Here is a 56,250-nt window from a genome sequence, read left to right as displayed (position 1 = left end):
AGTGTATCTGAACGACGGAAAGTGGTTAAAAAGTAGGCAATTTAAGATGTACCAATAGGTTTTTAATAGCATGGCGGCCTGGGTGCGGTACTTGCTGAGGTGCTATGAGAAATCCGGGCTAAGGGCGTTTTTGTTAATGCGTCAGGCAACTTATCTTGCCACTCCGGCAAAGCATCAATGCCGATATGATCGCTATCAATCAGAATCAGCACATTTCCCGATGCAGAAATGGGTAATGCCGCGTGTGGTGAATGAATACTGATCTGACAGCCAGTGTGTTTTTCCAAGTATTCAGCGAATAGCTGAGCTTGGGGGCTTTTTTCGGTAACGACGTACACCGAACCGGTAGACTTTTCCTGCGACATTAGGTAGCCCTCATGGAAAGAAAGAGTGAGCAGGTAACCCTTGAAGTGTTGCCTATAAGATATGTTTCGTAAAGTTTTGTTATTAAAAAGATGGTAAAAATAAATTTACCAACATTTAATAATTATCAATGTCTTCAGTTATTTTGTTACTTTTCAGTAATTTATAGATATATTAGAGATAGTTGTAGCGTGTGTGTTTTCAGATACGTTGAGTAACATTGTGCTGGCTTTTGATACGTTCAATGAGGGCGTAAACTGATGCTCTACCGTTTGGAGTACGTGTCATGGCAGCTGTTAATACCCTTGTTCTTGCCAGTGGGAATGCAGGAAAGTTAAAAGAATTCAATCAATTACTCTCTCCTTTGGGCTTCGATGTACGGCCTCAGGCCGATTTTGGTGTCATTGAGGTCGAAGAGACGGGACTGACATTTGTCGAAAATGCGTTGTTAAAGGCACGTGAAGCGAGTTTAGTCAGCGGATTACCCGCCTTGGCAGACGATTCAGGGCTGGAAGTGGACGCGCTGAACGGTGCACCGGGTATCTACTCGGCCCGATATGGTGGTGAGCCCAAAAGTGATGAGAAAAATAATGAAACGCTATTAGCAGCACTCAGCGACTGCGCAGAAGGACAGCGTAGTGGTCGATATTGGTGCGTACTTGTTTATTTACGTCACCCGAAAGACCCAGTGCCGGTGATTGTGCAACGCAGTTGGGAAGGCGAAATTCTCGCCCATCCACGGGGGAAAGAGGGGTTTGGTTATGATCCGCTTTTCTGGCTACCCGACCAGGGCATGAGCGTTGCCGAGTTGCCGAGTGACAGTAAAAATCGCCTTAGTCACCGTGGACGCGCGCTGCAAGGCTTGGTGGAGTTACTGCAGGTGGCGCATGGTTGATACGTTGCCGCCGCTATCTCTTTATATCCACACACCCTGGTGTGTACGTAAATGCCCGTATTGTGATTTCAACTCCCATGAGCCGGGTACACACGGTTTTACGCCTCGCGATTTACCTGAAGCCGCTTACCTTGACGCATTGTTACAAGACCTGGATAGCGATCTAGCCTTAGCGGCTGGGCGAGAAATTCAGACAATCTTTATCGGTGGCGGGACACCCAGCCTGCTGTCGCCTTGGTTTTATGACCATTTACTGAGCGCGATTGAAGCCCGTTTGCCGTTTGCTGATGACATCGAGATTACCTTGGAGGCAAATCCCGGCACCACGGAACAGGCGCGATTTATCGGTTACCGACAGGCAGGCATTAATCGTTTATCGCTAGGTATTCAAAGTTTTCAGCCCGATCAACTGCATGCCCTGGGACGCATTCATAGCGGTGACGAAGCGGTCACTGCGGTCACGCAGGCGCGCCAAGCGGGTTTTACAAATATTAACGTTGATCTTATGCATGGCTTGCCTGGTCAGACGCCTCAACTGGCGATGGATGATATTGCCCAAGCGCTGTCGTTAGCGCCGGAGCATCTCTCCTGGTACCAGCTTACCCTCGAGCCGAATACGGCCTTTCACTCCCATCCACCGACGTTGCCTGAGGAAGAAGCACTCTGGGATATCCAAGACAGCGGTCATCGGCTTTTGGAGCAGGCCGGGTTTAAGCGCTACGAAATTTCGGCCTATGCCACCGATGGTTATCGGAGTCTGCATAACCTTAATTATTGGCAGTTTGGCGACTACCTTGGGATTGGCGCCGGGGCCCATGGCAAGCTAAGCCATATTGACCCAGATGGTGAATGGCGTATTGAGCGGCGTTGGAAAACCCGTCAGCCGGATGCTTACTTAAAGCGCATGGATGACCTGCGTGGCTTTATAGCGGGTAAGCAGGTTATATCAGCGGACGAGCTACCGTTGGAGTTTGCTATGAATGCTCTACGACTCACTGACGGGGTGTCGCTAGAGACATGGAACGCCAATACCGGGCTCTCTTCTGATATGTTACTTACGCGTTTACAAAGCGCCGAGAAAAAAGGACTTTTGATGCAAATGCCTGAAAAACTGCGTGCATCGCCTCAAGGTCTATTATTCTTGAACGAGTTGCTGGCTTTAATTAGTGAAGATTGACCAGTAATGGATAAAAAGATGTCCCGAACATAAACAAGGAGTGAGTGATGCGTATTTCTCGACTACTGACACCGCTGGCAGCCGCTATTTTATTAGCAGGTTGCGCCACATCGGATCCTTACGGTGGCCAAACGCAGCGCTCTAGCACCGCGATGGGCTCTGGTATTGGTGCTGCTGTGGGTGCCGCTGCCGGTGCGCTGTCTGGCGACGGTAGTACTAGCCGCCGTGACCGTGCACTGATTGGTGCGGCCGTCGGTGCGGCAGCCGGTGCTGGCATTGGTGTCTACATGGATCGCCAAGAGCAGCAACTGCGTGAAAACTTGCAAGGATCGCGCATTGAGATTGATCGCCGTGGCGACGATATCGTGCTCAATATGCCTAGCGGCGTTACCTTTGGTTTTGATTCAGCTGAGCTGACCAGCGAAGCGCGCGGCTCTCTTAATGAAGTCGCTAATGTTCTTACTCAGTACCAAGACACCCGCGTTAGTATCGCAGGCCACACCGATAGCACCGGCGATGCTAGCTACAACCAGCGTCTCTCCGAGCGTCGCGCTCAAGCCGTATCGAGCTACCTCACCCAGAATGGCGTTTCGTCCACGCGTCTTAATACCTCGGGCTATGGTGCTACTCAGCCAGTGGCCAGTAATGACAATGAGCAGGGTCGTGCCCAGAACCGTCGCGTTGAAATTACCCTAACCCCTACCGGTAATGGTCAAGGTTAATACGTTCTTGAATTAACCTGGCTGTTGCCGACTAAAGCCCGCTATGCTCACATAGCGGGCTTTTTTATTCACTTTCTGATGAGTCTCCATGCTGTCCTATCAACATGCCTACCATGCCGGTAATTTTGCGGATGTGCATAAACATCTGACACTTTACGCGGTGATTGATTATTTATTACGTAAAAAAACGGCTATTACATATATCGATACTCATGCGGGACGAGGTCTCTATCCCCTTAATGCGCAAGAGACGCAACGCTTGCAAGAGTATCGCGAAGGCATAGGGCCGCTGTGGCAAGCCCGCAATGAGCTAAACGATCCGTTGCTGATAGAGTGGCAAGCAGCGGTAGCCACTGCTCAAGGTTCCTCAGTAACCCTGACGCACTACCCAGGCTCTCCCTGGTGGCTGAGTCATTCGTTGCGTGAGCAGGATCAACTGCGGCTGTTTGAGCTGCACCCCGGCGAGCACGAGCAACTTTCTACCCAGGAGTTGCCAGCTAACGCCCAGCGTGTGTTTGGCGATGGACTGGCGGGGCTGGAGGCCATGTTGCCCGCGATAACGCCACGGCTATGTGTGCTCATCGACCCCAGCTATGAGCGCAAAGTGGAATACCTGGAAGTAGCCGATACCGTCGCTTATACGCTGGAGAAAGCGCGCCATGCCGTAGTATTGATCTGGTATCCGCTGCTACCCGCTGGTCACCATCACACGCTATTAGATGCCTTGCAAGAGAGCGGTCAGCGCAAAATATGGCGCAGCGAGCTGCTGCTGCGTGAACCCGGTGAGCAGGTTCACGGTATGTTTGGCAGCGGTATGTTGGTGATTAACCCACCCTGGGGTTTGGATGAGCGACTAGCCGCAGCAATGGCTGAAATTACCCCGTTACTAGGTTCTTCTAGTCGCTATCAGGCGGATTGGTGGGTGGGAGAGTAGTGTTGGTAATGAGAGTAAAGAGTAGCTCTCTTACTTACCAATGCAGAAACTGCCGAAAATCTCGCCCAATAAATCATCGGCGCTGAATTCACCGGTGATTTCGCCCAACGCTTGTTGAGCGTCGCGCAGATCTTCCGCTAGCAGCTCGCCTGCGCCGTAGCCATCAAGCTGAGTGCGGCCTGTATCAAGGGCTGCCATAGCACGATCTAAGGCATCTAAATGCCGTCGGCGGGCAGAGAAGCGACCCTCGGTGGTGGCGGCAAAGCCCATGACATCTTTTAAATGTGCTTTTAAGTTATCCACACCCTCGCCCGTTTTAGCGGATAAACGTACGGTGAGCGGCGTTGTGGATAAATCTAATCCAGGCGGTTCAGCACTGGTATCAATCTTATTGCGTACTAACGTCAAGCGCTTCTGATCGGGCAGGCGAGCGACAAACTCGGGCCAGATGGCCATGGGGTCGGTCGAGGCGGTCGTGCTGGCATCCACTAACAGCAGTACGCGATCAGCTTTCTCTATCTCGGCCCAGGCGCGTGCTACACCGATCTTCTCAACAGCATCGGGTGTATCGCGCAGTCCGGCGGTGTCGATGATATGCAGCGGCATACCGTCAATATGGATATGCTCACGGAGTACGTCCCGGGTCGTGCCTGCGATATCCGTCACAATGGCGGTATCTTGTTCGGTCAGCGCATTCAGCAGGCTCGACTTACCCGCATTGGGCCGCCCGGCAATGACTACGCTCATGCCTTCGCGTAACAGTGCGCCTTGGCCTGCTGCCTGGCGCACGTCGATTAACGTTTGCTGAACATTGTTCAAGTGCTCAGCCACATGGCCGTCGGCAAGAAAGTCGATCTCCTCTTCAGGGAAATCAATCGCCGCTTCAACGTAAACACGTAGCTCGATCAGCCGCTGCACCAACGCTGACACGCGCTTCGAAAACTCCCCCTGGAGCGAGCGCACGGCATTTTCGGCCGCTGAACGGGAAGTGGCATCGATCAGATCGGCGATAGCTTCTGCCTGGGCCAGATCAAGTTTGTCGTTGAGAAAAGCCCGTTCAGAAAACTCGCCAGGGCGCGCTAGACGTGCGCCGAGAGCCACACAGCGCTCCAACAGCATATCCATAATAATGGGGCCGCCGTGGCCCTGTAATTCCAGGACGTCCTCACCGGTAAACGAATGGGGCCCATTGAAGAACAGGGCGAGGCCTTCATCAATAATGCTGTCAGCGCCCTGGAAGGGGCCGTAGTGGGCGTAACGCGGTGAGGGGCAGTGACCGAGCATGGCCTCGGCGATAGCGCGGCAGGCAGGCCCTGAGACGCGAATGATACCAACACCACCGCGTCCAGGAGGGGTAGCCAATGCGGTAATCGTATCCTGAGTATAAAGTCGTTCAACCATGGCGAGCCTCTTTAATGGATGCGTACAGTGTGAGTTTGTCGTCTTTAAAACGCCAGACCCCCGCACTGGGCGGGGGTCTGAAGGCTTCAAATACCACGGCAGGCTATTTGGTCTTCATGCCTTTGCCGATGGTCGGGTCATTCTCGATTTTGCGCGTAATGTAGTACTGCTGCGCCACCGAAATGATGTTGTTGACCACCCAGTAGATGACCAGACCCGCCGGGAACCACAGGAAGAAGAAGGTAAAGATGATGGGGAGCATCTTCATGATCTTCGCCTGCATCGGATCCGGGGGCGTCGGGTTCAACATTTGCTGAACAAACATCGAAATACCCATCAAGATCGGCAGAATGAAGTACGGATCTTTCACCGATAGATCCTGAATCCAGAAGATAAAAGGTGCGTGTCGCAGTTCGACCGATTCCAGCAACATCCAGTAAAGCGCGATGAAGACCGGCATCTGAATCACAATAGGTAGACAGCCCCCCAGCGGATTGATCTTCTCCTTCTGGTAGAACTTCATCATCTCTTGCGACATCTTCTGACGATCGTCGCCATACATCTCTTTCAGGCGCTGCATTTCAGGGCCAAGCTTACGCATACGGCCCATGGATTTGTACGCTTTGGCGGAAAGCGGGAACAGTACGGTCTTAACCAGTACCGTTAGCAATACAATCGACCAGCCCCAGTTACCGACGATGTCGTGGATCTTATCCAGCAACCAGAAGAGGGGGTTGGCGATAAACCATAGCCAGCCGTAATCCACAGTTAAGCGAAGGTTAGGTGCCACCTGCTCTAGGTAGTCCTGAATCTTCGGCCCCATATAAAGGGTAGCACCTAACGTGGCTTCGCCTTCTGCAGCAATACTGCTAGTCGGGCCAGCAAAGGCTACGACGTTACGATTACTTGAGTCGGTGGTAACGTAGTAAAGGTTTAGCTGATCCTGTGGAGGTGCCCATGCCGATACAAAGTAGTGCTGAATGATCGCAATCCATCCGCCCAGGGCTTCGCGATTTTCAAAGTTACTGGCTTGAATATCCTCGAAGTCGATCTTTTCGTAGCGTGCATCCGGCGTTGAGTAGGCAGCCCCCAGATAGGAGTTCATACCCATTGAAACGCCGCTTGAAGGATCCGGGCTATTATCGCGTGCTAACTGGCCAATAAAGCGCGCACTGACCGGTGCATCGGTGTTATTGGCTAGGTAGTAATTGACGTTGACCGCATAACTGCCGCGCTCAAACGTGAGGCGCTTAATCACCTCGACGCCGTTAACGTCGGCGGTCAGATCGACGCTCAGTTCTTCATCGTTATCGCCTAACCGATAGTCGGTATTTTCGGGCGTGAACGCGATGCGGCTTGCCTGGCCATCAAGCTGAAGGCCTGAACGGGCCACGTAGCTACGGCTGCTGTTATCCGACAACAACACGTAGTTCCGCTCTGAGTCGAGGGAAAGTTTGTGTTGCGGTAAAGCGGCATAAACAATATCGCCACCGTGTGGATCAATGCGTACATCAAGAACATCGGTCGTTACGGCAATGAAATCACGGCTAGACGTTTCGCTTTCAGTATCGCCAGGAATACCTTCACCAACCGCATTTGGCTGCGATGTGGTACTCGGAACGGCTAAGCCGCCCTCGCCATCGTCAACATTGCTGGATGGTACTGAATTGCTAGATGGTGCTGAATTACTGCGTTGAGTCGTTTCAGGCACTGAATCGTAATTCGGCTGCCCGTAATCCTGATTCCACTGGACGACTAGCAAGTACGCCAGTACGGCTAGTGGAATCAGTAATAAAAGTCGTTTTACGTCCATGAGGGTTCTGCCCGCTGGGTGGTGAACATGCTAATGGCGCAGTGTCATTTACTCGACCCTTGACACACGAAAGCCTGCCAGGCGGCAGGCCGAGGTCGAGCGGCGAGGTGTGCACCAAAGGTCACGTGTCACGCTCTGGCGTTGGTGCTGCGATCACCGCCTGTGCGTCACGCTGAAGTCGCTTCCACATGCCGTGTAACTGGCGATGCAAGGTGTCGTTGTCGATATCCTGAACGCCGCGTCGGGCAAGCACCACGATATCCACAGAGGGTAAGTGATCTTGACGAAGACGGACAGATTCTCGAACGAGACGCTTGAAACGGTTGCGATCTACGGCGCGTTTGACATTTTTTTTGCTGACTACCAGTCCAAGGCGGGGGTATCCCCGAGTACTCAAGCGAACTAACGCCATCATACCTTTGCCATGCACTTTCAGGTCGGCTTGCTCAAACACGTGACTGAAATCCCCAGCATTTAGTAACCGTAATTGCCGGGGAAAGCCTTGCTGCGGCACACGCAATCCGAGATCAGGCGCTCAGACGCTTGCGGCCCTTGGCACGGCGACGTGCGAGGACGGCGCGACCGTTTTTGGTTGCCATACGAGCACGGAAGCCATGCGCGCGCTTGCGCTTGAGAACGCTAGGTTGAAAAGTGCGTTTCATAACTCGTTATTCCCACGTGGTTTAGGACGGAAAGTGAATTCCAAAAAGCCCGGTCCAGTGAGGAACTAGCCGGGGAGATTCAATTCAAGACCGGAAATTGTAGAGACTTCCTTTGCTGGGTGCAATTTTTCCTTGCATAAAAAGCGTTGTGGCGTCATTGCGGCCATGCTGGCAGCGATGGATATAGCAAACAACACTCTCGCTATTATTACTAATAGGTAGTTCTAAACCTGTTGTTATTAATAGTGGGGATACTATTTGTGGATAAGTTGTTTTAATTATTATTTATCAATAGCCTATAATCATAAAAAATCTGTGTGTAAGTTCCGTATAAACAGTCTACAAGATGTTAACTAGATGTGTTTAACCCAAACGTAAGTCGCTTTCTTGTTAATTATCCCCGTTCCTCCACACGGTTTTCCCGTAGGCTCACTGCAAGTTGTCCACAGGGCAATATTCAAGCTTAAACCCGTGTGGATAACCGAAGCTTTGGGCGCTACAATGGTCGGCCGTTTTCAACCGATGGTGAGATGAGTGTCACTGACGCTTTGGCAACAGTGCCTGGACAACCTGCAGGATGAGCTGAATTCACAGCAGTTCAATACCTGGATACGCCCGCTGCAGGCAGAAGAAGGAGAGTCCAACGAGCTGCGCTTATTGGCGCCGAATCGCTTTGTGCGCGATTGGGTGAGCGATAAGTATGCCAAGCGTATTAGTGAACTAATGCGTGAGCTCGCGCCAGCCAAGCCGCCGAAAGTGAGTTTGACGGTAGGTAGCCGCCGCCCGGCAACGCAAGCTCCTCAGCATCGCGACTTAGGCAACCCCGTATCGGCTTCTCCATCGCGTCCTTCGGCACCGGCTGTTCATACGCCTCCGCGCGGCGATATTGCCGATGAGCGTGAAATAGACAGGCTGCGTGATGAAGCTCCCAGTCGGCGTAACAATGAGCGTCAGGTACAGGTAGAGGGCAGCCTGAAACATGGCAGTGGGCTAAATCCTAATTTTACTTTCGATACGTTTGTTGAAGGTAAATCGAACCAACTGGCTCGCGCTGCCTCACGCCAGGTGTCTGAAAACCCCGGCGGCGCCTATAACCCGCTGTTTTTATATGGCGGCGTGGGCCTTGGTAAAACTCACTTGATGCACGCCGTGGGTAATGCACTGGCAACGCGGCGCGAAAATGCCCGCGTGGTTTATCTGCACTCAGAGCGTTTTGTCGCCGATATGGTCAAGGCGTTACAGCTCAATGCGATTAACGACTTTAAGCGCTTTTATCGCAGTGTTGATGCATTACTTATTGATGATATTCAGTTTTTCGCCGGCAAAGAGCGTTCCCAGGAAGAGTTTTTTCATACCTTCAACGCACTGTTGGAAGGTGGCCAGCAAATGATCCTTACCTCTGATCGCTATCCGAAAGAGATCAGTGGGGTAGAGGAGCGCCTTAAATCACGCTTTGGTTGGGGGCTCACGGTCGCGATTGAACCGCCGGAACTTGAAACCCGCGTAGCCATCTTGATGAAAAAGGCCGACCAAGCTAAGGTCGATTTGCCTCACGATGCAGCTTTCTTTATTGCTCAGAAAATTCGTTCCAACGTGCGCGAATTAGAAGGTGCATTGAAAAAGGTCATCGCTGATTCGCACTTCATGGGCAAAACAATTACCCAAGACTTTATTCGCGAATCGCTGAAGGATTTGTTGGCCCTTCAAGACAAGCAGGTGGGCGTCGATAATATTCAGCGCACGGTCGCGGAGTATTACAAGATCAAGGTAGCGGACTTGCTCTCCAAGCGCCGTTCACGCTCGGTTGCCCGCCCTCGTCAGGTGGCGATGGCGCTTGCCAAGGAGCTAACCAATCATAGTTTGCCCGAGATTGGCGATGCCTTTGGTGGGCGTGACCACACCACGGTGTTACACGCTTGCCGAAAAGTGAAATCATTACAGGAAGAGAGCGCGGATATTCGTGAGGATTACAAGAATCTGCTGCGCCTGTTGACCAGTTAACCACCCTATGGGACGGGCCTGTTACGCGCAGGTCTTTCAGGATATAGAACCGGAGTATTGATGAAATTTTCGATTTCCCGAGAGGCGCTGTTACGTCCGCTGACTCTGGTCGCAGGTGTTGTCGAGCGCCGCCAAACGCTACCTGTACTTTCGAATGTACTGATTCAGGTAGAGGGCGACCAGGTGTCGCTTACCGGTACTGACTTAGAGGTTGAGCTTGTTGGGCGCACGGTGGCCAGCCAGGTTGATCAGGCGGGTGCAGCAACGGTGCCTGCTCGCAAGCTGATGGATATTTGTAAATCACTGCCTGATCAATCCGATATTCAGCTAGCCGTTGAAGAGGGTCGTGCGGTCTTACGCAGTGGCCGTTCACGCTTTACCCTGTCGACGCTTCCGGTAGCCGAGTTCCCCAATATAGAAGATGCGGACGGCAGTCAGGAAATCAGCGTACCTCGCGGTACCTTAAAGCACCTGATTGAAGCCACCTCATTTGCGATGGCGCAGCAAGATGTACGTTATTACCTCAACGGTATGCTGCTGGAAATCCAAAGCAACCTGCTGCGTACGGTCGCGACTGACGGTCACCGCTTGGCGATGTGCTCACGCCCGATTGAAGTGTCTGTTAGTCAGTCACAAAAGCTGATTGTACCCCGCAAGGGTATCCTTGAGCTGTCGCGCTTGCTGGATGACAGTGATGAGCCTGTCAGCTTGACGCTGGGCTCCAGCCATGTACGTGCTCACACGGGCGATTTCACCTTCACCTCTAAGCTCATTGACGGCAAATTCCCTGACTATGAACGCGTAGTGCCGCGCAACGGCGATAAAGTGCTGATTGCAGAACGCGCCGCGCTGCGCCAAGTGCTTTCGCGTACCGCTATTCTCTCTAATGAAAAATACCGTGGCGTCCGGCTATACCTTGAGGAAAACAACCTTAAAGTAATGGCCAACAACCCGGAGCAGGAAGAAGCCGAGGAAAATATCGCTGTTGAGTATAACGGCGGCGCGATGGAGGTCGGTTTTAACGTTGGCTATCTAGTCGATGTGCTGACGGTGCTGAACGAAGAGCGCGTGCAGATTACCCTGGCCGACCCCAATAGCAGTGCACTGCTTGAAGAGCCAGGCGGTGGTGATGCACTCTATGTCGTTATGCCGATGCGCCTGTAAAAGGTCTTTGGATCATAGCATTGCATATGCAAGCTACATTAGCGGCGCTTCTGGTAGCAGAAGCGCCGCTTCCTCATTGGGTGCAATACTCTCTATTTGCGGACTATTTTAAGTGGTGATAATAGGATGAGCCTGACACTGCTTAATTTCCATGGTTTGCGTAACCTCCAGCCAGTCGAAATGACGCCCTCATCACGTATTAACGTTATTAGTGGCGCCAATGGCAGTGGTAAAACCAGCCTTCTCGAAGGCGTGCATATTCTAGGTATGGGGCGTTCGTTCCGTACGCGGCAGTTGAAACACGCCATTCAAGCCGATAAGCCGCATATGACACTGTACGGACGGTTAAGCGGTGAGCCTGAGGTTACCCTTGGCGTGCGCCGTTTGCGTGCCCAGAGAGAGCTAGAGCTTCGTCTGAAGGGAGATAAAAACGCCCGCTTGGCAGAGCTAGTCGAAGCGATGCCGTTGCAGTTAATCAACCCTGACGCTTTTCGACTGCTTGAAGGTTCTCCTGCTGGTCGCCGTGAGTTTCTCGATTGGGGAGTGTTTCACGTGAAACATGACTTTTTGGGAATCTGGAAGCGTACCCGGCGTGCGTTGAAACATCGGAATGCACTGCTCAGGCGTGGTAGAATACATCCTCAGGAAATGGTGGTGTGGGAGCAGGAGCTCGCCACTTGGGGCGAACAGATGGATGCGTTGCGTCGTGCATGGTTTAGTGACTTTTTGCCTGTCTTTGAAGAGACGCTTAAGGTGCTACTGTCACTACCTGGGTTGTCGATTCATTACGCAAGGGGCTGGGATAAAGAGCGCTCTCTTTCGGCAGTGCTACACGATAGCCGGCCCACTGATCAACAAATGGGCTTCACGCAGCAAGGCCCGCAGCGCGCAGATTTGCGTATCAGAGTAAACAAACAGCCTGCTATCGAAGTGCTTTCCAGAGGCCAGCAAAAGTTAGTGGTGAGCGCCTTGAAACTCGCCCAAGGGCGGTTTCTGGAAAGAACAGCACAGCGGCACTGTATTTATCTCATCGACGATTTGCCAGCAGAACTTGATGAGCAAAATCGGCATCAGTTTTGTGGGTTACTTGAAGACATGCAGTGCCAAGCATTTATTACCAGCGTCGAACCTTCTGCGTTAAGTAGTACCTGGCGGCCTGATACTTTGGTGAAGATGTTTCACGTGAAACATACCGAACAAGGGCTGAGCCAGTTAGTGCTGACTAGCTAGCGCGAAGGGTAGACGATACGGAACGAGACAGACTTCACGACGGAGTGGTCAATGAGCGAGCAGGCTTACGATTCATCAAGCATTAAGGTGCTCAAGGGGCTGGACGCAGTGCGTAAGCGTCCAGGTATGTATATTGGTGACACCGACGACGGTACCGGTCTGCACCACATGGTCTTCGAGTTGGTGGATAACTCCATTGATGAGGCCTTGGCTGGGCATTGCAGCGAAATTCGCGTTGTCATTCACCCGGATGAGTCAGTCACCGTTAGTGATAACGGCCGCGGCGTACCCACTGAACTTCACGAAGGGGAGGGGGTGTCCGCTGCTGAAGTTATCATGACGGTGCTGCACGCAGGCGGCAAATTCGACGATAACTCCTATAAAGTTTCCGGTGGGTTACACGGCGTTGGCGTTTCTGTTGTAAACGCACTGTCTGCCGAGCTGCGCTTGACCATTTGGCGCCAGGGCGAAGTGTTTGAACAGATGTACCATCACGGTGTGCCTCAAGCACCGTTGGGCGTTGTGGGCAAAACCGAAAAAAGCGGCACCCGCGTTCATTTCCGCCCCTCTCCAGAAACCTTTGGCAATATCGAGTTCCATTTCGATATTCTTGCCAAGCGGTTGCGTGAACTCTCTTTCTTGAATTCCGGTGTTGCTATCCGATTGTTTGATGAGCGCAGCGGTAAAGAAGAGCTATTCCATTACGAAGGCGGCTTAAAAGCCTTTGTTGACCACCTGAATACCAATAAAAGTGTCATTAACCCGGTATTCCACTTTAACGCTATTCGTGAAGATGGCGTTGAAGTCGAGGTGGCCATGCAGTGGAGCGAAGCCTTCACTGAAAACATCTTCTGCTACACCAATAATATTCCTCAGCGAGACGGTGGCGCTCACTTGGCGGGCTTCCGAGCGGGGCTTACTCGCACGCTCAATAACTATATTGAAGCTGAAAACCTACTCAAAAAGGCCAAGGTCAATACCACCGGTGACGATGCCCGTGAAGGCTTGACTGCGATTATTTCGGTCAAAGTGCCGGATCCTAAATTTTCGTCGCAAACGAAAGATAAGCTAGTCTCCAGCGAAGTTAAGACTGCCGTTGAGCAAGAGATGAGTCGCCTGTTTTCTGAGTATCTGGTTGAAAAGCCTAACGAAGCCAAAGCGATCGTTAATAAGATGCTGGATGCGGCGCGTGCTCGTGAAGCCGCCCGCAAGGCGCGTGATATGACCCGCCGTAAAGGCGCGCTGGATATTGCCGGCTTGCCCGGTAAGTTGGCGGATTGCCAGGAAAAAGATCCAAGCCAGTCTGAACTCTACCTGGTGGAGGGTGACTCAGCAGGGGGTAGTGCCAAGCAGGGCCGTGACCGGCGTACCCAGGCTATTTTGCCGCTAAAGGGTAAAATCCTGAACGTCGAAAAAGCACGTTTTGATAAAATGCTTTCTTCAGCTGAAGTCGGCACGTTGATCACTGCACTTGGTTGCGGCATCGGCCGCGAAGAGTTCAACCCTGATAAGCTGCGCTACCACTCCGTCATTATCATGACCGATGCGGACGTGGATGGCTCACATATTCGTACGCTCCTGCTGACGTTCTTCTTCCGCCAAATGCCGGAACTGATCGAGCGCGGCCATATCTTCATCGCCCAGCCGCCGTTGTATAAAATCAAGCGCGGTAAGCAAGAGCTCTACCTGAAAGATGAGCAGGCGATGGTGGACTACTTGACTACCACAGCCCTGGATGGCGCTGGCCTGCACGTTAATGCCAATGCACCAGGCATCTCGGGTTCTCAGTTAGAAGCGCTGGTAAACCAGTACCGTAACGTCATGAAACGGATTGATCGCTTGTCACGGGTTTACCCCAATGAAGTGCTCAAGCAGATCATTCATACGTCCGCGCTTAAAGGTGAAGAAAGCCTGAAAGATCGCGTAACCATGCAGAACTGGATTGATGAAATTCAGAAGACCATGGATGACATGGTTGCCTATGAAGGTGGTCCGCGTTATCACTTCCACCTTCAAGAAGATTCTGAACGTGGACTTTTCCTACCTACCGTCTCGCTGGTGGCTCACGGTGTGACCACAGAGTACACGTGGGGACTCGACTTCTTTGAAAGCGCTGATTATCGGGGCATCGCTGAGTTGGGCGAAACGCTGGATGGCTTCCTTGAAGAGGGCGCGTTTATTGCCCGGGGTGAGCGTCAGAAACCTGTATCTCACTTCTCCGAAGTGCTGGCATGGCTGATGCAAGAGGGCCAGCGTGGTCTATCGGTGCAGCGTTATAAAGGTCTGGGTGAAATGAATCCGGATCAGCTGTGGGATACGACGATGGATCCTGATAGCCGCCGTATGCTGCGTGTGACGATCGAAGATGCCGTGGGTGCTGACATGATGTTCAACACGCTGATGGGTGATGACGTTGAACCACGTCGCGACTTCATCGAAACTAATGCGCTGGTGGCTAACCTGGACGTATAAGAGACGTTTGCTACTACCGTCATGTGTTTCACGTGAAACATATGACGATCATTAACGTAAAGCGCCGCTAATCTCTCCTAGCGGCGCTTTTTTATTGCAGATCGGTATCTACTGCTTCGTGGTGATCAGCCAGTCCACAAAGTGGGCTAAATCATCGAAAGCATGTGCTTTTTCAAGCCCAATACCCTTGGCTTCTGTTTTTGCTCCTTTTCCAGTTCTAACCAGTACGGTACGACAGCCAACTGCTTCGCCTGCTTGTAAATCTCGCAGACTGTCTCCTACCATCCAGCTCCCTGCCAAGCTTGCCAGCCCCAACTGCTGCTGAATCTGATGCAGCATTCCAGGCAATGGTTTACGGCATTGGCACTTGTCGTCAGGTCCATGGGGGCAGTAGACGATGTGAGTGATGCGTCCGCCTTCCTTTTCCACCAACGCTAACAAGCGATCATGCATACTCTGGAGCGTTGCTTCATCATAATAGCCGCGGGCGATGCCTGACTGATTGGTCGCTACCACTACCGTAAATCCCGCATGACTGAGGCGAGCAATGGCGGCAATTGAAGAGGGGTAGGGAACCCATTCATCAAGGGATTTTATATAGGCATCAGAATCATGATTGATGACGCCGTCACGATCCAGAATGACAAGTTTTTCGGCACTCAGCATAGAAATCCTATTGATACGGTTGTCGGCGATACTTTCTGTCCGCTATTTATATCGACTATCTTACCTCGGACTCGCAACAGCGTTTCACGTGAAACACGTATTTCCAGTCAACAAAAAAGCCCAGCCGTCTAAACGGCTGGGCTTGTGAGCGACCAATCAAGCAATGGCTACTGGGGCAGAAGTGAAATATCGGCCACTTCTAGGAATAGCGCTTGAAGGCTAGCGAGTAGGGCCAAGCGGTTGCGTTGAATAGCTGGTTCATCCGCCATCACCATGACCTGGTCAAAGAAAGCATCCACCGGTTCCCGCAGGGTGGCAAGAGTATCCAATGCTTGCTGATAGTTGCCTGCAGCAAACAGCGGGGCAACCTGTGTCTGGCTTCCGCTCACCGCATCGAACAACGCTCGTTCGGCATCTTCCTGCAATAAGTTTTGATCGACCTGGGTACTACCATTGTGCTCTTGCTTAGCCAAGATGTTAGAAACACGCTTGTTAGCGGCTGCCAACGCGGCTGCTTCATCACGCTGGGCAAAGGCCTTCACGGCGCGCAGACGGCGAGCGAAGTCGAGAGGATTGGTCACCGGGCGAGCGCGAACCGCAAGGTACATTTCAGCACTGATCCCTTCTTCCTGGCCCCAGGCGCGGAAGCGATCCAGCATATAGGTCAGCACATCCTCAACCAGGCCATCGGCCTTGGGTAGGCTCTGATGCTGTTCAGCGGCAACGGTGAGTAGCTCGCGCAGGTCAAGGTCCAGCTCGCCTTTGATCAGAATGTTAAGCACGCCAATCGAGGCACGACGTAACGCAAAGGGGTCCTTCGCGCCAGTGGGGCGTTGGCCAATGCCGAAGATACCTACCAGGGTGTCCAGCCGGTCAGCCAGGGCTAACGCCTTACCGGTCGCGCTCAGGGGAATGACATCAGTGGCGAATCGCGGCAGGTACTGCTCTTCAAGCGCCTGGGAAACCTCCGTGGGCTCACCATCCTGCTCGGCGTAGTAACGGCCCATGATGCCCTGCAACTCGGGAAATTCGAGAACCATCTCGGTCACAAGGTCACATTTGGCAAGCGCGACGGCGCGCTGGGCCTGAGCCACATCGCCGTTAATCTGCTCGGCAATAAAGGATGCGATGGCGGTGCTGCGGCGCGCTTTGTCCGCCAAGGTGCCCAGCTGCTGCTGGAAAACAACGCTTTCTAGCTGGGGAATGCGCGAGGCCAGTGTGTGCTTACGGTCGGTTTCGTAGAAAAACGCTGCGTCGGCTAGGCGCGGGCGAATGACTTTCTCGTTACCGGCAATGACCTGATCGGGGTCGGCGCTATCGATATTGGCGATGGTGATAAACAGCGGTTTCAGCTTGCCAGCGTCATCCAGCAGGTGAAAATATTTCTGGTTGGCCTTCATCGAAGAGATCAGGCACTCAGCGGGCACTTCCAGGAAGCGCTCATCAAAACTACCGGTAAGCGCTACCGGCCATTCAACCAGTCCGCTCACTTCGACCAGAAGATCTTCATCAATGACGGCGGTGGCTTCTTGCACTTCGGCTTCTGCCAACACCTGCTCGCGGATACGTTCACGGCGCTGCACGCGATCAACCAGCACGTAAGCATTTTCCAGCGTAGCCACGTATTCATCGGCATGGGTCAACTGAATGGCATCAGGGGCGTGGAAGCGATGACCGTAAGTGGTACAGCTTGCCTGTAGGCCTAGCGCCTCAGCAGCCACGACATCGCTACCGTAAAGTGCTACCAGCCAATGAACCGGACGCGAGAACTCAACCCGTGAAGCGCCCCAGCGCATGTTTTTAGGCACCGGGAGGGCGCTGATGGCTTTGCGGATAATCTCGGGCAGCAGCGCTTGAATAGACTCACCCGGCTGCTGCTCGCGGTAGCCAAGCCAAGTGCCTTTATCGGTTTCCAAATGAATCAGCTCATCGACGCTAACCCCGCAGGAGCGGGCGAAGCCTTCTGCAGCTTTCGTGGCAACGCCATCCTTAAAGGCCGCCGCCAGCGCGGGGCCACGGCGCTCAACGTCGCGGTCAGGCTGTTTATCGGCCAGCTCACGTACTTGAACCGCTAAACGACGCGGGGTCGCAAAAGCAGTCACGGCGGAGAAGGGAACGTCGGCATCTTGCAGGCCTTTCTCAATGCCTGCGGCAAACGAATCGGAAAGCGCATCCAGGGCCGTGGGCGGTAGCTCTTCTGCACCCAGTTCTAGTAAAAGCGTATTAACAGCCATTAGTCGTCTCCCTGATCGGCGAGTAGCTCTTGTAACAGTTCTCGGCGAAGTGTTTCTGGCGCCATAGGGAAACCTTCGGCCTTGCGCGACTCAAAGTAGGCGGTGGCCACATCGCGGGCCATGGTGCGAACGCGTAAAATAAAACGCTGACGCTCGGTAACCGAGATAGCGTGACGGGCGTCCAGCAGATTGAATGTATGCGATGCCTTCAGAACTTGCTCGTAGGCAGGTAGCGGCAGGCTGGCGGCGAGCAATTTGCCACACTCTTTTTCCTGATGGTCAAAGTTAGCAAATAGCTGATCCACATCGGCATGTTCAAAGTTGTAAGTGGACTGCTCGCGTTCGTTTTGCAGATACACATCGCCATAGGTGACCTTGCTACCGTCTGGGGCAATGGCCCAAATCAGGTCATAGACGCTGTCGACGTCCTGCAGGTACATGGCGATACGCTCAAGCCCATAGGTCAGTTCGCCGGTAACCGGGTAGCACTCAATGCCACCTGCCTGCTGAAAATAGGTAAACTGGGTGACTTCCATGCCGTTTAACCAGATTTCCCAGCCCAGGCCCCAGGCACCTAGCGTTGGGGATTCCCAGTTATCTTCGACAAAGCGGATATCATGAATCAGTGGGTCGAGACCGAGCCGCTTGAGTGAGCCCAGATAAAGATCCTGCAGGTTGCTGGGCGATGGCTTCATCACCACCTGAAACTGGTAGTAGTGCTGAAGGCGGTTAGGGTTCTCGCCATAGCGGCCATCAGTAGGGCGCCTTGAAGGCTGCACATAGGCCGCGTTCCAGGTTTCGGGGCCAATCGCCCGCAGGAAGGTGGCGGGGTGGAAGGTGCCCGCGCCGACTTCCATATCGAGCGGCTGAAGGATGACACAGCCTTGTTCTGCCCAGTACTGCTGCAGAGCAAGGATCAAGCCTTGAAAGGTCGACACATCAGGTGTCGATTGGTTTGTCGAAACACTCATCGCGGAAAGCACCGTTGGCCATGAATTCATAAGGCGTCAAGTATACAATCCTAGGCAGATGGGTTATAGGCACGTATGCCAACAAGCCGCGTTAGGTAAGGAGAACAGTATGATTGTGGTAACAGGCGGTGCCGGTTTTATCGGGGCCAACATAGTGAAAGCACTGAACGCCCGTGGCCGAAACGATGTAATGGTGGTCGATGATCTGCGCGATGGCACAAAATTCGTCAACCTAGCCGACTGCACGCTGGCGGATTATCTGGATAAAGATGACTTCCTTGCCAGAGTAAAAGCTGCCCTGAAAGGGGAAAGCGTCGACTTGCCTACCATTGATGCCATTTTCCACGAAGGCGCCTGCTCGGATACCACCGAGTGGGATGGCCACTACATGATGGAAAATAATTTCGAGTACTCCAAAGTGCTGCTTAACTACTGCGAGCAGCAAGGGATTCCCTTCCTGTACGCGTCATCGGCGGCGACCTATGGCGGCAGCGAGGTGTTCAAAGAGGTACCGGAGTGCGAAAAGCCACTCAACGTTTACGGCTATTCCAAACTGCTGTTCGATCAGCACGTGCGTGCGCGGTGGAGCGAGTTGACCACACAAGTGGTGGGCTTTCGTTACTTCAATGTCTACGGCCCCCGGGAACAGCACAAAGGCAAAATGGCCAGCGTGGCGTACCATAATCATCTGCAAATCCGTAACGGCGAAACCCTGAAATTGTTCGGCGCCTATGGCGGGTATGAGGCGGGTATGCAGAGCCGCGACTTCGTTTATGTGGGCGATGTGGTCGATGTGAATCTCTGGTTTCTGGATCATCCAGACCAGTCGGGCATCTTCAATCTTGGTACTGGTCGTGCAGAGCCTTTCAAAGCGATTGGTGAAGCCGTTATCGATTTTTACGGTAAAGGTGAGATTGACTACATTGCCTTCCCCGAAGAACTTAAAGGACGCTATCAGAGTTATACCCGGGCTGACATTAACCAGCTACGCGCCAGTGGCTGCGATGTGGAGTTTAAAACCGTTGCTCAAGGGGTTAAGGCCTACTTGGGGTGGCTAAATGGCTAACTCGGCTCAGCGCTTGCTGGTAATTGGCCCTTCGTGGGTCGGTGATATGGTCATGGCACAAAGCCTGTTTATGACTTTAAAAGCCCGCCAGCCAGGCGCTACGATAGGGGTGGTCGCGCCCGCGTGGTCGCAGCCTATTTTAGAACGCATGCCCGAGGTGGATGAGGTGTTGCCGCTGGCAGTTGGTCATGGCGAATTTGGCTTGGCTAGCCGCCGCGAACTCGCCAGCCGCCTAAGGGGGCGATTCGATCGCGCGATTGTATTGCCGCGTTCGTGGAAGGCCGCGCTGGTGCCTTTTATGGCACGCATTCCCGAGCGTATTGGCTTTGTGGGCGAGCATCGCTACGGTCTTCTCAAGGAGCGCCGTAAGCTCGACAAGCAGGTGCTGGATCAAACGGTAAAGCGCTTTGTTTCGCTAGGGCTGCCCCTTGAAGAAGCGACCAGCGGCGACTTTGTATTGCCCAAGCCGCGGCTGCAGATTGATCGCGATAATCTGGTTAATTTACGCCTGACGCATTCGCTTTCATCACGCACGGCGATTGGTATGATGCCGGGCGCTGAATACGGCCCCGCCAAGCAGTGGCCGATCAGTTACTTTCACACGTTAGCAAAACGCTTGGTAGAAGAAGGTTTTGAAGTACGGGTGTTGGGCGGCGCCAAGGATCACCCAGCAGGCGAGGAAATAACGCAGGGGCTTGCCCATGCCCATAACCTGTGCGGCAAAACACAGTTGGCCGATGCCGTTGACTTGCTGGCGGACTGTCGGCAAGTGGTCACCAATGACTCGGGATTAATGCATGTGGCCGCAGCAGTAGGCGTTCGCATCCATGCGCTATATGGCTCTTCATCGCCCGCCTACACGCCGCCGTTGACCGATAATGCAGTGATTCACTACCTGGCGCTCTCTTGCTCTCCCTGCTTTCAGCGCACGTGCCCATTGGGGCATACCAACTGCCTTAACCAACTGAGCGTTGACCAGGTCTACGAACAGGTTCACGCGGCTCATCAACGGGAGAGCGTGATAGCTAATGGATAAGCTCCACTTCATCGGCTCGGTCAGCGGGTGTCTCTACGGTTTGCTCTTGAGAAGAGGACGCGTCGAGCTCACGGCGCTGGGGTGAGATACCTTCCCAGAGGCGGTGCTGCAGCGCTGTCTCTTCCTGTAGGCGCTCATTGAGCACTTCAATACCATGTGCTTCCACCAGCGTACGCTGATCACTAAATAATGACGTGCCCAGCCCCGCACGCTGGCCTTCCAAGCGAAAGCCCAGCGCATCCAACACGGTGGGGAAGACATCCAGCATGGTGGCATCACGGCGAATACGCTGTGGCTGAATATCATCACCCAGCATGATAAGCGTGTTGTCGCGGTCTAAAGCGGTCAACTGATCCCACACCGACACCCGCATGGTCAGGTGGTCGCTGAGAACCACGACCAATGTGTTGTCGAGAAGCCCCTCTGACTCCAAACGCTCAATTAAATCTCGGGCCAGCCACGTTGAGCACTCTACGGAGTAAAGAATATCCTGCCCGTCAAATTCGCCCTGTTGTTCTACGCAAGATTGAGAGGGGTAACCATTGGGTGCATGACCTGCTAAATTAAGAGTTACCACGCCCCAGGGGCCGTTATTCTCTTTGTCCAGTCGCCGTATTTCGTCGGCGGTAATGTCATAAAGCGTGTCGTCATAAAGCCCCCAACTGTTTACATATTCGGGATCTGTCAGCTGTGGCTCTAACTCTTCACGCCCTTTTACGGTGTTGAACTGGTGGCCGCGATAGAAAATCCCCTTGCCTGCAAACTGAGTGCTGGCACCACCCAAGTAGCTGAGCTGGTAGCCCTGCGCCGCGAGTATATCGCCAAGGCAATCAACGCCGGGAACGACCTTAGAGAGAGGGTCAAACTGACTGTCGTGAAGGAGGCCCGCAGGCATTAAAGGCACGCCACATTGGCTGGCAATCATTCCCGCCATTGTCCAACCGGTGTTATCCATTTGGCGGACACCTTCAAAGACCGCGCCTCGCTCACCCAGTGTGTTGAGATTGGCATAGGCATCCTCGAATATATCGTTGGCGTAGGTGCGCTCAATGCTTTCTAGATACAAAAGGAGTAAGTTCGGGGCGTCACTAAGCGCTTCAGCGGGGGGCGGCTTATAGCGACGATCAAGCCAAGCACCATCGTCGGTAACAATAGCTGCGCTGCGTTGGCCCAGGCCAAAAAGCAGCGGGTTGCTTGCCAATAACAAAATAGCGAAAAAGCGCTCGGCTAACCGCCAGCGCTGGTCATGACGGGACAACCACGTGACGGATGCCAGCACGCCAATCATGATCAGCGTATAAAGCACCGCGGTAAGCATTTTACCAGCGCCGCCGTGCTCGGCCATGCCTGCCTGGAGATGAAAAAACACCGCGCCCAGATCGACAATGCCGAAGCTATCTGCCAAGTAGACGTAAACGCCCCACAGGCTTAGCGGCAACAGCGACCAGGGCCACATTTTGCGGTAACGGGCATTGGCAGGTTGGCCCCAGCGCAGCTTTAAGCCCACACCAATCCATACGGCCGCCACAAAAAATAGCGTCCACCAAGGCAGGCGGGTTAGTACCGTGACGGTATAGCCCAGACAAAGGCCGATAGTGATGATTGCTATTTTTCGAATAGCACGAGGATTCATATGCAACCTACTTTTTCAGGCAAATTCATTTCATTGATTAGCTTTGAGACCATCACTGTTTGAGGTATCACTCAGAGGCATGGCTGCGGCAAAATTATAATCACCAGCATAAACTTTTTGTGCACAGTAGGTGAATTTATCTTTTATTAATCTCCATTTACGTTTGGCGTAAAGGTTTGCTAATACACGGCTGTTGAGAAGTAAGTATGCTTTAAAATTTGTTTTTTTGGGTGAGAACCCATCAACCATAACAATTCTATATTCATCATGAGTGCCGTCTAGAATGAAATTATCAATATTAAAATCTGATGCCGGAACTCCAAAAGTAGAGAAAATCTGGATCGTTTCTTCCACTAATTCTATCGCTTTTTTAACGGTGAGCTCTCTTTTAAATAAAATCTTCCTTAACGTTCGCGATTCACCTTTATCATCGCTAATTCGATCTACCAACAAGCCAGGTCCTTTATCCGTCTTTATCCAATGATGACAAAGGCTTATTGGACATTCTCCTTTTGCTGATTTAATTTTTTCTGATACATACCATTCTGTTAGGCTTTGCTTATGGCCTTCTTTCCAATGTTTTAGATCGCGAGAAATTTTAATTAGTTTTGAAGGTTTTTTTGCGTGGTAGTAGCAAATACGTTTATTACCATAAGATAAAATATTAGCATCCTTTAAAATTAGCTTTTCGCTGCATTCAATTTTCTTGACTATACTTTTGTATGAAAAATACATGCATTATCCTTTGCGTGTAATTTTTTGTCACTAGCTTAAATGTCCAAAAAATTAAGTGACGTAATTGTCTACAGAATGACAACAGAGGTGTTAGTTAAAACGACAACTACTGAAAGACTGTTGGGTATACTCAAAATATTTCTGCATAACCAATAGGCTGATTAAGCGTTCCCGTTCTGTATCCATGAATTGAGAAAAGTAGCAGTTCGCGTTGGCAATGATCCTTTTGGCGGCGTCGGGGTTTTCTTGGTAATAGGTGACTTTCTCCTCAAGATCCGAGTAGTCCTCCTTGAGCTCAACATAGTGATAGCCGGGTAACAGAGTGCCCTCCATGAACCATGTCTCAAAGCGAGGCCGTCTCATCAAGCAGAGGGAATTAGAGGCCATTATCCATTTAAGGTTTGTGGCAACATCCTTTCCTTCGATACTGAGTACGAATTTATACTTCAGCTGCTCCTGCACCGACATGAATTGACGATGCCAAGGCTGACCCAGAGCATTTTTGTGAACATCACCCACGTTGCATAAAGGGTGATCATGAAAATCCCGCACGAATTGGCGTCGATGATCTTGGTGGCAAGCTCCCCGCCACACGACAAGATCAAGCTTGTCATCATAGGGAATAGGGTCTTTGACCGTATAGTAGTGACGTACGCGATTTAACTTAAGTAATACCGAGTTTTGATTATGCTTATTAATAGGGCGACTTTTTACCAAGGTAGCCACGCTTGGTACCGTTGTTACATCGCCGAAGAGATAGCAGAACTTCAGCTCGGGCGAAAAGTAACGCAATAGGCCCAGCAGGTCCAAGTAGTAGGTTCCGCTTTTTTCACGTTTAAAATTAGATAAGCTTATTGCCTGATCAGGTAGTTCAGTGCAGTTATCGAGACTATTACAGTAATTAACGCGATAAAGTATTTTTTTCTGCTCTTCTTTCGATAAGCGCTTTAGTGAGCGTAACAAGCGTTTCCGCTGCCACTGTAATAAAGCAGTGGGGATCAGGCGATGAGCAGTATGTTGAACATAAAAAACCAGCTTGTGAAGGTTCTTATGCGCTTTCGCAACAAGCATAGCCATTAACTCACGATTGCTTGATAGAGATGCCAATATGATGCTGTCATTGACTGAGGACTGTATTGATCTAAACGCTCAGTGGCTCTATGAACCAACCGCTGCTGAAGAGCGGCGTCGTCTCTTAATCGCATAATACTGTTGGCTAATGCATTTGCATCATTGTTTGGTATGAGTAACCCCGTCTGCTCATGCTGAACGATATCGGGTATACCACCAACGTCAGTAGCGATGACAGGAATACCTAACTGCATTACATCCAACAAAACGGAGCCCAAGCCTTCATTGCGTGAAGGAAATGCAAACACATCCAGGCCAGCTAGATAGTCGGCAATATTGCTTTTAAATCCTAGCCAGGAAACATTGCTAAGTGACGAGGATTCTGCTTTTAGCGTTTTTGCATCTTCGCCGTCACCTAAAAAAATAAACTGTATATCAGGCGCTTGTCGCTCAAGTTTCTGCGCCGCCTGCAGTAATAACCGCTGCCCTTTATGGCGATCAACCACGGCCCCTGCGTGGCCTACCAAAAATTTATTGGCAAAATCCTCGCGAAAAATACGTGTGGCGTCAGGTGAAGGGGCTAGCCGAGCGTAAGCACTTGCTATTAATTTAACGTCGCCCCACTGATTTGCTTCCAGAAGACGCTTTATAACATGGGAAAGAGCAACTCGTGCGGAGGCATGAGAATAACATTGCTGGTTAAACCACTTACGTTTGACAGGCGAATCAACGCGTCGAGTAATTAAATAGGGTGTGCCTGTTAGGCGATAGTGTAAGTAAGCCCAATGAACACCTTTTGCATCATGAGCGTGAACAAGCTGGGTATCACCTAATCGATAGTGTCCAGCCAATTGATGATTGGCTGATTGAAAACGGAGCCCCTTTACGTCGAGCAGGTGCTGACGCATGGGAGAGTCCTGTCGGCAAACCAGTGTCTGTGTAACGTGATTCGAAGGCTGCGCTGCCAGCGTCTCAATTAATAGCTCAGTCTGGCGCTCGCCACCGCGAAAACCTCGTGCCAGATTTACATGAGTAATGTGCATGAATCACCAAATCTTATTAAAGTCTTCTGCTTCAAGCACTTTAGGGTCACGCTGGTATTCGAGTAGCTTGGCGTACTTCAAGTAGCTATTGAGTCCTGCGCTGATTGCTACGGTCATTCCATCGACCCCGCCCATAAAGCCTCGCTGAAATATATATTTGCGTACAAAGGCATTCAGGCCATGTACAAACGGTGAAAATGCATTGGCGCGCTTTCCTTTCTGGAACATGATCTTCGCTGCACGACCACTGAAATTGCGTCCTGGCTTCGCAAATAACTGCCCCAGGTTTTCGAACGAGTGGTGCACAATATCGGCGTTGATTCTTTTGGGATTCGCGGCTACTACGCTAGCGTGCTGCTTAACGTCCGCAAAGCGTGCATGCTGTCGGTTGTAGAGACGAATACAGTAATCGGGATACCAGCCACAGACCCTGATCCAGCGCGAACCGATCATGTTTCGCCGACGAAAGGCAAACGCATCATGCTCGGTGGCCGCAAGGTCAAGCTGACGAATGGCTGCGACCATTTCTGTTGTTAAACGTTCATCGGCGTCCAGGCTGAGCACCCAGTCGTGCTCCACATGCTCAAGTGCAATATTTTTTTGGATGCCATCACCGAGATAGGCCTGTTGAACCACCCTGGCGCCTAGCTCGCGAGCAATGGTAGTGGTTTGATCCTGGCTTCCTGAATCTACCACCACGATGTCGCCACATACTTGGCGAACTGACGCAATGCAGTCGGCAATATTGGCTTCTTCGTTAAAGGTAATAATATTGGCCGAAATCATGAAGCAGGCATCTCTTGCAAAAAGGCAGAAGTAATTTGTGCTGGGGAAAAGCGTTCCAGCCAACGCTCATCAATCGCGTAGCCGTCAGCTACAAGAACAGCATCGACACGGGCTGCTAAAGCCTCTGGTGTCATTTCACACAGATAAGCCTCCAGCTCGCCGGTCATAATATCACGTACCCCACCTGGGCAATCGACCGATACAATTGGCGTTTGGCAGGCCAGCGCTTCCAGCAGCACGATGCCCAAGCCTTCATGCGCAGAACTCAAGATAAATAGTCGTGCATGATGCATCCAAGGGTAGGGGTTTAATTGGCGGCCGACAAACGTAACGCGTTCAGCAATACCCAGCTCAGCGACTAGCGCCTCCAGCTCGCTGCGTAATGGCCCCTCACCGACAATGACCAGTGGTAGATGAGTTTGCATTTTGGCATATGCCCGCAGCAGCAGGTGGTGGTTCTTCTGCGGCACCAAGCGCGCGACGTTAAGTAAATAAGGGGTGGTGGGCCGTTCGGGTGTGTCTTCGTGCATTGCGCTTTGGATAGCCGCTATGGGGCATGGATTGGTGATCGTACGCAGCGATAGCGGCTGCACCGTCAGCGCTTGCATAGCCGTGGCAATCTGCTTTTCGACGCCGTGCGAGACGGTTATCAAGTGTTTGTCATGAAACAAGCAACGTGCCTTGAGTCGCTCCAGCCAGGGAGTATGTCCAGGAGAGGTTTTAACTATATTTTCCAGGACGTAACAGGCGCGGGGATCTTTGAAGGACCATACCGTTTCAAAGGTGCCAATGCCGCGAAAAATAATGCGGTCAAAAGTGCCATATTGGCGCTCTAGCCTGCGTATCTCACGACGAAAAAGCTTTCCGCCCCACCAGCCTGACAGTAGAAAATAGCTTTTTCGTACCACGCTATTCAGCAGGCGTGCGGCAATCTCGATCATGCCCCCTACCCCTGACATCCACATGGCCTGAGAAAGAGCGAAGTGGTGAATGTTTACCTGTTCGTTACCTGGTTCAAGTTGAGGAGGGCGCGGCTTGAAGTACATTAGGTGGCTTTCATGGCCGTGCTCGGCAAAGGCATCCGCAAGGTTTACCGCGACTCGCTCCATGCCGCCAATTTTTAAAGTACGCACGACAATTAATACCTTCATGTAGGCGAGTCCTTTTGGTGTGGCGGAAGTTGCATGACAGGGTTGTTTAGTCGCGCTGGCGCCGATTATTAAACCAGGATAGCGCATGCTTCAGGCGCTATGACAGGATGACTTAGGAGATGTGAATAATTTCATGACATTATTGAGTGAAAGTGCCCATACAAGTAATAGGCAAGTGAGAGAAGGCTATCGACGTGCCATGGTTTTCGTTAGCGAAGGAGCCCAGATTATTTCTAAAACAGGTCTGAAAGAGAAAGGTCATAGAAAGAGTCTAAACAATAATATCTATCTTAATCAATAAATTACACCATTATTTTGATTCAAAAAACAGCTCAAGATGCCCAAGACCTTATCCACCTAGCCATCTGTTTGCAATCGCATCTGCTGATGCCCTGCTAAGATTTCGCAGCAGGTTATCCCTATATGAATTAGGCTAGCACCAGTGTGGTTTCTGGTATCCTAATGCCTTTGAAAGAATCAAATGATAACACTTGGTGAGCAACGAGCGACTCGCTGGGTATTTCGAGGCAGGCGGAGAACTCACAACAGGAGTAGGCTGATAGATGGAACGGGTTAGAGAAAGGCCGCAATGCGGTTGGAAGACAAAAAATAATGCTGTTGGTTGGATCGCATTATCTATTTATGCTTTTTCGTGGCTTATCAATTTTGACGTCTCACGTGCGGCGGAGTCAGTATTCCTTTTATGCTTTGTCATTGCTTGGTTCAGAGAGCCTGACCCAACGGTTAAGTGGAATAAAGTTTTTCTACTTTTAATCGCTTTTGTTGCACTTCAGGTCGGAGTGCATTTCTTTGCGATAGAACGCTTTCCAGATGTAGCTGATGGGCAGATCAAAGCTGCACGGCATATGACCAAACTCTTCCTTTGTATCGCAGTGGCCTGGTGGCTGAGAGGCTCTATAAATGCCGCTAAGTATTTATTGTTTATCTTTTTAGCTGGAATCGTCACTTCTTTAGTTATTAATTCAAACACTGAAACTTGGATGGCGGGGCTATCAGGCGTTCGAGTCGATTTTGGGTACACTAATGCCCAACATACAGCCTTTTACTTGGGTCTACTGCTGATCATGGGAGGGGGCTGGTTTGTCAGCTGTCTTCGCTGCGGCGCTAATAAACCCGAATGGGGTCTGGCATTGGTCTTGACGCTACTTGGTTTGGTGGGCGTCGTTGTGACCCAAACTCGGGCGGTCTGGTTAGCCCTGACCGTGATATTACTAAGCTTAATTGTCATTAACTTATTTCGTTTCGTTAAGCAAAGAAAGCGACGTTGGTTGCGCCCCAAACTAGTGTTTCCAGCTGTTGCCCTAGTAGGTGTGTTCACACTTATAATGATCACGATGGTGCCGGTCATTGAAAAGCGGCTGTTAGATGAGCAGGATGTGATCGAAACTATCGGACAAGGCAATCTAGATGACATCCCTCTCAGTAGTATTGGGATTCGTATTCATACCTGGGTGTATGGATGGGGAAAAGTTAAGGAAAGGCCCCTGACGGGATGGGGACCTAAAAGCCGAAACTCGCTGATTGATGAAGGGCCTTTTCCCGAGTGGATAAAAGAAATGTTTGGACATTTCCATAACGTCTACCTGGAAATCCTATTGGCGTATGGTGTCTTAGGGCTGGCAGCGCTGACTGCGCTGACGGTGATGGTGCTCCGAGGAACAATTATATTACTTGGGGGGGGGCACCAATATTTGGGGATGGGAATGCTCGCATCGTGGGCCTTTTTCTTCATCATAAACTTATTTGAGTCCTACCTGATTTTCAGTTCCGGTATGTATTTTTTCATCATTTTCGGTGGGATCGGGATGTCTTTCTATCTGTTCGGTGAAAAACGCCTGACCAATACAGAGGCACAATGAATATTGTTCTGTGTGCAGATGATTCCTATGCTCGGTATGGTTCTGTGGTTATGGCTTCGATTATTGCCAATGCCATTAATATTGAACAGATCCGCTTTTTCATGCTGACGCCTGGCGTGAGCGAGGAAACTAAAAATAGCCTACGCGAATCCGTTGAGCGATCCGACGCTGCCCTTGATATCATCGACGTCGACGTGGCGGCGTTGCAAGGACTCAAGGCGGGTCGCTTTGGTCTCGCGGCGCTGCTTCGCCTGCTGATGCATCGTTATCTGCCTGCCGATTGTAAACGCATCATCTACCTTGACTGTGATGTGTTAGTTCGAAGCGACCTCTCCGAGTTATGGTCTATGCCGCTCCATGGTTATATCGCTGCGGCTACCATTAACCTATATAGCTCTTCCAGCGGGGGGGCTCGAAAGTTACCAGATGGCTACTTCAACTCAGGGGTAATGCTGATCGATCTGATGTCTTGGCGTGAAAAGCGTGTGGGTGAAAGGGCTCTGGAGTGTCTTGAGAGAGAGGGCGACAACTTTCGGTATCCAGACCAGGATGCCCTGAATCGGATACTGGAAGGGGATTGGTGCTCGCTACCGGTTGAGTGGAATTTTCAACCGACGGCCTATGCGGCTGTAGAGAAGCGCTACCCGCATCTGGTTCCCCATATGGCCTCTCTGGAAACGGCTATTCGCCATCCGCGTATCGTGCACTTCATTGGGTCGATTAAGCCATGGCATGCCAAATGTGTGCATCCTTTCCAGGAAGACTTTATTGCCTATTCTCGCCATACTGCTTGGCCTATTGATAGCAAGGCATTGGCGTCCTCGCTATCGTGGAGGGAACGCATCCGTATAGCACTCAAGCAGCCTAAGATTCGCCGTCGTCGTCGATTAACCCAGGCCTAGTCCTCATAATTCAAAAACTGTAACCGAGTTCAATAAAGCGTAGGTCAGCTTGTTGCTCTATATCCTTGAATGATAGGGGAGGTTGGCGTAGCAGGTTTAAATTTGTGTATAGACCTCTCCAGTCTCTCTAAATTCGTTTTCCTCCACTTCCCTGGAGAGCGCAGCCTGCAGCGGTCAAAATCAATCAGCCAAGGCTCACCACTGGGGTCGATCAAAATATTACGCGCGTTCAGGTCGACATGATCTAGCCCTGCTTGGTGAAAGCGTCGAATTATCCCGCCGACGCGGTGTAACAGCGCTTCATCAGCTTGATCGTTGACCAACAGCTCGGCCAGCGCTTTTGCACCGGCAATACGCACGGTAATCAACGCGGCCTCATAAGTAAGCCCATAGCGGATAACACAGCCTGCTACAGGACGGGGCACTGGCAGGCCTTGCTCGAAAAGCGCAGCAGTCAATCGTAGCTCGCGAAATGCTCGAGTGCGCTCAGCGCCGGTCCATAAGTAGCGTTTTTCACTGAGCTTGGCTGCAATGCCGCCTCGGCAATAGGGCCTTAACACCCACTGTTCGGTCGGAGTTACCTGTAAAAACAGGCTGCTGCCCCGGCCTGGGGCTTCACCCACTATTAATCCCTGTTCACGCCAGTATTCATCAGTGAACAGAGCAGGATCCATTTGGTGTGTTCCCGGCGCGTCACATAAACTGTCTACATCATGTAAAATCAGCCCATTTTTCTGCCGGAGTGCCGCTAAGCGCATGAAGCCCTCTCTGCCTGTTCAGCCTAACCACATTGCCATTTTGCGCCTCTCCGCTCTAGGAGACGTGTGCAATCTCGTGCCCACGGTACGGGCGTTGCAGCGCCAGTGGCCCGATGCGCGCATTACCTGGATTATCGGCAAGGGGGAGCACAGTCTACTGGCGGGGCTTTCCGGGGTCGAGTTCGTTGTTTACGACAAAGCGACCGGTATTGCCGGAATGCGTGCGCTTTGGCGACAGCTTGCCGATACGCGCTTCGATGTACTGCTGCATATGCAACAGGCCATCCGTGCCAGCGTGCTGTCCCTTGGGCTTAAAGCCAAGGTACGCGTGGGCTATGACAAGGCGCGCGCCAAAGATGCTCAGCACTGGTTCACCCAGCACCAGCTTGCGCCGCACCCCAATGCCCATGTACTGGAGTCATTCATGGACTTCGCCCGGGTGCTGGGGGTAGAGGATGAACGGTTAGAGTGGAATCTGCCGGTTACCGACACCGCGCGCAACGAAGCGCAGGTTATCAGTGGTGAGGCGCCTTACCTAGTGATCAACCCTTGCAGCAACGTGCGCCTGCGCAACTTTCGCAATTGGTCAGTGGAGGGCTATGCCAGCGTCATTGAGCATGCCTGGGTGCAGTATGGTCTCAAAAGCGTGCTGACCGGTGGCGGCAGCGCCCTGGAGCGGGAAATCGGCGATCAAATCGAAGCGCTTTGCCAGCCCGGTAGTGTGATTAACGCCATTGGCGGCACCTCCCTGAAAGGGGTGTTGGCCCTGATTGATCACGCTCAAGCGGTGATCGCGCCGGATACCGGGCCTATTCATATGGCCAATGCGATGGGAACCCCAGCACTGGGCCTGTACGCGTCGACCAATCCCCAGCGGGCCGCCCCCTATTTGTGGCGCGACTTTGCGGTTAATGCTTACCCTCAGGCGGTACGCACCTATCTACATAAGTCAGTAGACGAAGTGAATTGGGGTCAACGGGTGCGCCACCCAAGCGCCATGATGCTGATAAAAGCCGATGACGTTATCGCTAAACTGGATACACTGCTGACCCATACTGCTTTGACTGCCAGCGCAGGGAGCACCGATGAAGATTGATTTAACCGCGTTAGAACATGCCCGTGTACTGGTGGTCGGCGATGTGATGCTGGATCGCTACTGGCATGGCGGTACCTCACGCATATCTCCGGAAGCGCCCGTACCGGTGGTACGCGTGGAAGATGTTGAAGACCGCCCGGGCGGCGCGGCCAATGTGGCGTTGAACATTACCTCGCTAGGTGGCCACGCAGTGTTGGCGGGTGTAGTCGGTGATGATGAAAATGCAAAACTGCTCGAAGCCAGCTTGACTGCTTCCGATGTAAGCACTTACTTCCAGCGCAGCGCTGAAATACCAACGATCACCAAGCTGCGCGTGATGAGTCGCAACCAGCAACTGTTGCGTCTGGATTTCGAGCAGCGCCTGGACAGCGTCGATACCAGTGAACTATTGGCCCAGGTAGAAAAGGCGCTCCCCGACTGCGACGTAGTGATTCTCTCCGACTACGGCAAAGGCACGCTGAACCGAGTAGAGAACCTGATAGCCAATGCAAGGGCCCAGGGCAAGCGGGTTCTGGTCGACCCGAAAGGGCAAGATTTCAGCAAGTACCGCGGGGCGAGTTTAATTACACCCAACCTGACGGAGTTTGAAGCGGTGGTCGGTGCCTGCGCAACCGATGCGGAACTATCCACGAGAGGCGAAGCGCTACGTGCCGAGCTTGAGCTGGAAGCGCTGCTGATTACGCGCAGCGAAAAAGGCATGACGCTGATTCGCGAAGGGCACGCGCCGCTGCATTTGCCGACCCGGGCTCAAGAAGTCTTCGATGTGACAGGGGCAGGGGATACGGTGATTGGCTTGATGGGACTGGCATTAGCGGCAGGGCATGCCTTTCCTGAAGCGATGATGCTGGCCAATTTGGGGGCAGGGCTGGTAGTGGCCAAACCGGGCACAGCCACGCTCTCGATCGCCGAGCTCTACACCGCGCTACACGGCGATAAGCTGGCTGAATTTGGCGTGATTGAGCCTACCGTGCTGGTTGAGGCCGTGCGCGCCGCTCAGCTGCGTGGTGAGCAGGTGGTGATGACTAACGGCTGTTTCGATATTCTACACGCGGGCCATGTGGCTTATCTGGAGCAGGCCAAACGCCTGGGTGACCGTTTGATCGTTGCGGTTAACGACGACGCCTCCATCGGCCGCCTGAAAGGGCCAAAACGTCCGATTAATCCGCTTAACCGGCGCATGCAAGTGTTGGCGGGGCTGGGCGCTGTCGACTGGGTGGTGCCCTTTAGTGACGACACCCCTCAGGCGCTGATCGAAGCGGTGTTGCCGGATATTCTGGTCAAGGGGGGCGATTACCGGCCAGAAGATATCGCCGGGGGCGCGGCAGTTATCGCTAATGGCGGAGAGGTCAAGGTACTGGGCTTTGAAGATGGTGTTTCGACCTCGGCGATGATTAGTTCCATTTTAGACCGCGAGCGCTAATGGCTTCATCCACCTGGCCTCGGCTTGCCTACACAGCGGCCCTGTATGCGCTCTCACCGCTGATTGGCTGGCGTATCTGGCGTGAGCAAGTACCCACTTACTCCCGCCTTCAGCGGCTGGGGTTGCAGCTTGGGCCGCTGCCTCCCGCGCCACGTATTTGGCTGCACTGTGCCTCGGTGGGAGAAGTGCGCGCCGCTCGACCGCTGATTGAGGGGCTATTAGTGCGTTATCCCGCACATAGCCTGCTACTCTCCACCATGACCGCGACCGGTGCTCAGCAAGCCCAAGCAATCATTGGCGAACAAACCGCAGCCGACCAAGAAAGGCTTGCTCATCGCTTCCTATCGTTGGATTTTCCCGGTGCTGCCAGACGCTTTGTGCGCAGCGTTCAGCCCGAACTTGCGATCCTGTTTGAAACCGAGCTGTGGCCCAACCTGATTCACGCCTGTCGCCAGCAGGCAGTGCCCGTGGCGATAGTGAATGGTCGCTTATCGCCCCGCGCTTTCAAACGCTACCAACGCCTGCGCCCATTGATGACCAGCATGCTTGCCGACATTAGCTGGCTCGCCGCCAAATCCCCGGCAGATGCCGAACGCTTTAATGCCCTCGGCTGTAACGCTGAAATCACTCGCATTGTTGGCTCGCTGAAGTTTGAGTTAGTCAGCCAAGATAGCAGTACTAAAGAGGGTGAGCGCTTACACCAGGAGTGGGGTGGGCGGCCGGTCTGGGTGGCGGGCTCGACTCGTGACGGCGAAGAAGCACTGCTGCTTGGGGCCCACCGCCAAGTGCTTGCGCGCTACCCCGACGCGCTGCTGGTGCTGGTACCGCGTCATCCCCAGCGCTTTGATGAGGTGGCCAAGCTTTGCAAAACCGAAGGCTGGACAGTGAGCCGCCGCAGCCAACAGCAGCCCGTGACAGCGCAAACCCAGGTCTACCTGGGGGATACGCTCGGTGAGCTGGCGATGCTTTATGCTGCAGGCAGTGTGGCCTTTGTAGGGGGCAGCCTAGTGCCGCTGGGCGGGCACAATGTGCTTGAACCGGCGGCGTTAGGCAGGCCGGTGCTTAGCGGCCCCTCGATTGAGAACTTTGCCGACGTGGCTGAGCCGCTTCAAGCAGCAGGGGCACTAACGCTGGTCGATAGCCCGGATACGTTAGCAGACGCCTTGGCGGGCTACTTTGCTAACCCTGAGCGCGCCCAGCAGGCTGGGCGTGCTGGCTGCGCGGCGATTGAAACACAAAAAGGCGCATTGGCCCGGACGCTGTCTGGATTAGAAGCGCTGTTGCCCCGATAACGCAGTGCCTTTATTGACGCATTTTGATTAACGCGCCATTCGCTCTACGCCATCCGCTGTACCCAGCAGTAGAACATCGGCGCCGCGGGCGGCAAACAGGCCATTGGTCACCACTCCGACGATAGCGTTGATACGCGCCTCCATGGCTACCGGGTCTTCGATCAAAAATTCAAAGCAGTCGATGATTTGGTTGCCATTGTCGGTGACTACCCCCTGGCGATAAACCGGCTCGGCACCAAGCGCTACCAGCTCGCGGGCGACATAAGAGCGAGCCATGGGGATGACTTCAACCGGTAGCGGAAAATGACCTAACTGAGGCACGTACTTTGAGCCATCGGCAATGCAGATAAAGCGTTCGGCACAGGCAGCCACAATTTTTTCGCGAGTTAGCGCAGCACCACCGCCTTTAATCATATGTAAGTTGGCATTTACTTCGTCTGCGCCATCGATGTAAAAAGGGACTGTGCCAACGCTGTTGAGCTCAAACACCTCAATGCCCAGTTTCTCAAGGCGCTCGGCGCTTGCCTTAGAGCTCGCCACCGCGCCTTTAAAGTGATGGCGTAGGGGGCCCAGGCGATCAATAAACAGGTTAGCCGTGGAGCCGGTGCCAATGCCTAAGATGGTATCCTTTTCCAATTGAGATTTAATTTCTGCAATGGCGGCATCCGCCACGGCGGCCTTTAATTCATCCTGGTTCATAGCTTGGTTCATAAAAAGCCTTGTGAGTCAGAGGAGAGTTAGAGAAAAGAGATAGTGGCGCTAGTATAACGACCTAAACGTTGCCTGCCGATGGAAACGCGGCTAGACGCCGCTATACGTAATCTGCTACCAATGAAAGCTTTGTCCGCTCACGTTTTTCTCTTGGGATACCCGCATGCTCGAAGCAACCGTCAAAAAGATCCTCCAAGCCCGCGTTTATGAAGCCGCTTGTGAGACACCGATTTCCCCTGCACCCTTTTTGTCGCGTCGTTTCAACAACCAGATTTTGATTAAGCGCGAAGATCTACAGCCGGTATTTTCGTTCAAGATCCGTGGCGCTTATAACAAAATGGCGCAGCTCACCCAGGCTCAAAAAGATAAAGGTGTCATTGCCGCCTCCGCCGGTAACCACGCCCAAGGGCTGGCCATGGCCGCCAAGCTGATGGGGGTCAAAGCCGTCATTGTGATGCCGCGCATAACCCCCGATATCAAGGTGCAGGCGGTGCGTGCCCGGGGCGCCAAGGTCGTCCTCAAAGGGGATGCTTTCGCCGCTGCCGTCGAGCATGCACAAGAGCTGATCAAAGAGCATGGCTACACCTATATTCCGCCGTTTGACGATATCGATGTTGTGGCCGGTCAAGGCACCATCGGCGTGGAAATTCTGCGCCAACACGCTGGGCGTTTAGATGCCATCTTCGTGCCGGTTGGTGGTGGTGGGTTGATCGCCGGTGTCGCGGCTTATGTGAAGTACCTACGCCCGGATATCAAAGTGATCGGTGTGGAAGCCGAAGACAGTGCCTGCCTAAAAGCCGCATTGGAGGCGGGTGAGCGTGTGGTGCTCGACCAAGTGGGCGTATTTGCCGAAGGCGTTGCGGTGGCGCAAATCGGCGAGGTGCCGTTTTCGTTGATCAAAGATCTGATCGACGGCGTTATCACCGTTAATACCGATGAAATGTGTGCGGCGGTGAAAGATATTTTTGAAGATACCCGTGCAGTGGCAGAAACTTCTGGCGCGCTTTCGCTGGCGGGGCTGAAAAAATATATCCAGCAGACCGGTGCTGAGGGCGAAACGCTGCTGTGCATTAACTCAGGCGCCAATACCAATTTTGACCGCCTACAGCACATTGCCGAGCGCACAGAGCTAGGCGAGCAGCGTGAAGCGATCCTGGCGGTGACCATTGCCGAGAACCCCGGCAGCTTTAAAAAGTTTTGCCGCACGCTGGGCAAGCGCATGGTGACCGAGTTTAGCTATCGCTACGCTGACAGCAGCGAAGCGCATATCTATGTAGGCGTGCAGGTGAAGCCCGGCGGTGAAGATCGTCAGGCAGTAATCGACAAGCTGCGTGACGGTGGCTACCAAGTGGAAGACCTGACCGACAATGAGTTAGCGAAGTTGCATATTCGCCACCTAAGCGGCGGCCGTCCCAGCGAGCGTTTTGAAGAAGAAGTGTACCGTTTTGAGTTCCCCGAGCGCCCCGGTGCGCTGATGAACTTTTTGACGCAGTTACCCCACGACTGGAACATCTCGTTGTTTCACTATCGCAACCATGGCGCAGCCTATGGTCGCGTATTGGTGGGTATGCAAGTGCCCAACGGTGATCGCACCCATGTGGCGGAGTATTTAGACGCCATCGGTTACCGTTACTGGCGCGAAAGCGATAATCCGGCCTACCGACTGTTTATGGCTTAAAGTTGCCTTGCGGTGAGTAAAAGGTATGAGCAAATAGTTGTGTGTAAGTGGTTGCTTACCTTAAACGTCAGAGCTGCTAGTGGCTTAACGTAACTTAATCCTCAGAAATGGGGCTAAAAAATGTCGTTAAACCAGTTGTCAACGGTGGCCTAATAGCCCTATAGTCGTGAGCGAAATTAAGCAAATCTGCCACCCTTTTAAAACAGTAAAGTGTGGTGGATTTAGCACATTCGGCAACGGCAAAGGTGTTGGAGAAGCGGCATGCGGCGGAAGAAGCCTGATATGGTAATGGCGTTGATGGTGGTTTTTGCATTAGGTGTACTTGCTACCGGCTATGCGCAGGCGTTGTCGGGAAGCTAATCCCCGCAAGGTGACAAATAGCATATGAGAGAGGCTGATCCTTTATTGGGTCGGCCTTTTTTGTAGCGGTTTATTGGCGGCGTACGCAGCCTTGGTCGCTGACGACTACCTGTAAAGGCACATCCCATGGCTCCACAGGCAGAGAAGCCACCTGTTGACAGGCATGGGCGACGCCGATCAGGGTAGGCGACGGCCCAGGGCGATGCATGAACGCCAAGCTACGGTCGTAAAATCCGCCCCCCATGCCCATGCGGTTAGCATTACCATCAAAGCCAACCAGCGGCACAATCAGCGTATCTAGCGCCCAGGCCGGTAGCCGGTTGCGCTGCTGAGCGCTAAAGCGTAAATCGGGCTCCCAAATACCAAAGCGGTTTTTTACCATTGGGGTATCGGGCCGGTAGGCGACGAACCAGAGGGTATTCGTGCTGAAAGGACGTAAAACAGGTAAATAAACCTCGACGTTACGTTTGCGCAGCCAGGGAAGCAGCGGCATTGGGTCAATTTCACCGTTGACGGGCAGGTACAGGCTTATACGCCGTGCGCGGCGGATTTCAGGCAGGGTTTTCAGGTGCTGACACAAGCGCTGGGCCGCAAGGCGCTGCTCATGCTGAGAAAGGGCTTGGCGTTGGCGACGTAAAAAGCGGCGAAGTGCGCGCTTATCCTCGTCGTGATGGAGGCTTTCCATGCATAGGTTCTCTCTTGCAGGGGTGTTCTCCAGAGTGCCGCTGTCGTTCTGGCCCTGAACCTACTGGTTCAGGTGGGTGGCCGCAGCCAAACCGTCAGGCTTTCCGACGCACGGACATGCACACGGGTCTGGCTAGCATTTGGCCCCCTGGGTATTACGCATAGGCTCGAGGGACTATAACGACTGGCGCACACCCCAGAGAACCCCGCCATCCTAACAGAGCGATGGCTAATGCCAAAGGGCTGGGTGAAACGTTCGCTGAGTTTTTAGGCCGTTTGTAGCGCTTTTAAACAATGTCCAGGGGAAACAACGTATGGGTAAACAACGCCTGAGGTAAACAATGACTAGGGCTGGCGTGTTTTGGCCAACGCCCGTTCAAGGCGATCATTTAACCGATTCAGGTTCGCCTCACCGGCGCGGTGTTCGTCCATGGCTTCAAGCAGCTCATGGGTGATATTGAGGGCCGCCATGATAGCAATTCGCTCACTACCCAGTACGCTGCTTTGGGCATTGATACCCTGCATAGCGCGATCAAGATAGCGCGCGGCGCGGTCAAGTTTGGCTTCTTCGCCCGTGTCGCAGGCAATGATATAGCCGCGCCCTAACAGGGTTATTTCTTTGGTTGGCCGCTTGGCATTACTCATCAAAGACTCCAGCACGGGCCAGCAGGGGGCCCAATGCGTTAACATCACAGCACAGGAAGATAGGTGCCACTCACTATAAGAGAGGCGCTTGTGCGCGGTCAACGCGCAAGCCCTATCACCCATACTCCCAGTGCCACAAATGAATACGAGGTTATCAAATACTATGTCATTGATTGATGAGCGTCAGGACTTTTCTGACGTCGCGGATGTTTTTCTACTGCATGGCAGCATGCAATCTCCGGCTTTCTTGGATGGCCGTTTGTGCGCGCTGCTGGCGCTGCGCGATGTGAGTGCTGAGGACTGGTTGGACGAAGTCTGCCAGAGCTTAGGCGTTGAACAGCCACGCGATCAGCCAAGTGCCGAGCGGCTATTAGGCTGGCGGCGGCAAACCGTAGAGGCGCTCAGCGCCAGCGACCTGGACTATACGCCGCTGCTGCCGGATGAACTGTTCTCACTGGCCGAGCAGGCGCAGGGCCTGAAAGAGTGGACGCTAGGCTTTATCGAGGTGGTCGACGAGGTAGCTGACAGTGAATTGCGTGAGCGTTGGTCACAGGCGCTGCGCGAGGCACTGAGTGACCTGGAAGGGTTAGGCCGCATCGATACCGATATTGATGACAGCCCCGAGAACGAAAATGACCTGTTTGCGCTGACTGAGCATGCTCGTATGGCCGCCATGCTGCTGTATACCGAGCAGCACCCCGGCATGCCGCAAGTAGAGCAAACCGACGCCCCCGTTCATTAATCACTTAGCCTGGAGCCTTTATGCTGTCAGAGACCGTGCTGCCCGAGATGTTACCTCGCCCCCCCGCCATTAGCGTAGCGGAGTATCGCCAGCGCCGTGATGCCTTGATGGCGCAGCTACCGGATAACGCCGCGGTAGTGCTTCCCGGCGCTGGGCTGATGACCCGCTCACGGGACAGTGAATTCGCCTTCCGTCAGAACAGTGATTTTTACTACCTGACCGGCATTCGCGAACCGGACGCGCTGCTGGTGCTGCTGCCGGGGCGAGCAGAAGGCGAAAGCGTGGTGTTCTGCCAGGACCGAGACCCCACCATGGAAGCGTGGACAGGGCGTCGGCTGGGAGCCGCTGGCGTGGTGGCCGAGCATGGGATTGACCAGGCATTCGAAAACGCGGATCGCGATGAGCAGCTGGTCGAGCTGCTGACGGGGCGCGAATTGCTCTATCTACCCCTTGATAATGGTGAGGCAGTCGCCGTGGCTGAAGAGGCCCTACACAGTGCTCAGGCAGGGCTTAGGCGCGGGCGGCCAGCGTTGAAGGGCTGGTTGGACATTAGTCCATTGATCCACGCCATGCGGCTGATCAAGAGTGAGGCCGAGATTGCCCTGCTCAAGCATGCGGCGATGATATCCGCACGGGCTCATCGGCGTGCCATGCAAGTATGTCGCCCTGGGCTCAGCGAATTCCAGCTCCAGGCCGAACTAGAGCATGAGTTTGTCTGGCAAGGCGCCAGTGGCCCGGCCTACAGCACGATTGTCGGCAGCGGTGCCAACGCCTGTGTCCTGCACTATATTGAAAACAGCGCGCCGCTGTGTGATGACGGTCTGGTATTGATTGATGCGGGCGCCGAATTTGAGCTGTACGCCGGCGATATCACCCGTACGTTTCCGGTCACTGGGCGGTTCAGCGATGCTCAGCGGGCGCTGTATCAGGTTGTACTCGACGCCCAGGTGCGCGCCGTTAGCGCTGTCCAGCCGGGTGCCACACTGGCGAATATTCATCAGGGCGTGGTGCATGACTTAACCGCTGGGCTGATTGAACTTGGCCTGCTGGAAGGTGACGTTCAGGCGCGCATTGATGATGAGAGCTATCGACGCTTTTATCTGCACTCGACGTCACACTGGTTGGGGCTGGACGTACACGATGTTGGTACCTATCGCCTGGACGAGCAAACGCCGCGCCCCCTTGCTCCAGGCATGGTACTCACCGTAGAGCCCGGCCTCTATATTCCCAGCGATGACGATATTCCTGATGCCTATCACGGTATTGGCATTCGTATTGAAGACAATGTGGTTGTGACGAAGGATGGGCATGCTGTGCTGACGGCGGACGTGCCCAAGCAGGTGGCTGATATTGAGGCCTTAATGGCTAAATAATAACCAGTATTTAGAGCATTAATTGTACGTTATGTAAATTACGTTACGAATTATTAGTTGCCTCTAGAGTGCGGCGGTATGGCGAGGGAGAAGCCGATGCAACGGGCTAAACAGATGACTGATCATGACACTGCTCAAGCGCTGACCCATGACATTGTGATTGTGGGCGGTGGGTTAGTGGGGGCGAGCCTAGGCTGTGCTCTTGCGCCGCTGATTGAGCGCTACGGCTGGCGGGTAGCCGTGATTGAATCGGCACCGTTAACGGCGCAGTCGCTGGAAAGCGCCTGGCAACCCAGCTTTGATGCACGGGCCAGCGCGATCGCCGAAGGCTCTGCTCAGCGCTTCGAGCAGTTGGGTGTGTGGGAAGCGATGCGTCATGAGGCGACACCGATCAAGCGTATTCATATCAGTGAGCGTGGACGCCTGGGGGCGACACGGCTGAGTGCTGACGAGCTGGGCGTCGCGGCACTGGGCCACGTGATTCCCAACGCCTGGATGGGGCGTGTACTGCATCGGCATCTAGCCGAGCTACCGCTGGAGTGGCACTGCCCCGCGAAGGTGGAGCAGCTAACCCCCGTAGCGGGCGGGCATCATCTCAAGCTCTCGGATGGTAGCCAGCTTACTGCTGGCTTGACGGTATTGGCAGATGGGGGGCGGTCTGGGCTTAAAGAGCAATTGGGTATTGGCAGCCGCCGAGAGCCTTACCAGCAGACAGCTTTGATCGCGCATGTGGGCGTTAGCCAGCCTCATGAGGGGGTCGCTTACGAACGCTTTACCGCCCAAGGGCCAATGGCCCTGCTGCCACTGCCGGGTCAAGCCATGGAGTTGATATGGACGCATCCTAGCGGTAGCGAAAAAGCGCGTATGGCACTGCCGGAGCGTGAATTTCTGCTTCAGCTACAGCAGGCGTTTGGTGATCGAGTGGGCCGGTTTACGCAGCTGGGTGCCCGACATGCTTATCCGCTCTCACTGGTAACCGCCGAGGAACCGGTACGGCCGGGGCTGGCGGTATTGGGCAACGCTGCCCACGCTCTGCATCCGGTCGCGGGGCAAGGGTTTAACCTAGCACTGCGCGGGGTGATGGATCTGGTCGATGCCTTGGAGCAGGGGGAACTGGCGAAGCGACCGCTGGGGGATATGGTCACACTGCAGGCCTTCGAGAAGCAGCGCTCACGGGATCGCGCCAATGTGATTCGCTTTAGCGACGGCCTGGTGCGGCTGTTCGGGCTCTCCTTTCCGCTGTTGCCCCATGCTCGTGCGGCTGGCTTGATTGGCCTGAACCTGGTGGGGCCGTTAAGACGAGGACTGGCCAGACGTGCCATGGGCCTGGAACGCTAGGCTATCTACAATCAATAGCTGCGCTCGCTGGCGCTAGTTAAAAGGATTTCTATGCAGACTGACTCAGCTACTGCAAAGCCGCCGGTTGAGCGCTTTGAGGCCATCATTGTCGGCGGCGGCATGGTCGGTACCGCGCTCTGTGCGCTGTTGGCACAAGCGGGGATGAAAGTCGCGTTGGTCGAGGCAAGGCCTGCGCCAATAGGTCTTGATAAGGCCACTGGCCCGCTACCTGCTCCGCGCGTTAGCGCATTAACGCCGGTTTCCCAGCGCTTGCTGGCGCATGTGGGCGCTTGGCCCGCCATGCAGGCAACCCGGGTAACGCCCTACCGCGGCATGCAGGTGTGGGATGCCGAAGGCAGTGGCGAAATCGCTTTTTCCGCTGATGAGGCGGGCGTGGCGGTGCTTGGCCATATCGTTGAGAACACGGTCACGCTGGCCGCACTCAATCGTCAAGTGCTAGACCATCCCAACGTCACGACGTTTTTTGGTGCTAGCCCGCAAGCGCTGCAGCGTGCCAATAGCCATGCTGTCAATGGCAATCGTGCTACTAGTGGGGATTGGCTCATACTTGACGATGGGCGCCAGCTACACGCGTCGCTTATCGTGGCCGCCGACGGTGCTCACTCGGTGCTGCGTGAGATGGCGGATATTGAGGTCGCCAGCGACGATATGCAACAGCATGCTGTCGTGACCACGGTACAGTGCGCCAAGCCTCATGGTGGCACGGCACGGCAAGCGTTTATTGATGGCCGGCCGCTGGCATTCCTGCCTTTAACCGTGGAAGGCAATGAGCATTACTGCTCTATTGTCTGGTCAACCACCCCAGAGCACGCCGATGAGTTGAGCGCGCTGTCTCGTGACGCACTGGGGGAGGCGCTTGGGGAAGCGTTTGGTCATCGCCTAGGAGGCGTTACTGCCTGCGACAAGGCCCACCGTTTTCCGTTAGTGCAGCGCCATGCCCGCCACTATGTGCAGCCGCATTTCGCGCTGGTGGGGGATGCGGCCCACAGTATTCATCCGTTGGCGGGCCAGGGGGTCAATCTGGGGCTGATGGATGCGGCGGTGCTGGCCGAAGAGGTGGTACACGCCTGGCAGCGTGGCGCTCCTTGGGGAGAACTGAGTACGCTAAGGCGCTATGAGCGGCGTCGGCGCTTTGATAACAGCGCCATGCTGGGGTTGATGAAGGGCTTTAAAGTACTGTTTGGCAGTCACGATCCGGCATTGACGATGATGCGCAACCTGGGCATGAGCGGCATGAATCAGTTGGTGCCACTGAAGCGGGTATTGATGCGGCAGGCGACCGGAGAGCGCGGCCGCCTGCCGCTTACTTGCCGTTAATTAACCCCGGCGACGATCGACGACGTTGAGAGCCTTCAGTAGGTTAAGCGCTTCACTGAGCTGGTAATCATCAAGGAGCCGCTCGGCCATCTCCTGTCGATCACGGGGCGCCTGCTGGGCGCTTAGGTGGCCTTCAAGGTCGGCTTCGCGAATTTCACGACGGCTCTCGGCTACTTCCAGGCGGCCGCGTACCACCTCTACATCGGGTTCAATACCCTGGGCCTGAATAGAGCGCCCGTTGGGGGTGTAGTAGAGCGCCGTCGTCAGCTTCAAGCCTTCGCCATTGCCTAACGGCATGATCTGCTGCACCGACCCCTTGCCAAAGCTATCGGTGCCCATAATCACACCGCGTCGTTGATCCTGCAGTGCACCGGCGACAATTTCTGCCGCTGATGCACTGCCGCCGTTGATCAGCACCACCAGGGGAACATCATTAGCCGGCGTGGCGGGGGAGGCAGAGAACGACATTTCGGTATCCGAGAGACGACCCTCGGTATAGACGATCAGCCCTTCGTCCAGGAACAGGTCGGTAATGCCAACGGCGGCCTGCAGCACGCCGCCGGGGTTATTACGTAAATCAAGTATTAACCCTTCCAGTGGCTGACCCTGTGCCATGCGCTCCAGCGCTTCGCGGGCCTGGTCAGGCGTGCGCGATTGGAATTGGCTGATGCGTAGGTAACCGTAACCCGGTTCAAGCAGCTCGTGCTTAACGCTCTCGCTGCGAATAATTTCGCGGGTGAGGATGAACTCACGCGGCGTGTCTTCCCCTGAACGCAGCACGCTAATGCGAATCTCGGTATTGGGCTCGCCGCGCATCAGGGTTACCGCTTCCTGCAGCGACATGCTCTCGGTAGGCGTACCGTCGATGGCCACGATAATGTCGCGGGACTGTAAACCGGCGCGTGAGGCCGGGGTGTCATCGATAGGCGTGATGACCATCAATTGGCCGTTCTCGGTGCCCACTTCGATACCAATACCGCCAAATTCGCCCTGGGTCGACTCTCGCAGGCTTTGGTACTCTTCCTCATCCAGGTAGGCGGAGTGGGGGTCAAGCTCGCTCAGCATGCCGCGCATGGCGTTGCGCAGCAGCGTGCGATCATCAACCTCTTCAACATAAGCACGTTTGATGCGTTCAAACACCTCGGCGAAGGTCTGGATATCTTCAAGGGGGAGTTCGTTAGAGACAGGCTCATCCACCACGCTGCTACTGGCTGGTTGAGCAAGTAACGGTAGCGGGGCCGACAGTAAAACAATCGGCAGCAGGGTAGCCAAAAGGCGCTTGGCGGGGGTGGATACCCCGGTAACAGATAGCGTCATGCAGACTCCGCAAGGCGATAGGTGGCGTCGTAGTGCGTCACCTTGAAATAGTAGCTGGAATAACATTAACAACTGAGTCATTTATAAACTGAGATATTTATAATAGTGCAGCTTATCCCGTCAGCGGCGCGCAATCCAACGCTGCGGATTAATGGGTTCACCGCCGCGGCGCACTTCAAAGTAAAGCGCGGCGCGGTTCTGACCACCGCTGACCCCCACACGGCCGATTTCATCGCCGCGGCTGACCTGCTGCCCAGGTCTAACGCTGAACTGCTGCAGATGTGCGTGCAGCGTCATGATTTGGTCGCCATGATCGATAATGAGCAGGTTGCCAAACCCCCGCATCCAGTCGGCAAACACGACGCGGCCGGTATGAACGGCGGTCACCGGCGTGCCTGCGCTGGCTTGAATGACAATACCGTTGTAGTGCACACCATCGCGATGGTGGAAATTGCTACTGATGGAGCCCTGTACTGGCCAAGGTAAATCACCTTGGGTACTGACAATATGCGTAGTGGGCGATGGTTCGGCAAGTTTTGCCATTTCGGCTTGGATATTGCGCAGCACTTGCTCGGCTTCTTCACGGCTTTGGTTGAGGTCGGCCAGCCGCTCTTCTTCACTTCCGTAACGGTCATCCAGGTTAGAAACAACGCCACGCCGTTCGGTAGTGCGCTCGGCAAGCAGCGCGCTTTGTTCTTCTAACTCGTCGGCCAACGTATCGAGGCGGGCCTGGCGCTCGCTCAGCTCTTGCTGGGTCTCAGCCAGGGCGGTGTCTAGCTTGGCGATAGCCTCTAAGCGACGATTACGTGCTTCCGTTAGCCGGTTCATGTAGGCCTGCATACGGTCAAGCTCAGCAGGGTCGCCCTGGTTAAGCAGCAGCTTGAGCTGTGGCGTTGGGCCAAGCCGATAAAGCGCTGAAAGCTGTTGGCCCAGGGCCGCATACTGATCGGCGCGCTCGCTCTCTAGCCGATCGCGGTGCTGGCGTAGCTGGGTCGTTTCGTCGTTTAGCTGGCGGCGCTCCGCTTGCAGTGTGTCTAAGCGCTGATGCGTTTCGGCAAGCTCCGTTTCGACTTCCTGAAGCTCGCGCTCGGCATCATCGCGGGCTTGACCAGTGGCGCTGAGGCGTTGGGCGACGGACTCGATCTCCTGGCCAATCGCATCCAACTGCTGGCGCGCCGCGCTTTCATCCTGCTGAGCGAAACCCGCTGGCGTGTAAACTAACGCCAGCAGGAGCGTCACTGCTAAATACCACCGCATGGGCACTACTTGTAATGAATCAGTGGTTTTCCGGTCATTGCCTCGGGCTGTTGTTGATCCATCATGGTCAGCAGTGTAGGGGCCAGGTCGCATAGTTTGCCCTCTTCAAGCGAGGCTGGGCGCTTGCCAACGTAAATGAGCGGTACCACAAAGGTAGTGTGAGCAGTTTGCGGAGCGCCTGTTTCAGGATGCACCATCTGTTCTGCATTGCCGTGATCGGCGGTAATTAAGCAGGCGCCGCCAGCGCGCTCGATGGCTTCGACCACGCGGCCCACGCAGGTGTCGACAGTTTCAATGGCTTTTACCGCGGCGTCAAAGTCACCGGTGTGGCCGACCATGTCACCGTTGGCGTAGTTGCAAACGATCAGGTCGAAGCGGCCGTCATCGATGGCCTCTACCAGTTTGTCGGTGATCTCAAAGGCACTCATTTCAGGCTTTTCATCGTAAGTGCGCACATCACGGGGTGAGGGCACCAGGATGCGTTCTTCGCCCTCGTACTCAGCTTCATTACCGCCTGAAAAGAAAAACGTCACGTGAGGGTACTTTTCGGTTTCGGCAATACGCAGCTGTTTCAAGCCGCGCTTGGCGACGACTTCCCCCAAGGTGTCGTTAAGATCCGATGGCGGGAAGGCGGCGGGGGCGGGGATATCAGCGGCATACTGGGTCATCGTCACCAGCCCCTTGCCCGCAAGCTTAGGACATACACGCCGCTCGAAGCCCTTGAAATCCGGTTCGACGAAGACGCGGGTCAGCTCACGGGCGCGGTCGGAGCGGAAATTAAGGAAAATGGCGGCATCGCCATCCTGTAGGGTTACTGCATGCTCTTTGGTGCCGTCTTTCTGCGGTATGCTACTCGCCGTCACGAATTCGTCGGTTTCACCGCGCTGGTAGGCGTCGCGTAGCGCGGCTTCAGCGCTGGTGGCGTAGTGTTCCGCATGGCCATCGGTCAGCAGGCGGTACGCTTGCTCTACTCGTTCCCAGCGGTTGTCTCGATCCATGGCATAAAAGCGGCCAATAATTGACGCTACAAAGCCGTTATCAGCGCCTACCAGCTCTGCTAGCCGAGCATTGGCACGCTCTATTGAGGATAGCGCGCTTTGCGGTGGCATATCGCGGCCATCGAGAAAGGCGTGAATGAAAATACGCTGAGCACCGCGGCGTGCGGCCAATTCGGCCATGGCAATAAAGTGCTCTTCATGGCTGTGGACGCCGCCGGGGGAGAGCAGGCCAATCAAGTGTACCGGCTTGCCGTTGGCGACGGCTTCGTCAATCGGCTGGGTAAGATTTTCATTGACATCCAGGTCGCCGTCTTCAATCGCTTTGCTGATGCGGGTGAAGTCCTGATACACGATACGCCCGGCACCAATATTCATATGCCCAACTTCCGAGTTACCCATTTGGCCTTCGGGGAGCCCCACGTTAAGACCATCGGTATGAACGAAGGTGTGCGGGCAGGTTTCCCACAATTTATCCATCACCGGTTTATGGGCAGCAGCGACGGCATTATGGTCGCTGTCGGGGTTGTGGCCGTAGCCATCGAGAATAATCAGCGCCACTGGGCGCGGGGTACGCGAAGTATCCATAAAAACCTCGTTAAGATTGGCAAGCCGAACGACTCGAAAATTCGGGGTCGCGACGGACGCACGCTTGGGGCATCATAACGCAGGCAACTGCCAGGCGTCATGAGTTAGGAGCCTGCCCGGCTTAACACTGATCTACTGCGAATCCCGGTATTTTGGCCAACTTTAGTCGATCAATTTCGTTAAATAGCGCGCTATTCGCCTCAATTGATCGATAAATTTGGCTCAAAATCCGTGCTTCTCGCGACGATCGGCTAATCCGGACAGGCTCCTAGGCCTGCGCGGGAAGCTATCTGACGTGTATACTTGTCGCGTTTTGGCAGCGGTTAGGCCGCTTTTTTCTGCATTGACCAAGAGATTGTGTTCGCGATGATCGATCAGGTGTTCGAATTCGTACAGAACCACCCCCTGCTAGTCGGGGCATTTTTGCTGGTGCTGTTAGCGTGGATTATTTATGAAACGCGCAGCGCCTCTACAAATGCACTGAACGCCTCGCAGGCCACTCAGCTTATCAACCGCGAAGATGCGGTGGTGCTGGATATCCGTGAAAGTAAGGACTTCAAAGCCGGGCATATCGCGGGGGCGCGCAATATTCCGCAAAGCAACCTCGATAGCCGCATGAGCGAACTGGAAAAAGTAAAAGCCCAGCCGATCATCGTGGTATGCAAGCACGGTCAGAGTTCTGGCGCCGCACAGGCCAAACTCGCTAAAGCAGGCTTTGAGCGCGCTTATAAGTTAAGAGGCGGTATGGCGCAGTGGCAAGGCGATGGCCTTCCGGTGGTTAAGAAGTAAGCGACGTTATTTTTATTTAATGAACAATTAGGAGTTTTATCATGGCGGAAGATAACAATACCCCACAGGCCGGTGCCGCAACGGATGAAAAGCCGCAGCTGAAGTTTTCACTGCAGCGCATTTATGTAAAAGATATTTCGTTTGAAGCGCCGAATTCCCCGTCGGTATTTAAGCAGGCGTTCAAACCCAAGGTGAACCTGGATCTGAATACCACCAGCACCAAGATTGCTGACGACCAGTACGAAGTCGTTGTCAAAGTGACCGCTCAGGTGAACGATAACGAAACAGGCACAACGTCTTTCCTGGCCGAAGTTGAACAGGCCGGCCTGTTCCGGATTGCCGGTATCGAAGGCGCACAGCTGGAACAAACCCTGGGTGCATTCTGCCCTAACCTGCTGTTCCCCTATGCGCGTGAATGCGTGGATAACCTGGTCAACCGCGGTGGCTTCCCGCCGCTGATGCTGGCGCCGGTTAACTTTGAAGCGATGTACGCCCAGCGCAAGCAGCGCGAAGCCAAGCAAGCCGAAGAGAACACCCACTAAGCGATGTCAAACGCCTTGTCAGCAACCCACGCCGCTGATTGGTATGCCCAGCACGGCAAAATGCCACGCCTCTATGTGCCTGCTGCTTTTGTGGCAGGGAGTGAGCTGGCACTGCCGGAAGGGCCTGCTCGTCATGTCACCCGTGTATTGCGCATGGGTGAAGGCGCGCCGCTGGTGCTATTTGACGGCCAGGGTCTTGAGGCCGGGGTGCGCTTGGTGGACGTTAGCCGCAAGCAGACGCTAGCGCGAGTCGAAGCGGTGTGGCCGGGCAGTGGTGAATCGCCACTGTCCGTCCATTTAGGCCAAGCCATCTCTAAAGGCGACCGAATGGATTATGCCATTCAAAAAGCTGTCGAGCTGGGCGTGGCGGCCATTACGCCGCTCTACACCGAGCGTGGCGATGTGCGATTGAAAGGCGACCGTGAAGATAAAAAGCTGGCGCACTGGCAAGCGGTGGCTGCCAGCGCCTGCGAGCAGAGCGGTCGAGCGGTAGTTCCGCCAGTGCATCCACCCATGGCACTCCAAGCATGGCTTGCAGAGCGCCGGGAACCGCTGCGCTTGATGCTGCATCTAGCGACCGGCAATGCGTTTGATCGTCAAGACCGGCCGGCGTCGGTGGCACTGCTGATTGGTCCGGAAGGCGGTTTGAGCGAAAGCGATATTGCGGCTGCCCAAACCGCTACCTTTACGCCGCTAACACTCGGTCCACGGGTGTTGCGAACAGAAACAGCACCTATAGTGGCGCTTTCCCTGCTACAGCATTACTTTGGTGATTTGTAAGCGCTTACTAACTTTAAGGCGCCCTCAAACTGCCTTTTCACTTCGTTCGCTTGCCCCTGCACTTGTTGTCGCTGATGCCTGCCCGCTTTGATATACCTGTTGAAGCCCCTTAAGCACGATGGGCTTAAGCATCGGTAGTGTTTCGCCCGATAATCCACTGAGTACCGTTAAACGAAGGTGTCGGCCACGTGCGTATCCCAGCCAGCAGGGCAGCCATATCGGTACAGGCGTGCTATCCAGCATCTGGATTCGCCAGTGGCGCGGGGTGGCTATGCGTTCCCATAGCCACAGTCGGTCCAGCGCTTTTGGCGTTGGCGGTGAACCGCTATCAATTTTAACGTCTGCACTGGGTTTTTCTTTTTGAGTGGGTAGTTCAGCACCCACCAGTAGCAGTGCGCGGCGCATGTCTTGAGCAGAGAGTAACCACGCCCCTGGCTTGCCATCAGCCACGCCTAAGCCAGTGGCCCACAGTCGAATCCAGGCCGGTTCGCAAGCATTGGCCCCAAGACGCTGTAGCCGCTTTTGAGCCGCTGTCGTATCAATACGCCGGGCTAGCGTTAAGCACTCAACCATTCGCCCACCACTCATTCGCCCAACCCTGTAGCAGCGCTAACATGCCCAGCATGATGCAAAACCAAATAAATAAGCCGATACAGCGTCGGCGCGTCAGGCGGGCCTCTTTGCCAATCACCTGGGCGTTATCAGCTCTGGATGCCAGCACGGCCTGCATGTCTGGCGCGGCTTCTGCCATCATCACATCGCTTAACTGTTCTTGGCTGGGGGCTGGCGCTGTCAGGCTAACGAGATAGCCAACGGTCATCGACACCGCTACGCCGACCGTGTTGTTGTACAGCCAGGAGATATCGAGTAGCGCAGAGACTGCCCATACGGCAAACATGCCGGTAATGAGCCCAGCCATTGCGCCGCGAGCATTGGAACGGTGACTGAAAATAGCCAGCAAAAAGGTACCGAGCAGTGCCCCATAGAACCAGGAGCCAATCTGGTTGACCGCCTCGATCACGGGCCCTAGGTTACCTGCAAAAAAAGCAAACAGCGTGGCATAGAGCCCCCAGAAAATAGTGGCTAGCCGTGAGGCTTTTAAGTAATGGGCATCGCTGGCATTGGGTTTGAGATAGCGGCTATAAAAATCCCGTACGGTCACCGCCGACAGCGAGTTGAGCGCCGAGTCGAGGCTCGACATGGCCGCAGCAAACACCCCGGCAATCACCAGCCCGGCCATGCCTGAAGGGAACGCGTTGACGACATAGCGGGGCAACAGCTCATTGAGGTCATCAGGGGGCGTTAGCCCATGCTGCTGGTAATAGGTCGCCAAAATGACGCCAATAAATAGAAATAGCAGCATCTGTGGAATCAGTAGATAACCGCCAATCAGCAACGAGCGCTGGGCATCGAGCACCGAAGGGCTGGATAAGACACGCTGTATCTGGCTCTGATCAAAATCAACACGATCATGGCCAAAGGTACATTGATAAACGTCACCAAGCGTTCAAGGCCGCCCTCGAAGCCCCAGCCAGGTGCTCCGATAAAGGTGATGGCACTGGCTTGGGTTGCCATGACCGACAGGCCGATGGCCCAACCGGGAATTTTGCGACCGCCTAGAAAATAGTCCTCAGGGTTATGCTGATCCTTACCGAATCGTGAACCAATCCAGGCGATTAAACTGATGTAACCAATCAAAACGACCGTATCAAAAAGCGTGAACCCTTCCATGTTCGCTCCCCAATGCCTAATTTTGTCTAGTGTTTTGATAGTAGCAGGTTGTGCGCCGTTTGCTTTTGCATAAGTCTTAAGGGCTTTTAGCCAGTGAAATGACAACTCGCTTTGCCCTGCGTGTGCCAGACACACATAATGGTGTTCTATCTTTCTTGAAGGACGACAGCCATGGTGCGTGAGTCACACTCATCCCCACGATCCGCCAGTGATGCATCCGCCCAGTTGGGTGAAGTGGCGTACCTGACGGTGACAGCGGTCAATAACATCGGTGCTTTTTTGCAGTGGGGGCAGCCAAAAGATGTGCTGTTGCCCTTTAGTGAGCAGCATTTTCGACCTGATGCCGGTAAGCGCGTTCTGGTGATGCTGTATGGCGACGACCAAGGGCGACCTGTGGCGTCGATGAAACTTGATCGTTTTCTAACGGATGATGCCTGGGCGTTGGAAAAAGGTGATGAGGTCGCCGTGGTAGTGGCTGATCGTACCGATTTGGGTATGAAGGTGGTGGTCAACCATCGTTACTGGGGGCTTATTTACCAGGATGACGTGACTCAACCTTTGCGCCGTGGCCAATCAGTTAAAGGCTATGTGAAGCAGCGTCGTGAAGATGGCCGCCTCAATATCTCGCTGTTACCGCCAGGCGCTGCACGATTAGACGTAGTCGGTGACAAGGTTCTAAAAGCATTGCGCGAAAGCGGTGGCTATTTGGCGCTGGGAGATAAAAGCCCTGCCCATGAAGTTAAAGCGCGCTTAGGGGTTAGTAAAAGTGCTTATAAACAAGCGATTGGCCGACTTTATAAGCAGCAGTTGATCACGTTAGAGCCTGATGCTATTCGCTTGGTGCCTGGCGCACTTAGCGAGTAGTTAGCGGGGGCAGTTGGAGCCGGGCGGGCAGTGCGTCATACTGCGGCTCTATTGTTCATGTTTGGATAGTGCCCCCGATGAGCCAATCAAATCTGCATCTCGGCGTTGTGATGGATCCCATCAGCGACATCGCTTACAAGAAAGACACCACCATGGCCATGCTATGGGCCGCCCAGGAGCGAGGCTATACCCTGCACTATATGGAGCAGGAAGATCTTTTCTTGAATGCGGGGCAAGCCTACGCGCGCATGCGGCCGTTAACGGTGCACCGTGATCCCAATCACTGGTATGACCTAGGCGAAGCGTCGGCCCGCCCACTGGTTGAGTTGGATGTGGTCCTGATGCGTAAAGATCCGCCCGTCGATGCTGACTTTACTAACGCCGTGCATCTGCTGGGTTTTGCCGAGCGTGAAGGGGTGCTGGTGGTCAACCCCACGGCGGCGTTGTTGCAGTGTAATGAGAAATTGTTTGCCCAGCAGTTCCCTCAGTGCTGCGCGCCGACACTTGTGGCCAGCCGCGATGATGTACTGCGCGCCTTCCACGCCGAGCACGGCGACGTGATCTTCAAACCACTGGATGGCATGGGCGGTACCGGTATTTTTCATATTGGCCCAGATGGTCGCAATATCGGCGCAGTGATTGAGCAGCTTACTTTTCGCGGCCAACGCCAAATTATGGCGCAGCGTTATCTTCCCGAAATTAAGGATGGCGATACGCGCATTCTATTGGTCGATGGTGAACCCGTACCCTTTGGCCTGGCGCGTATTCCGTCAGCGGGCGAAACCCGTGGCAATTTGGCTGCTGGTGGGCGGGGCGTCAGCCGTGAACTCACCGAACGTGACCATTGGCTTATTCAACAGGTGCAGCCAATGATTCGTGACAAGGGCTTAATGTTCGTTGGTCTCGATGTGATCGGTGACTATATTACTGAAATTAACGTCACCAGCCCCACCTGCGTACGTGAAATAGATGACCAGCGGGGAACAAATATCGCCGGTTTGCTGCTGGATGCCATTGAGCGTCGCTTAGCCTAAGCGCGGCTTCACTCTTATAATGACACTTATTACGTTATGCCTGTTGGAGTGCCAACAGGCAGTGGGAGACGCATGCAAAGTTTGAAACATCACTTTTTAATGGCCATGCCACATTTAGAAGACCCTAATTTTGCCGGTAGTCTGATCTATCTTTGCGATCACGATGACAACGGCTGCATGGGGGTGATTACTAACCGACCGTTAGAGATCACCCTTGAAGCCCTGTTTGATCAACTGGAACTGGGTGGTGAGGCAAGCCCGCACCGCAATGCACCGGTCTATTACGGTGGGCCGATGCACAAAGATCGTGGCTTCATTCTGCATGTCGGCGATAGCCAGCAATGGGACTCTAGTATCCAGGTGGAAGATGGCATAGCCCTTACCACATCCTTGGATATTCTCCAGGCCTTTGCTGCCGGCGATGGCCCCGAGCACTTTCTAGTCTGCTTGGGTTGCGCGGGCTGGGAAGTGGGGCTGCTAGAAGAAGAGCTTAAAGAGAATAGTTGGTTAACTGTAGAAGCTCAGAGCAGCGTGCTATTCAACACGCCCCCCGTCGAGCGGTTAACGGCGGCGGCAGGTTTGCTCGGTATCGACCTTAACCTAATGACCCGAGATGCGGGGCACGCTTAATGGCTGAAGCGGGGCAGCGCTTAATCCTGGCCTTTGACTACGGCACTCGGCGTATCGGTGTGGCGGTGGGCAACGAGCTGCTGCACAGCGCGCGGGAACTCACACCGCTGACGGCGCGAGATGGGATTCCAGATTGGAACGTCGTGTCACGGCTGCTTAAAGAATGGCAGCCCGATCTGTTAGTGGTGGGGCTGCCGCTGAATATGGATGGTAGCGAATCAGAAATGAGCACTCGCGCCCGCAAGTTCGGCAATCGTCTGCATGGTCGCTACGGCAAACCGTGTGAAATGGTCGATGAGCGTGGTACCACGCGGGAGGCGAAAATGATCGCCCGTGAGGCGGGGCATAAAGGCAACTATCGGCAAGATAGTGTCGATGGCATTGCAGCTATTCTTATCCTTGAAGGCTGGTTTGCCCACCAGGAAGGTTTACCCGGCGGGCGTCTTTCGCTGTAACGCCTATGAATCCCTTCTTTTAGCGATCTAGCGTGCCTGTTTGAGTCGGCACGTACCAACGAACCGGTCGTAACTCCTGCTCAATTAGTTCGTCGACCTTTAGTAGCGATGCAAAAATCGCCATCCGCATTGGAATGCCGTTATCGGTTTGGCGGAAAATTGCCAGACGCGGGTCGCCGTTCAGATCCACGTTTAAATCATTCGCACCGGGGCGACTGTCCCTAGGTAGCGGGTGCATCACTATCGTGCTTTGGCTGCAGCGCTGGTTCAGAAAATCGCGGTTGACCATAAAGTCATCGGAAAGCCCCTGGAAACTCTCATTCATCTCGTCGGTAAAGCGCTCTTTCTGAATACGCGTTGTGTACACCACATCCAAATCTGCAAAGTCATTGGCTAATGAGTCGCGCTGCTCAATGCGATGGCCGCGCGATGCCACTAGATCAATCAGTTTTGAGGGCATTTCAAGACCTGGCGGTGATACCAGCGTAATGCGCAGCGGATCATAGAGTGATAAAAGCTTGATCAGTGAATGGACGGTGCGACCGTATTTCAAATCGCCGGTGAGTAAGATATGTGCACCGGTCAGCGACTTACCCAAGCGCTGAAACTCTTTATCAATCGTATAAAGGTCAAGCAGCGCTTGACTGGGGTGCTCGCCAGGGCCGTCGCCGCCATTAATCACTGGTACGTTAGTAGCTGCAGCAAATTCAGCCACTGAACCCTGGTCGGGGTGGCGCATCACAATGGCGTCACAGTAGCCACTCATTACCCGGCTGGTGTCGTAGAGTGACTCACCCTTCGCCATAGAGGAGAAGGTAAAGCCAGTGGTGTCGCACACACTGCCACCCAAACGGCAAAAGGCTGCATTAAAGCTGACCCGTGTTCGTGTACTGGCTTCAAAAAATAGATTGCCGAGCACCGCCCCTTCCAACACGCGCGTCACTTGGCGCCGCTGGGCGATTGGCTCCATGCGCGCAGCAACACGCAGTAAATGATCAACACTTTCACGATTTAATGAGTCGACAGTCAGCAGATGGTGGCTCATGGCGGACCTCAGTAAGGGGGTAGATAAAGCTAGTGTAACCGCCAATTAGGGTAGTGCCGAAGAGCTTTCATTCGCGAAAGGCTACTAATCTGTAATTTTTCTACAAAACTGCTTGCCAACCCGGCAGCGAATCCGTAAAGTACGCATCCGCTGCCGGGGACGCCAAGCGTTACCAGCGGTGAATGAAGGTGAAAACCTTCGGTTTGTCAGGTAGTTAGCGGTTTTGGATGTGGTCAGGTTTGCATCGAAAACAACGCCCTTGACAACCACTAGGAAATGCGTAGAATACGCCTTCCTCGCTGTGGCAAGCCAAGTCAACGGCTCGCCAGGTTGCTTTCACAGTAACCAGGACAGCGAAACAGCTCTTTAACAATTTGATCAGGTAATTCATGTGGGCGCTTGCTGACGTTGGTGACAAATCACCAAATATCAAGGCAAGCGGTCATGAGAACGACAGTTTTTAAACGTAAGTTTTTAAACAACAGTTGAATGAATTCGTTTGAACCTTGAGCCAAGTTTGATCCGCTTTTGTCACTTTCGAGTGACAAGTAAGGATCACAATGATTGTAAACTGAAGAGTTTGATCATGGCTCAGATTGAACGCTGGCGGCAGGCCTAACACATGCAAGTCGAGCGGTAACAGGGGTAGCTTGCTACCCGCTGACGAGCGGCGGACGGGTGAGTAATGCATAGGAATCTGCCCGATAGTGGGGGATAACCTGGGGAAACCCAGGCTAATACCGCATACGTCCTACGGGAGAAAGGGGGCTCCGGCTCCCG

General features: G+C 53.9%; 52 protein-coding genes, 1 rRNA gene and 1 other RNA gene. 28 read left to right on the top strand and 26 right to left on the bottom strand.

All coding sequences use genetic code 11. The features are described from left to right. Positions 1 to 62: 62 nt before the first annotated feature. Positions 63 to 365, bottom strand: a complete 303-nt coding sequence (locus V8L70_RS17605; RefSeq protein WP_336270270.1) for a hypothetical protein — start codon at positions 363 to 365, stop codon at positions 63 to 65. 284 nt (positions 366 to 649) lie between these two features. Here V8L70_RS17605 and rdgB point away from each other — a divergent pair, with 284 nt between their 5' ends. The 4 genes from rdgB (at position 650) to V8L70_RS17585 (ending at position 4,091) form a co-directional block, all read left to right on the top strand. Next, positions 650 to 1,258, top strand: coding sequence for an RdgB/HAM1 family non-canonical purine NTP pyrophosphatase (rdgB, locus tag V8L70_RS17600; protein ID WP_336270269.1), 609 nt, complete (start codon positions 650 to 652; stop codon positions 1,256 to 1,258). After that, positions 1,251 to 2,435, top strand: coding sequence for a radical SAM family heme chaperone HemW (gene hemW, locus V8L70_RS17595; protein ID WP_336270268.1), 1,185 nt, complete (start codon positions 1,251 to 1,253; stop codon positions 2,433 to 2,435). The genes rdgB and hemW overlap by 8 nt, the downstream gene beginning before the upstream one ends. 47 nt (positions 2,436 to 2,482) lie before the next feature. Next, positions 2,483 to 3,157, top strand: a complete 675-nt coding sequence (locus V8L70_RS17590) for a YiaD family glycine zipper/OmpA-like lipoprotein (protein ID WP_035556360.1) — start codon at positions 2,483 to 2,485, stop codon at positions 3,155 to 3,157. 88 nt (positions 3,158 to 3,245) lie between these two features. After that, positions 3,246 to 4,091 (top strand): 23S rRNA (adenine(2030)-N(6))-methyltransferase RlmJ, encoded by an 846-nt coding sequence (locus V8L70_RS17585; protein ID WP_336270267.1) that lies wholly within the window; start codon positions 3,246 to 3,248, stop codon positions 4,089 to 4,091. Between the two features lie 30 nt (positions 4,092 to 4,121). On the opposite strand, the gene mnmE is transcribed toward V8L70_RS17585, so the two are convergent. The 4 genes from mnmE to rpmH all read right to left on the bottom strand — a co-directional run bounded on the left by mnmE (position 4,122) and on the right by rpmH (position 7,967). Beyond that, positions 4,122 to 5,492, bottom strand: coding sequence for a tRNA uridine-5-carboxymethylaminomethyl(34) synthesis GTPase MnmE (gene mnmE, locus V8L70_RS17580; protein ID WP_101145077.1), 1,371 nt, complete (start codon positions 5,490 to 5,492; stop codon positions 4,122 to 4,124). Positions 5,493 to 5,595: 103 nt separating this feature from the next. Beyond that, complete coding sequence (gene yidC, locus V8L70_RS17575; RefSeq protein ID WP_101145076.1) at positions 5,596 to 7,305, bottom strand: membrane protein insertase YidC; 1,710 nt, start codon at positions 7,303 to 7,305, stop codon at positions 5,596 to 5,598. Between the two features lie 121 nt (positions 7,306 to 7,426). After that, entirely contained in the window at positions 7,427 to 7,819 is a 393-nt protein-coding gene (gene rnpA / locus V8L70_RS17570) for a ribonuclease P protein component (protein ID WP_101145075.1), read from the bottom strand. A gap of 13 nt (positions 7,820 to 7,832) precedes the next feature. Next, positions 7,833 to 7,967 carry a 50S ribosomal protein L34 gene (gene rpmH / locus V8L70_RS17565; protein WP_008959105.1) on the bottom strand — a complete coding sequence of 45 codons (135 nt, stop codon included), beginning with the start codon at positions 7,965 to 7,967 and terminating at the stop codon, positions 7,833 to 7,835. A gap of 534 nt (positions 7,968 to 8,501) precedes the next feature. Between rpmH and dnaA the strand changes: the two genes are divergently transcribed. The 4 genes from dnaA (at position 8,502) to gyrB (ending at position 14,834) form a co-directional block, all read left to right on the top strand. Further along, complete coding sequence (gene dnaA / locus V8L70_RS17560) at positions 8,502 to 9,968, top strand: chromosomal replication initiator protein DnaA (protein WP_008959106.1); 1,467 nt, start codon at positions 8,502 to 8,504, stop codon at positions 9,966 to 9,968. A 60-nt stretch (positions 9,969 to 10,028) separates the two neighbouring features. Continuing rightward, complete coding sequence (gene dnaN / locus V8L70_RS17555) at positions 10,029 to 11,132, top strand: DNA polymerase III subunit beta (RefSeq protein WP_101145074.1); 1,104 nt, start codon at positions 10,029 to 10,031, stop codon at positions 11,130 to 11,132. Between the two features lie 126 nt (positions 11,133 to 11,258). Beyond that, entirely contained in the window at positions 11,259 to 12,362 is a 1,104-nt protein-coding gene (recF, locus tag V8L70_RS17550; RefSeq protein ID WP_336270259.1) for a DNA replication/repair protein RecF, read from the top strand. Positions 12,363 to 12,413: 51 nt separating this feature from the next. After that, complete coding sequence (gene gyrB / locus V8L70_RS17545; protein ID WP_336270258.1) at positions 12,414 to 14,834, top strand: DNA topoisomerase (ATP-hydrolyzing) subunit B; 2,421 nt, start codon at positions 12,414 to 12,416, stop codon at positions 14,832 to 14,834. A gap of 108 nt (positions 14,835 to 14,942) precedes the next feature. Here the strand turns inward: gyrB and gmhB are convergent, their stop codons facing one another. The 3 genes from gmhB to glyQ form a co-directional block, all read right to left on the bottom strand. Continuing rightward, entirely contained in the window at positions 14,943 to 15,500 is a 558-nt protein-coding gene (gmhB, locus tag V8L70_RS17540; RefSeq protein ID WP_336270256.1) for a D-glycero-beta-D-manno-heptose 1,7-bisphosphate 7-phosphatase, read from the bottom strand. A gap of 167 nt (positions 15,501 to 15,667) precedes the next feature. After that, on the bottom strand, positions 15,668 to 17,734 hold the full coding sequence (glyS, locus tag V8L70_RS17535) for a glycine--tRNA ligase subunit beta (protein ID WP_336270255.1): 2,067 nt from the start codon (positions 17,732 to 17,734) through the stop codon (positions 15,668 to 15,670). Then, positions 17,734 to 18,705: a glycine--tRNA ligase subunit alpha gene (gene glyQ, locus V8L70_RS17530; protein ID WP_101145069.1), complete on the bottom strand. Its 972-nt coding sequence runs from the start codon at positions 18,703 to 18,705 to the stop codon at positions 17,734 to 17,736. The genes glyS and glyQ overlap by 1 nt, the downstream gene beginning before the upstream one ends. A gap of 109 nt (positions 18,706 to 18,814) precedes the next feature. Here glyQ and rfaD point away from each other — a divergent pair, with 109 nt between their 5' ends. Continuing rightward, positions 18,815 to 19,771 carry an ADP-glyceromanno-heptose 6-epimerase gene (gene rfaD, locus V8L70_RS17525; protein ID WP_176302905.1) on the top strand — a complete coding sequence of 319 codons (957 nt, stop codon included), beginning with the start codon at positions 18,815 to 18,817 and terminating at the stop codon, positions 19,769 to 19,771. Beyond that, the gene (gene waaF, locus V8L70_RS17520; protein ID WP_336270253.1) at positions 19,764 to 20,807 is read left to right on the top strand and encodes a lipopolysaccharide heptosyltransferase II; all 1,044 of its coding nucleotides are present in this window, start codon (positions 19,764 to 19,766) and stop codon (positions 20,805 to 20,807) included. Before rfaD ends, waaF begins: the two co-directional genes overlap by 8 nt. Here waaF and V8L70_RS17515 read toward each other — a convergent pair. The 6 genes from V8L70_RS17515 to V8L70_RS17490 all read right to left on the bottom strand — a co-directional run bounded on the left by V8L70_RS17515 (position 20,797) and on the right by V8L70_RS17490 (position 27,226). Then, on the bottom strand, positions 20,797 to 22,440 hold the full coding sequence (locus tag V8L70_RS17515; RefSeq protein ID WP_336270252.1) for a sulfatase-like hydrolase/transferase: 1,644 nt from the start codon (positions 22,438 to 22,440) through the stop codon (positions 20,797 to 20,799). The genes waaF and V8L70_RS17515 overlap by 11 nt on opposite strands. A 30-nt stretch (positions 22,441 to 22,470) precedes the next feature. Next, entirely contained in the window at positions 22,471 to 23,175 is a 705-nt protein-coding gene (locus tag V8L70_RS17510; protein WP_336270251.1) for a YrbL family protein, read from the bottom strand. 90 nt (positions 23,176 to 23,265) lie between these two features. Then, positions 23,266 to 24,252 carry a glycosyl transferase family 90 gene (locus tag V8L70_RS17505; protein ID WP_336270250.1) on the bottom strand — a complete coding sequence of 329 codons (987 nt, stop codon included), beginning with the start codon at positions 24,250 to 24,252 and terminating at the stop codon, positions 23,266 to 23,268. Next, positions 24,252 to 25,154, bottom strand: coding sequence for a glycosyltransferase family 4 protein (locus tag V8L70_RS17500; protein ID WP_336270249.1), 903 nt, complete (start codon positions 25,152 to 25,154; stop codon positions 24,252 to 24,254). Before V8L70_RS17500 ends, V8L70_RS17505 begins: the two co-directional genes overlap by 1 nt. A 138-nt stretch (positions 25,155 to 25,292) precedes the next feature. Further along, positions 25,293 to 26,075 carry a glycosyltransferase family 2 protein gene (locus V8L70_RS17495; protein ID WP_336270248.1) on the bottom strand — a complete coding sequence of 261 codons (783 nt, stop codon included), beginning with the start codon at positions 26,073 to 26,075 and terminating at the stop codon, positions 25,293 to 25,295. Further along, a complete protein-coding gene (locus V8L70_RS17490) occupies positions 26,072 to 27,226 on the bottom strand; it encodes a glycosyltransferase (RefSeq protein WP_336270246.1) in 1,155 nt (384 codons plus the stop codon). Before V8L70_RS17490 ends, V8L70_RS17495 begins: the two co-directional genes overlap by 4 nt. Before the next feature lie 563 nt (positions 27,227 to 27,789). Between V8L70_RS17490 and V8L70_RS17485 the strand changes: the two genes are divergently transcribed. Next, positions 27,790 to 29,106 (top strand): O-antigen ligase family protein, encoded by a 1,317-nt coding sequence (locus V8L70_RS17485; RefSeq protein WP_336270245.1) that lies wholly within the window; start codon positions 27,790 to 27,792, stop codon positions 29,104 to 29,106. Further along, the gene (locus V8L70_RS17480; protein ID WP_336270244.1) at positions 29,103 to 30,008 is read left to right on the top strand and encodes a glycosyltransferase family 8 protein; all 906 of its coding nucleotides are present in this window, start codon (positions 29,103 to 29,105) and stop codon (positions 30,006 to 30,008) included. Before V8L70_RS17485 ends, V8L70_RS17480 begins: the two co-directional genes overlap by 4 nt. Positions 30,009 to 30,052: 44 nt before the next feature. Here the strand turns inward: V8L70_RS17480 and V8L70_RS17475 are convergent, their stop codons facing one another. Next, complete coding sequence (locus tag V8L70_RS17475) at positions 30,053 to 30,766, bottom strand: 3-deoxy-D-manno-octulosonic acid kinase (protein ID WP_336270243.1); 714 nt, start codon at positions 30,764 to 30,766, stop codon at positions 30,053 to 30,055. Here V8L70_RS17475 and V8L70_RS17470 point away from each other — a divergent pair. Genes V8L70_RS17470 through waaA form a run of 3 tightly spaced genes read left to right on the top strand, consistent with a single transcriptional unit; the run spans position 30,765 to position 34,574 of the window. Continuing rightward, on the top strand, positions 30,765 to 31,862 hold the full coding sequence (locus V8L70_RS17470; RefSeq protein WP_336270241.1) for a glycosyltransferase family 9 protein: 1,098 nt from the start codon (positions 30,765 to 30,767) through the stop codon (positions 31,860 to 31,862). The genes V8L70_RS17475 and V8L70_RS17470 overlap by 2 nt on opposite strands. Further along, positions 31,852 to 33,282: a bifunctional D-glycero-beta-D-manno-heptose-7-phosphate kinase/D-glycero-beta-D-manno-heptose 1-phosphate adenylyltransferase HldE gene (gene hldE / locus V8L70_RS17465; RefSeq protein WP_336270238.1), complete on the top strand. Its 1,431-nt coding sequence runs from the start codon at positions 31,852 to 31,854 to the stop codon at positions 33,280 to 33,282. Before V8L70_RS17470 ends, hldE begins: the two co-directional genes overlap by 11 nt. Then, a complete protein-coding gene (gene waaA / locus V8L70_RS17460) occupies positions 33,282 to 34,574 on the top strand; it encodes a lipid IV(A) 3-deoxy-D-manno-octulosonic acid transferase (RefSeq protein ID WP_336270236.1) in 1,293 nt (430 codons plus the stop codon). Before hldE ends, waaA begins: the two co-directional genes overlap by 1 nt. Positions 34,575 to 34,601: 27 nt before the next feature. On the opposite strand, the gene rpiA is transcribed toward waaA, so the two are convergent. Next, complete coding sequence (rpiA, locus tag V8L70_RS17455) at positions 34,602 to 35,273, bottom strand: ribose-5-phosphate isomerase RpiA (protein WP_336270235.1); 672 nt, start codon at positions 35,271 to 35,273, stop codon at positions 34,602 to 34,604. Between the two features lie 175 nt (positions 35,274 to 35,448). Between rpiA and ilvA the strand changes: the two genes are divergently transcribed. Next, a complete protein-coding gene (gene ilvA / locus V8L70_RS17450; RefSeq protein ID WP_133733107.1) occupies positions 35,449 to 36,963 on the top strand; it encodes a threonine ammonia-lyase, biosynthetic in 1,515 nt (504 codons plus the stop codon). Positions 36,964 to 37,393: 430 nt separating this feature from the next. Here ilvA and V8L70_RS17445 read toward each other — a convergent pair whose 3' ends face one another. The 3 genes from V8L70_RS17445 to V8L70_RS17435 form a co-directional block, all read right to left on the bottom strand. Continuing rightward, complete coding sequence (locus V8L70_RS17445; protein ID WP_336270234.1) at positions 37,394 to 38,008, bottom strand: 5-formyltetrahydrofolate cyclo-ligase; 615 nt, start codon at positions 38,006 to 38,008, stop codon at positions 37,394 to 37,396. Between the two features lie 22 nt (positions 38,009 to 38,030). Beyond that, a non-coding RNA gene (gene ssrS / locus V8L70_RS17440) (6S RNA) lies at positions 38,031 to 38,213 on the bottom strand. Between the two features lie 139 nt (positions 38,214 to 38,352). Then, on the bottom strand, positions 38,353 to 38,652 hold the full coding sequence (locus V8L70_RS17435) for a cell division protein ZapA (RefSeq protein WP_101145053.1): 300 nt from the start codon (positions 38,650 to 38,652) through the stop codon (positions 38,353 to 38,355). Positions 38,653 to 38,815: 163 nt separating this feature from the next. Here V8L70_RS17435 and V8L70_RS17430 point away from each other — a divergent pair, with 163 nt between their 5' ends. From V8L70_RS17430 to V8L70_RS17415, 4 genes are all read left to right on the top strand, one after another. Further along, positions 38,816 to 39,394 (top strand): UPF0149 family protein, encoded by a 579-nt coding sequence (locus V8L70_RS17430; RefSeq protein ID WP_101145052.1) that lies wholly within the window; start codon positions 38,816 to 38,818, stop codon positions 39,392 to 39,394. A 35-nt stretch (positions 39,395 to 39,429) separates the two neighbouring features. Continuing rightward, the gene (pepP, locus tag V8L70_RS17425; RefSeq protein ID WP_101145124.1) at positions 39,430 to 40,767 is read left to right on the top strand and encodes a Xaa-Pro aminopeptidase; all 1,338 of its coding nucleotides are present in this window, start codon (positions 39,430 to 39,432) and stop codon (positions 40,765 to 40,767) included. A gap of 96 nt (positions 40,768 to 40,863) precedes the next feature. Beyond that, positions 40,864 to 42,105 carry a 2-octaprenyl-6-methoxyphenyl hydroxylase gene (gene ubiH, locus V8L70_RS17420; protein ID WP_101145051.1) on the top strand — a complete coding sequence of 414 codons (1,242 nt, stop codon included), beginning with the start codon at positions 40,864 to 40,866 and terminating at the stop codon, positions 42,103 to 42,105. Between the two features lie 51 nt (positions 42,106 to 42,156). Continuing rightward, the gene (locus tag V8L70_RS17415; protein WP_101145050.1) at positions 42,157 to 43,443 is read left to right on the top strand and encodes a UbiH/UbiF/VisC/COQ6 family ubiquinone biosynthesis hydroxylase; all 1,287 of its coding nucleotides are present in this window, start codon (positions 42,157 to 42,159) and stop codon (positions 43,441 to 43,443) included. Here V8L70_RS17415 and V8L70_RS17410 read toward each other — a convergent pair whose 3' ends face one another. The 3 genes from V8L70_RS17410 to gpmI form a co-directional block, all read right to left on the bottom strand. After that, on the bottom strand, positions 43,444 to 44,760 hold the full coding sequence (locus V8L70_RS17410; RefSeq protein ID WP_101145049.1) for a S41 family peptidase: 1,317 nt from the start codon (positions 44,758 to 44,760) through the stop codon (positions 43,444 to 43,446). A gap of 120 nt (positions 44,761 to 44,880) precedes the next feature. Next, on the bottom strand, positions 44,881 to 46,017 hold the full coding sequence (locus V8L70_RS17405; RefSeq protein WP_101145048.1) for a murein hydrolase activator EnvC family protein: 1,137 nt from the start codon (positions 46,015 to 46,017) through the stop codon (positions 44,881 to 44,883). Between the two features lie 5 nt (positions 46,018 to 46,022). Continuing rightward, positions 46,023 to 47,600, bottom strand: a complete 1,578-nt coding sequence (gene gpmI / locus V8L70_RS17400; protein WP_101145047.1) for a 2,3-bisphosphoglycerate-independent phosphoglycerate mutase — start codon at positions 47,598 to 47,600, stop codon at positions 46,023 to 46,025. A gap of 366 nt (positions 47,601 to 47,966) precedes the next feature. On the opposite strand from gpmI, the gene V8L70_RS17395 reads away from it, so the two are divergent. From V8L70_RS17395 to V8L70_RS17385, 3 genes are read left to right on the top strand one after another with little or no spacing between them, the layout of a single operon-like run. After that, positions 47,967 to 48,389 carry a rhodanese-like domain-containing protein gene (locus V8L70_RS17395; protein WP_101145046.1) on the top strand — a complete coding sequence of 141 codons (423 nt, stop codon included), beginning with the start codon at positions 47,967 to 47,969 and terminating at the stop codon, positions 48,387 to 48,389. Positions 48,390 to 48,430: 41 nt separating this feature from the next. Continuing rightward, entirely contained in the window at positions 48,431 to 48,931 is a 501-nt protein-coding gene (gene secB, locus V8L70_RS17390) for a protein-export chaperone SecB (protein ID WP_008959139.1), read from the top strand. 3 nt (positions 48,932 to 48,934) lie between these two features. Next, entirely contained in the window at positions 48,935 to 49,711 is a 777-nt protein-coding gene (locus V8L70_RS17385) for a 16S rRNA (uracil(1498)-N(3))-methyltransferase (RefSeq protein WP_101145045.1), read from the top strand. Positions 49,712 to 49,735: 24 nt separating this feature from the next. Here V8L70_RS17385 and V8L70_RS17380 read toward each other — a convergent pair whose 3' ends face one another. Genes V8L70_RS17380 through V8L70_RS17370 form a run of 3 tightly spaced genes read right to left on the bottom strand, consistent with a single transcriptional unit; the run spans position 49,736 to position 51,442 of the window. Next, complete coding sequence (locus V8L70_RS17380; RefSeq protein WP_336270231.1) at positions 49,736 to 50,299, bottom strand: hypothetical protein; 564 nt, start codon at positions 50,297 to 50,299, stop codon at positions 49,736 to 49,738. Beyond that, positions 50,277 to 51,128 (bottom strand): sodium:solute symporter family transporter, encoded by an 852-nt coding sequence (locus tag V8L70_RS17375; protein WP_232774477.1) that lies wholly within the window; start codon positions 51,126 to 51,128, stop codon positions 50,277 to 50,279. The genes V8L70_RS17380 and V8L70_RS17375 overlap by 23 nt, the downstream gene beginning before the upstream one ends. After that, entirely contained in the window at positions 51,101 to 51,442 is a 342-nt protein-coding gene (locus V8L70_RS17370) for a sodium:solute symporter family transporter (protein WP_232774475.1), read from the bottom strand. Before V8L70_RS17370 ends, V8L70_RS17375 begins: the two co-directional genes overlap by 28 nt. Before the next feature lie 171 nt (positions 51,443 to 51,613). Here V8L70_RS17370 and V8L70_RS17365 point away from each other — a divergent pair, with 171 nt between their 5' ends. The 4 genes from V8L70_RS17365 (at position 51,614) to ruvX (ending at position 54,425) form a co-directional block, all read left to right on the top strand. Next, positions 51,614 to 52,306 carry a CvfB family protein gene (locus tag V8L70_RS17365; RefSeq protein ID WP_101145043.1) on the top strand — a complete coding sequence of 231 codons (693 nt, stop codon included), beginning with the start codon at positions 51,614 to 51,616 and terminating at the stop codon, positions 52,304 to 52,306. A 77-nt stretch (positions 52,307 to 52,383) separates the two neighbouring features. After that, on the top strand, positions 52,384 to 53,340 hold the full coding sequence (gene gshB / locus V8L70_RS17360) for a glutathione synthase (RefSeq protein ID WP_101145042.1): 957 nt from the start codon (positions 52,384 to 52,386) through the stop codon (positions 53,338 to 53,340). Positions 53,341 to 53,412: 72 nt separating this feature from the next. Next, positions 53,413 to 53,970, top strand: coding sequence for a YqgE/AlgH family protein (locus V8L70_RS17355; RefSeq protein ID WP_101145041.1), 558 nt, complete (start codon positions 53,413 to 53,415; stop codon positions 53,968 to 53,970). Then, on the top strand, positions 53,970 to 54,425 hold the full coding sequence (ruvX, locus tag V8L70_RS17350; RefSeq protein ID WP_008959146.1) for a Holliday junction resolvase RuvX: 456 nt from the start codon (positions 53,970 to 53,972) through the stop codon (positions 54,423 to 54,425). Before V8L70_RS17355 ends, ruvX begins: the two co-directional genes overlap by 1 nt. 19 nt (positions 54,426 to 54,444) lie before the next feature. Here the strand turns inward: ruvX and V8L70_RS17345 are convergent, their stop codons facing one another. After that, positions 54,445 to 55,470 (bottom strand): aspartate carbamoyltransferase, encoded by a 1,026-nt coding sequence (locus V8L70_RS17345; protein WP_336270229.1) that lies wholly within the window; start codon positions 55,468 to 55,470, stop codon positions 54,445 to 54,447. A gap of 568 nt (positions 55,471 to 56,038) precedes the next feature. On the opposite strand from V8L70_RS17345, the gene V8L70_RS17340 reads away from it, so the two are divergent. After that, positions 56,039 to 56,250, top strand: a 16S ribosomal RNA gene (locus V8L70_RS17340); the annotation flags it as partial.

The sequence above is a fragment of the Vreelandella arctica genome (genome assembly GCF_037070215.1).
GTDB classification, from domain to species: domain Bacteria; phylum Pseudomonadota; class Gammaproteobacteria; order Pseudomonadales; family Halomonadaceae; genus Vreelandella; species Vreelandella arctica.
Note: the sequence above shows the minus strand (reverse complement) of the source record. Positions and strands in the feature narration are given on the sequence as shown.

Coding starts and splice junctions, on each gene's coding strand:
- recF (WP_336270259.1), top strand. CDS start 11,259: ATGAGCCTGACACTGCTTAATTTCCATGGTTTGCGTAACCTCCAGCCA.
- gmhB (WP_336270256.1), bottom strand. CDS start 15,500: ATGCTGAGTGCCGAAAAACTTGTCATTCTGGATCGTGACGGCGTCATC.
- V8L70_RS17490 (WP_336270246.1), bottom strand. CDS start 27,226: ATGAAGGTATTAATTGTCGTGCGTACTTTAAAAATTGGCGGCATGGAG.
- V8L70_RS17500 (WP_336270249.1), bottom strand. CDS start 25,154: ATGCGTCAGCACCTGCTCGACGTAAAGGGGCTCCGTTTTCAATCAGCC.
- hemW (WP_336270268.1), top strand. CDS start 1,251: ATGGTTGATACGTTGCCGCCGCTATCTCTTTATATCCACACACCCTGG.
- V8L70_RS17515 (WP_336270252.1), bottom strand. CDS start 22,440: ATGAATCCTCGTGCTATTCGAAAAATAGCAATCATCACTATCGGCCTT.
- V8L70_RS17395 (WP_101145046.1), top strand. CDS start 47,967: ATGATCGATCAGGTGTTCGAATTCGTACAGAACCACCCCCTGCTAGTC.
- rdgB (WP_336270269.1), top strand. CDS start 650: ATGGCAGCTGTTAATACCCTTGTTCTTGCCAGTGGGAATGCAGGAAAG.
- ruvX (WP_008959146.1), top strand. CDS start 53,970: ATGGCTGAAGCGGGGCAGCGCTTAATCCTGGCCTTTGACTACGGCACT.
- V8L70_RS17410 (WP_101145049.1), bottom strand. CDS start 44,760: ATGACGCTATCTGTTACCGGGGTATCCACCCCCGCCAAGCGCCTTTTG.
- V8L70_RS17415 (WP_101145050.1), top strand. CDS start 42,157: ATGCAGACTGACTCAGCTACTGCAAAGCCGCCGGTTGAGCGCTTTGAG.
- V8L70_RS17430 (WP_101145052.1), top strand. CDS start 38,816: ATGTCATTGATTGATGAGCGTCAGGACTTTTCTGACGTCGCGGATGTT.
- waaA (WP_336270236.1), top strand. CDS start 33,282: ATGGCTTCATCCACCTGGCCTCGGCTTGCCTACACAGCGGCCCTGTAT.
- gyrB (WP_336270258.1), top strand. CDS start 12,414: ATGAGCGAGCAGGCTTACGATTCATCAAGCATTAAGGTGCTCAAGGGG.
- V8L70_RS17485 (WP_336270245.1), top strand. CDS start 27,790: ATGGAACGGGTTAGAGAAAGGCCGCAATGCGGTTGGAAGACAAAAAAT.
- glyQ (WP_101145069.1), bottom strand. CDS start 18,705: ATGAGTGTTTCGACAAACCAATCGACACCTGATGTGTCGACCTTTCAA.
- hldE (WP_336270238.1), top strand. CDS start 31,852: ATGAAGATTGATTTAACCGCGTTAGAACATGCCCGTGTACTGGTGGTC.
- V8L70_RS17505 (WP_336270250.1), bottom strand. CDS start 24,252: ATGGCTATGCTTGTTGCGAAAGCGCATAAGAACCTTCACAAGCTGGTT.
- V8L70_RS17345 (WP_336270229.1), bottom strand. CDS start 55,470: ATGAGCCACCATCTGCTGACTGTCGACTCATTAAATCGTGAAAGTGTT.
- rpmH (WP_008959105.1), bottom strand. CDS start 7,967: ATGAAACGCACTTTTCAACCTAGCGTTCTCAAGCGCAAGCGCGCGCAT.
- V8L70_RS17365 (WP_101145043.1), top strand. CDS start 51,614: ATGGTGCGTGAGTCACACTCATCCCCACGATCCGCCAGTGATGCATCC.
- mnmE (WP_101145077.1), bottom strand. CDS start 5,492: ATGGTTGAACGACTTTATACTCAGGATACGATTACCGCATTGGCTACC.
- V8L70_RS17445 (WP_336270234.1), bottom strand. CDS start 38,008: ATGGAAAGCCTCCATCACGACGAGGATAAGCGCGCACTTCGCCGCTTT.
- glyS (WP_336270255.1), bottom strand. CDS start 17,734: ATGGCTGTTAATACGCTTTTACTAGAACTGGGTGCAGAAGAGCTACCG.
- V8L70_RS17510 (WP_336270251.1), bottom strand. CDS start 23,175: ATGTATTTTTCATACAAAAGTATAGTCAAGAAAATTGAATGCAGCGAA.
- waaF (WP_336270253.1), top strand. CDS start 19,764: ATGGCTAACTCGGCTCAGCGCTTGCTGGTAATTGGCCCTTCGTGGGTC.
- dnaN (WP_101145074.1), top strand. CDS start 10,029: ATGAAATTTTCGATTTCCCGAGAGGCGCTGTTACGTCCGCTGACTCTG.
- V8L70_RS17585 (WP_336270267.1), top strand. CDS start 3,246: ATGCTGTCCTATCAACATGCCTACCATGCCGGTAATTTTGCGGATGTG.
- V8L70_RS17370 (WP_232774475.1), bottom strand. CDS start 51,442: ATGGAAGGGTTCACGCTTTTTGATACGGTCGTTTTGATTGGTTACATC.
- secB (WP_008959139.1), top strand. CDS start 48,431: ATGGCGGAAGATAACAATACCCCACAGGCCGGTGCCGCAACGGATGAA.
- V8L70_RS17405 (WP_101145048.1), bottom strand. CDS start 46,017: ATGCGGTGGTATTTAGCAGTGACGCTCCTGCTGGCGTTAGTTTACACG.
- V8L70_RS17590 (WP_035556360.1), top strand. CDS start 2,483: ATGCGTATTTCTCGACTACTGACACCGCTGGCAGCCGCTATTTTATTA.
- V8L70_RS17470 (WP_336270241.1), top strand. CDS start 30,765: ATGAAGCCCTCTCTGCCTGTTCAGCCTAACCACATTGCCATTTTGCGC.
- V8L70_RS17605 (WP_336270270.1), bottom strand. CDS start 365: ATGTCGCAGGAAAAGTCTACCGGTTCGGTGTACGTCGTTACCGAAAAA.
- V8L70_RS17355 (WP_101145041.1), top strand. CDS start 53,413: ATGCAAAGTTTGAAACATCACTTTTTAATGGCCATGCCACATTTAGAA.
- yidC (WP_101145076.1), bottom strand. CDS start 7,305: ATGGACGTAAAACGACTTTTATTACTGATTCCACTAGCCGTACTGGCG.
- V8L70_RS17480 (WP_336270244.1), top strand. CDS start 29,103: ATGAATATTGTTCTGTGTGCAGATGATTCCTATGCTCGGTATGGTTCT.
- V8L70_RS17495 (WP_336270248.1), bottom strand. CDS start 26,075: ATGATTTCGGCCAATATTATTACCTTTAACGAAGAAGCCAATATTGCC.
- rfaD (WP_176302905.1), top strand. CDS start 18,815: ATGATTGTGGTAACAGGCGGTGCCGGTTTTATCGGGGCCAACATAGTG.
- V8L70_RS17380 (WP_336270231.1), bottom strand. CDS start 50,299: ATGAGTGGTGGGCGAATGGTTGAGTGCTTAACGCTAGCCCGGCGTATT.
- ilvA (WP_133733107.1), top strand. CDS start 35,449: ATGCTCGAAGCAACCGTCAAAAAGATCCTCCAAGCCCGCGTTTATGAA.
- ubiH (WP_101145051.1), top strand. CDS start 40,864: ATGCAACGGGCTAAACAGATGACTGATCATGACACTGCTCAAGCGCTG.
- rpiA (WP_336270235.1), bottom strand. CDS start 35,273: ATGAACCAGGATGAATTAAAGGCCGCCGTGGCGGATGCCGCCATTGCA.
- V8L70_RS17435 (WP_101145053.1), bottom strand. CDS start 38,652: ATGAGTAATGCCAAGCGGCCAACCAAAGAAATAACCCTGTTAGGGCGC.
- V8L70_RS17475 (WP_336270243.1), bottom strand. CDS start 30,766: ATGCGCTTAGCGGCACTCCGGCAGAAAAATGGGCTGATTTTACATGAT.
- V8L70_RS17385 (WP_101145045.1), top strand. CDS start 48,935: ATGTCAAACGCCTTGTCAGCAACCCACGCCGCTGATTGGTATGCCCAG.
- gshB (WP_101145042.1), top strand. CDS start 52,384: ATGAGCCAATCAAATCTGCATCTCGGCGTTGTGATGGATCCCATCAGC.
- gpmI (WP_101145047.1), bottom strand. CDS start 47,600: ATGGATACTTCGCGTACCCCGCGCCCAGTGGCGCTGATTATTCTCGAT.